Annotated in this window: 52 protein-coding genes (1 of these 52 only partly in view); 31 read left to right on the top strand and 21 right to left on the bottom strand. The window is 68.7% G+C overall.

Translation table 11 applies throughout. From position 1 onward, the window contains the following. From xylA to CEP50_RS05000, 6 genes are all read left to right on the top strand, one after another. Nucleotides 1–1,085 (top strand): xylose isomerase (xylA, locus tag CEP50_RS04975; protein WP_106112898.1); only part of this gene is annotated, 1,085 nt, incomplete at its 5' end. Between the two features lie 102 nt (nt 1,086–1,187). Next, the gene (gene xylB / locus CEP50_RS04980; protein ID WP_106112747.1) at nt 1,188–2,600 is read left to right on the top strand and encodes a xylulokinase; all 1,413 of its coding nucleotides are present in this window, start codon (nt 1,188–1,190) and stop codon (nt 2,598–2,600) included. 130 nt (nt 2,601–2,730) lie between these two features. Next, the gene (locus tag CEP50_RS04985; protein WP_106112748.1) at nt 2,731–3,255 is read left to right on the top strand and encodes a gamma carbonic anhydrase family protein; all 525 of its coding nucleotides are present in this window, start codon (nt 2,731–2,733) and stop codon (nt 3,253–3,255) included. 253 nt (nt 3,256–3,508) lie between these two features. Next, nucleotides 3,509–4,336, top strand: a complete 828-nt coding sequence (locus tag CEP50_RS04990; RefSeq protein ID WP_106112749.1) for a metal-dependent hydrolase — start codon at nt 3,509–3,511, stop codon at nt 4,334–4,336. A 192-nt stretch (nt 4,337–4,528) separates the two neighbouring features. Then, nucleotides 4,529–5,737 carry a hypothetical protein gene (locus CEP50_RS04995; protein ID WP_106112750.1) on the top strand — a complete coding sequence of 403 codons (1,209 nt, stop codon included), beginning with the start codon at nt 4,529–4,531 and terminating at the stop codon, nt 5,735–5,737. A 53-nt stretch (nt 5,738–5,790) separates the two neighbouring features. Next, nucleotides 5,791–6,102, top strand: coding sequence for a GNAT family N-acetyltransferase (locus CEP50_RS05000; protein WP_106112751.1), 312 nt, complete (start codon nt 5,791–5,793; stop codon nt 6,100–6,102). Nucleotides 6,103–6,142: 40 nt separating this feature from the next. Here CEP50_RS05000 and CEP50_RS05005 read toward each other — a convergent pair whose 3' ends face one another. From CEP50_RS05005 to CEP50_RS05025, 5 genes are all read right to left on the bottom strand, one after another. Then, nucleotides 6,143–6,934, bottom strand: a complete 792-nt coding sequence (locus tag CEP50_RS05005; protein ID WP_033401526.1) for an IclR family transcriptional regulator — start codon at nt 6,932–6,934, stop codon at nt 6,143–6,145. 318 nt (nt 6,935–7,252) lie between these two features. After that, a complete protein-coding gene (locus tag CEP50_RS05010) occupies nt 7,253–7,897 on the bottom strand; it encodes a sarcosine oxidase subunit gamma (RefSeq protein ID WP_106112752.1) in 645 nt (214 codons plus the stop codon). After that, nucleotides 7,875–10,778, bottom strand: a complete 2,904-nt coding sequence (locus CEP50_RS05015) for a 2Fe-2S iron-sulfur cluster-binding protein (RefSeq protein WP_106112753.1) — start codon at nt 10,776–10,778, stop codon at nt 7,875–7,877. Before CEP50_RS05015 ends, CEP50_RS05010 begins: the two co-directional genes overlap by 23 nt. A gap of 4 nt (nt 10,779–10,782) precedes the next feature. Then, entirely contained in the window at nt 10,783–11,052 is a 270-nt protein-coding gene (locus CEP50_RS05020) for a sarcosine oxidase subunit delta (protein WP_106112754.1), read from the bottom strand. 12 nt (nt 11,053–11,064) lie between these two features. Next, nucleotides 11,065–12,288 (bottom strand): sarcosine oxidase subunit beta family protein, encoded by a 1,224-nt coding sequence (locus CEP50_RS05025; protein ID WP_019854601.1) that lies wholly within the window; start codon nt 12,286–12,288, stop codon nt 11,065–11,067. A 170-nt stretch (nt 12,289–12,458) separates the two neighbouring features. On the opposite strand from CEP50_RS05025, the gene CEP50_RS05030 reads away from it, so the two are divergent. The 5 genes from CEP50_RS05030 to CEP50_RS05050 all read left to right on the top strand — a co-directional run bounded on the left by CEP50_RS05030 (nt 12,459) and on the right by CEP50_RS05050 (nt 19,659). Continuing rightward, nucleotides 12,459–13,127 carry a GntR family transcriptional regulator gene (locus CEP50_RS05030; RefSeq protein ID WP_106112755.1) on the top strand — a complete coding sequence of 223 codons (669 nt, stop codon included), beginning with the start codon at nt 12,459–12,461 and terminating at the stop codon, nt 13,125–13,127. 189 nt (nt 13,128–13,316) lie between these two features. Continuing rightward, the gene (locus CEP50_RS05035) at nt 13,317–15,809 is read left to right on the top strand and encodes a GcvT family protein (protein WP_106112756.1); all 2,493 of its coding nucleotides are present in this window, start codon (nt 13,317–13,319) and stop codon (nt 15,807–15,809) included. Between the two features lie 102 nt (nt 15,810–15,911). Then, nucleotides 15,912–17,123: a glycine cleavage T C-terminal barrel domain-containing protein gene (locus CEP50_RS05040; RefSeq protein ID WP_106112757.1), complete on the top strand. Its 1,212-nt coding sequence runs from the start codon at nt 15,912–15,914 to the stop codon at nt 17,121–17,123. Then, a complete protein-coding gene (locus CEP50_RS05045) occupies nt 17,120–17,965 on the top strand; it encodes a methylenetetrahydrofolate reductase (RefSeq protein WP_106112758.1) in 846 nt (281 codons plus the stop codon). Before CEP50_RS05040 ends, CEP50_RS05045 begins: the two co-directional genes overlap by 4 nt. After that, entirely contained in the window at nt 17,962–19,659 is a 1,698-nt protein-coding gene (locus tag CEP50_RS05050; protein ID WP_106112759.1) for a formate--tetrahydrofolate ligase, read from the top strand. Before CEP50_RS05045 ends, CEP50_RS05050 begins: the two co-directional genes overlap by 4 nt. Nucleotides 19,660–20,057: 398 nt before the next feature. Here the strand turns inward: CEP50_RS05050 and CEP50_RS05055 are convergent, their stop codons facing one another. Continuing rightward, complete coding sequence (locus tag CEP50_RS05055; RefSeq protein WP_106112899.1) at nt 20,058–20,450, bottom strand: response regulator transcription factor; 393 nt, start codon at nt 20,448–20,450, stop codon at nt 20,058–20,060. 339 nt (nt 20,451–20,789) lie between these two features. Here CEP50_RS05055 and CEP50_RS05060 point away from each other — a divergent pair, with 339 nt between their 5' ends. Continuing rightward, on the top strand, nt 20,790–22,094 hold the full coding sequence (locus tag CEP50_RS05060) for a glutamate decarboxylase (RefSeq protein ID WP_258174845.1): 1,305 nt from the start codon (nt 20,790–20,792) through the stop codon (nt 22,092–22,094). Between the two features lie 295 nt (nt 22,095–22,389). Beyond that, nucleotides 22,390–23,322 (top strand): nitrilase-related carbon-nitrogen hydrolase, encoded by a 933-nt coding sequence (locus CEP50_RS05065; protein WP_106112761.1) that lies wholly within the window; start codon nt 22,390–22,392, stop codon nt 23,320–23,322. A 173-nt stretch (nt 23,323–23,495) separates the two neighbouring features. Here the strand turns inward: CEP50_RS05065 and CEP50_RS05070 are convergent, their stop codons facing one another. Further along, complete coding sequence (locus CEP50_RS05070) at nt 23,496–24,266, bottom strand: LamB/YcsF family protein (protein WP_106112762.1); 771 nt, start codon at nt 24,264–24,266, stop codon at nt 23,496–23,498. A gap of 205 nt (nt 24,267–24,471) precedes the next feature. On the opposite strand from CEP50_RS05070, the gene CEP50_RS05075 reads away from it, so the two are divergent. From CEP50_RS05075 to CEP50_RS05090, 4 genes are all read left to right on the top strand, one after another. After that, complete coding sequence (locus CEP50_RS05075) at nt 24,472–25,374, top strand: 5-oxoprolinase subunit B family protein (protein ID WP_106112763.1); 903 nt, start codon at nt 24,472–24,474, stop codon at nt 25,372–25,374. After that, a complete protein-coding gene (locus CEP50_RS05080) occupies nt 25,371–26,348 on the top strand; it encodes a 5-oxoprolinase subunit C family protein (protein ID WP_106112764.1) in 978 nt (325 codons plus the stop codon). The genes CEP50_RS05075 and CEP50_RS05080 overlap by 4 nt, the downstream gene beginning before the upstream one ends. 170 nt (nt 26,349–26,518) lie before the next feature. After that, nucleotides 26,519–26,758, top strand: coding sequence for an acetyl-CoA carboxylase (locus CEP50_RS05085; RefSeq protein ID WP_019854613.1), 240 nt, complete (start codon nt 26,519–26,521; stop codon nt 26,756–26,758). Next, on the top strand, nt 26,755–28,095 hold the full coding sequence (locus CEP50_RS05090) for an acetyl-CoA carboxylase biotin carboxylase subunit (RefSeq protein WP_106112765.1): 1,341 nt from the start codon (nt 26,755–26,757) through the stop codon (nt 28,093–28,095). Before CEP50_RS05085 ends, CEP50_RS05090 begins: the two co-directional genes overlap by 4 nt. A gap of 71 nt (nt 28,096–28,166) precedes the next feature. Here CEP50_RS05090 and CEP50_RS05095 read toward each other — a convergent pair whose 3' ends face one another. After that, on the bottom strand, nt 28,167–28,547 hold the full coding sequence (locus CEP50_RS05095) for an ArsR/SmtB family transcription factor (RefSeq protein ID WP_106112766.1): 381 nt from the start codon (nt 28,545–28,547) through the stop codon (nt 28,167–28,169). Nucleotides 28,548–28,853: 306 nt separating this feature from the next. Here CEP50_RS05095 and CEP50_RS05100 point away from each other — a divergent pair, with 306 nt between their 5' ends. Next, a complete protein-coding gene (locus CEP50_RS05100; RefSeq protein WP_106112767.1) occupies nt 28,854–29,717 on the top strand; it encodes an SAM-dependent methyltransferase in 864 nt (287 codons plus the stop codon). A gap of 49 nt (nt 29,718–29,766) precedes the next feature. Here the strand turns inward: CEP50_RS05100 and CEP50_RS05105 are convergent, their stop codons facing one another. Together CEP50_RS05105 and CEP50_RS05110 are read right to left on the bottom strand one after the other, a co-directional pair. After that, entirely contained in the window at nt 29,767–30,186 is a 420-nt protein-coding gene (locus tag CEP50_RS05105) for an organic hydroperoxide resistance protein (protein WP_106112768.1), read from the bottom strand. A gap of 155 nt (nt 30,187–30,341) precedes the next feature. Continuing rightward, on the bottom strand, nt 30,342–32,861 hold the full coding sequence (locus tag CEP50_RS05110) for a DEAD/DEAH box helicase (RefSeq protein ID WP_106112769.1): 2,520 nt from the start codon (nt 32,859–32,861) through the stop codon (nt 30,342–30,344). A 143-nt stretch (nt 32,862–33,004) separates the two neighbouring features. On the opposite strand from CEP50_RS05110, the gene CEP50_RS05115 reads away from it, so the two are divergent. Further along, nucleotides 33,005–33,850: an ESX secretion-associated protein EspG gene (locus tag CEP50_RS05115; protein ID WP_106112770.1), complete on the top strand. Its 846-nt coding sequence runs from the start codon at nt 33,005–33,007 to the stop codon at nt 33,848–33,850. Between the two features lie 165 nt (nt 33,851–34,015). Then, nucleotides 34,016–35,341: a hypothetical protein gene (locus tag CEP50_RS05120; RefSeq protein ID WP_106112900.1), complete on the top strand. Its 1,326-nt coding sequence runs from the start codon at nt 34,016–34,018 to the stop codon at nt 35,339–35,341. Nucleotides 35,342–35,466: 125 nt separating this feature from the next. On the opposite strand, the gene CEP50_RS05125 is transcribed toward CEP50_RS05120, so the two are convergent. Beyond that, a complete protein-coding gene (locus tag CEP50_RS05125) occupies nt 35,467–35,709 on the bottom strand; it encodes a hypothetical protein (RefSeq protein WP_146134743.1) in 243 nt (80 codons plus the stop codon). Then, nucleotides 35,699–36,037, bottom strand: a complete 339-nt coding sequence (locus CEP50_RS05130; protein WP_146134744.1) for a hypothetical protein — start codon at nt 36,035–36,037, stop codon at nt 35,699–35,701. The genes CEP50_RS05125 and CEP50_RS05130 overlap by 11 nt, the downstream gene beginning before the upstream one ends. A 147-nt stretch (nt 36,038–36,184) precedes the next feature. On the opposite strand from CEP50_RS05130, the gene CEP50_RS05135 reads away from it, so the two are divergent. The 7 genes from CEP50_RS05135 to CEP50_RS05165 all read left to right on the top strand — a co-directional run bounded on the left by CEP50_RS05135 (nt 36,185) and on the right by CEP50_RS05165 (nt 40,563). Continuing rightward, nucleotides 36,185–37,069, top strand: coding sequence for a helix-turn-helix domain-containing protein (locus CEP50_RS05135; RefSeq protein ID WP_106112773.1), 885 nt, complete (start codon nt 36,185–36,187; stop codon nt 37,067–37,069). A 15-nt stretch (nt 37,070–37,084) separates the two neighbouring features. Continuing rightward, nucleotides 37,085–37,312, top strand: a complete 228-nt coding sequence (locus CEP50_RS05140; RefSeq protein ID WP_106112774.1) for a DUF397 domain-containing protein — start codon at nt 37,085–37,087, stop codon at nt 37,310–37,312. A gap of 129 nt (nt 37,313–37,441) precedes the next feature. Beyond that, the gene (locus CEP50_RS05145; RefSeq protein ID WP_106112775.1) at nt 37,442–37,849 is read left to right on the top strand and encodes a hypothetical protein; all 408 of its coding nucleotides are present in this window, start codon (nt 37,442–37,444) and stop codon (nt 37,847–37,849) included. Between the two features lie 2 nt (nt 37,850–37,851). Then, nucleotides 37,852–38,436, top strand: coding sequence for a DUF3558 domain-containing protein (locus tag CEP50_RS05150; RefSeq protein WP_106112776.1), 585 nt, complete (start codon nt 37,852–37,854; stop codon nt 38,434–38,436). Nucleotides 38,437–38,454: 18 nt separating this feature from the next. Beyond that, complete coding sequence (locus tag CEP50_RS05155; RefSeq protein WP_146134745.1) at nt 38,455–39,036, top strand: DUF3558 family protein; 582 nt, start codon at nt 38,455–38,457, stop codon at nt 39,034–39,036. Between the two features lie 34 nt (nt 39,037–39,070). Next, complete coding sequence (locus CEP50_RS05160; protein WP_106112777.1) at nt 39,071–39,658, top strand: DUF3558 family protein; 588 nt, start codon at nt 39,071–39,073, stop codon at nt 39,656–39,658. Between the two features lie 227 nt (nt 39,659–39,885). After that, a complete protein-coding gene (locus tag CEP50_RS05165; protein WP_106112778.1) occupies nt 39,886–40,563 on the top strand; it encodes a lytic polysaccharide monooxygenase auxiliary activity family 9 protein in 678 nt (225 codons plus the stop codon). 143 nt (nt 40,564–40,706) lie between these two features. On the opposite strand, the gene CEP50_RS05170 is transcribed toward CEP50_RS05165, so the two are convergent. Continuing rightward, nucleotides 40,707–41,039, bottom strand: coding sequence for a YnfA family protein (locus CEP50_RS05170; RefSeq protein WP_106112902.1), 333 nt, complete (start codon nt 41,037–41,039; stop codon nt 40,707–40,709). A 178-nt stretch (nt 41,040–41,217) separates the two neighbouring features. Between CEP50_RS05170 and CEP50_RS05175 the strand changes: the two genes are divergently transcribed. Next, nucleotides 41,218–42,426 (top strand): glycosyltransferase, encoded by a 1,209-nt coding sequence (locus CEP50_RS05175; RefSeq protein WP_106112779.1) that lies wholly within the window; start codon nt 41,218–41,220, stop codon nt 42,424–42,426. A gap of 54 nt (nt 42,427–42,480) precedes the next feature. Here the strand turns inward: CEP50_RS05175 and CEP50_RS05180 are convergent, their stop codons facing one another. Then, nucleotides 42,481–42,726, bottom strand: coding sequence for a hypothetical protein (locus CEP50_RS05180; protein ID WP_106112780.1), 246 nt, complete (start codon nt 42,724–42,726; stop codon nt 42,481–42,483). A gap of 398 nt (nt 42,727–43,124) precedes the next feature. Between CEP50_RS05180 and CEP50_RS05185 the strand changes: the two genes are divergently transcribed. From CEP50_RS05185 to meaB, 3 genes are read left to right on the top strand one after another with little or no spacing between them, the layout of a single operon-like run. Then, nucleotides 43,125–45,044: a methylmalonyl-CoA mutase family protein gene (locus tag CEP50_RS05185; RefSeq protein ID WP_106112781.1), complete on the top strand. Its 1,920-nt coding sequence runs from the start codon at nt 43,125–43,127 to the stop codon at nt 45,042–45,044. Beyond that, nucleotides 45,041–47,275 (top strand): methylmalonyl-CoA mutase, encoded by a 2,235-nt coding sequence (gene scpA, locus CEP50_RS05190; RefSeq protein WP_106112903.1) that lies wholly within the window; start codon nt 45,041–45,043, stop codon nt 47,273–47,275. Before CEP50_RS05185 ends, scpA begins: the two co-directional genes overlap by 4 nt. Before the next feature lie 37 nt (nt 47,276–47,312). Further along, nucleotides 47,313–48,299 (top strand): methylmalonyl Co-A mutase-associated GTPase MeaB, encoded by a 987-nt coding sequence (meaB, locus tag CEP50_RS05195; RefSeq protein WP_106112782.1) that lies wholly within the window; start codon nt 47,313–47,315, stop codon nt 48,297–48,299. On the opposite strand, the gene CEP50_RS05200 is transcribed toward meaB, so the two are convergent. From CEP50_RS05200 to pdhA, 7 genes are all read right to left on the bottom strand, one after another. Then, the gene (locus CEP50_RS05200; protein WP_258174849.1) at nt 48,276–50,465 is read right to left on the bottom strand and encodes a putative bifunctional diguanylate cyclase/phosphodiesterase; all 2,190 of its coding nucleotides are present in this window, start codon (nt 50,463–50,465) and stop codon (nt 48,276–48,278) included. The two genes, meaB and CEP50_RS05200, sit on opposite strands and share 24 nt — an antisense overlap. Before the next feature lie 121 nt (nt 50,466–50,586). Beyond that, on the bottom strand, nt 50,587–51,393 hold the full coding sequence (locus tag CEP50_RS05205; RefSeq protein WP_106112783.1) for an SAM-dependent methyltransferase: 807 nt from the start codon (nt 51,391–51,393) through the stop codon (nt 50,587–50,589). 229 nt (nt 51,394–51,622) lie between these two features. Then, entirely contained in the window at nt 51,623–52,339 is a 717-nt protein-coding gene (locus CEP50_RS05210; RefSeq protein ID WP_106112784.1) for a M50 family metallopeptidase, read from the bottom strand. A 57-nt stretch (nt 52,340–52,396) separates the two neighbouring features. Next, complete coding sequence (locus tag CEP50_RS05215; RefSeq protein WP_106112905.1) at nt 52,397–53,185, bottom strand: EI24 domain-containing protein; 789 nt, start codon at nt 53,183–53,185, stop codon at nt 52,397–52,399. Between the two features lie 195 nt (nt 53,186–53,380). Further along, nucleotides 53,381–54,664 (bottom strand): pyruvate dehydrogenase complex dihydrolipoamide acetyltransferase, encoded by a 1,284-nt coding sequence (locus CEP50_RS05220; RefSeq protein WP_181188220.1) that lies wholly within the window; start codon nt 54,662–54,664, stop codon nt 53,381–53,383. 106 nt (nt 54,665–54,770) lie between these two features. Beyond that, nucleotides 54,771–55,766 (bottom strand): alpha-ketoacid dehydrogenase subunit beta, encoded by a 996-nt coding sequence (locus tag CEP50_RS05225; protein WP_106112785.1) that lies wholly within the window; start codon nt 55,764–55,766, stop codon nt 54,771–54,773. Nucleotides 55,767–55,887: 121 nt separating this feature from the next. Beyond that, nucleotides 55,888–56,928: the 3' portion of a pyruvate dehydrogenase (acetyl-transferring) E1 component subunit alpha gene (pdhA, locus tag CEP50_RS05230; RefSeq protein ID WP_106112786.1), read on the bottom strand. The gene runs 81 nt beyond the window's last position; the window shows 1,041 of its 1,122 coding nt (coding positions 82–1,122); its start codon lies off the right edge, out of view — the gene reads right to left on this strand; the stop codon is at nt 55,888–55,890.

Here is a 56,928-nt window from a genome sequence, read left to right on the forward strand (position 1 = left end):
GTCGGCCGCGTCAGATGGGTATAAGAGACACGGTACGTACCGTGCACAAGCTGGCCGAGCTGGGAGCCTGGGGGGTCACGTTCCACGACGACGACCTGATCCCGTTCGGGGCTCCGGAGGGACAGCGGCAGGAGGCGGTGACCCGGTTCCGGGAGGCGGTCGAGACGGCCGGACTCACGGTGCCGATGGTGACCACCAACCTGTTCGGACACCCGGTGTTCAAGGACGGCGCGCTGACCGCCAACGACCGGGACATCAGGCGCTTCGCCCTGCGCAAGGTACTGCGCAACGTCGAACTCGCCGCCGAACTCGGCGCCAGCACCTTCGTGGCCTGGGGCGGCCGGGAGGGCTCCGAGTCCGAGGCAGCGATCGACACCTACAACGCCCTGGAGCGTTACCGGGAGGGCATCGACCTGATCTGCGAGTTCATCCGCGACCGGGGCTACGAGCTGCGGCTGGCCCTGGAGCCGAAACCCAACGAGCCGCGCGGGGACATGCTGCTTCCCACCGTGGGGCACGTGCTGGCGTTCATCGAACGGCTCGAACACCCGGAGATGGTCGGGGTCAACCCCGAGGTGGGCCACGAGCAGATGGCCGGACTCAACTACGTGCACGGGATCGCCCAGGCGCTGTGGGCGGGCAAACTGTTCCACCTCGACCTCAACGGACAGCGCGGGGCCAAGTTCGACCAGGACCTGCGTTTCGGAGCGGGGGATCTCAAAAACGCCTTCTTCACCGTGGACCTGCTGGAGAGATCGGGCTACGAGGGGCCGCGACACTTCGACTTCAAGGCCTCCCGCACCGAGGACGAGGCGGGGGTGTGGACCGCCGCGCAGGGGTGCATGCGCAACTACCTGATCCTGCGGGACCGGGTGGCCGCCTTCCGGGCCGACCCCCGGGTGCGGGCCGCCCTGGAGGCGGCCCGCGTCACCGAGCTGGCCGAGCCCACCCTGGGGCCCGGGGAGAAGCCGGAGGAACTGCTCGCCGAGCGGACCGGCTTCGACCCGGAGGAGGCCGGCGGACGAGCCATGCACTACGAACGCCTCGACCAGCTCGCGCTGGAGCACCTCATGGGAGTTCACTGAGAACGACGTCCGGAGTGAACGACCACACCGGGCGCGGACCGCTCTCCGGTCCGCGCCCGGTGTGGTCTCCCGCCCCGTGGTGTACGACGAGGAGGACACGGCGTGTTCGTACTGGGTATCGATTCGTCCACCCAATCCACCAAGGCCGTGGTGGTCGAGGCCGAAGAGGGAACGGTGGTCTCCGAGGGCAGGTCTCCGCACCCGTCGGGAACCGAGATCGACCCGGCCGTGTGGTGGCGCGCCTGCCTGGAGGCCACACGGCAGGCCCTCGCCCGCTCCCCCGGTGCGGTGGAGGCGGTCTCCGTGGCCGGTCAGCAGCACGGGATGGTCGCGCTGGACGGCGAGAGGGCTCCGCTGCGCGAGGCGCTGCTGTGGAACGACACGAGATCGGCCCCACAGGCGCGGGAACTGGTCGAACGACACGGTGCGCGGAATCTGGCCGAACGCACCGGCGTCGTGCCGGTCGCGAGTTTCACCCTGACCAAACTGGCCTGGTTGGCCGAGAACGAACCGTGGCTGGTCGAACGTCTCGACAGGGTACTGCTGCCGCACGACTGGCTGTCGTGGCGACTGGCCGGCCGGCCGGAGTGGACCTGCACCGACCGGGGGGACGCCTCCGGAACCGGGTACTTCTCCCCCACCTCCGGGGAGTGGCTGCCCGAGCTGTGCCGTGAGGTGCTGAAGGGCCGCACCCCGCGCCTTCCCGAGGTGCTCGGCCCCGCCGAACGGGCCGGGACGGCGGTCGAGCCCGTGGAGCTGTCCGGGGCCGTACTCGGACCGGGAACGGGGGACAACATGGCCGCGGCCCTGGGGCTCGGGATCGGCCCGGGGGACGTGGTGGTCTCCCTGGGGACCTCGGGCACCGCTTTCGCGGTCTCCGAGCATCCGATCGCCGAGGAGACCGGGACGGTGGCGGGTTTCTGCGACGCCACGGGACGCTACCTCCCTCTCGTCTGCACCCTGAACGCCGCGCGGGTACTGGACTCCACCGCGCGGTTGCTGGGAACGGACCTGGGAGGGCTCAGCGAGTTGGCCCTGGCCGCCCCACCCGGTGCCGGGGGGCTGACCCTGGTGCCCTACCTGGACGGGGAACGCACCCCCGACCTGCCGCTGGCCACCGGGTCCCTGACCGGGATGCGTACCACGAACCTCACTCCGGAGAACCTCGCCCGGGCCGCCGTGGAGGGGATGCTGTGCGGACTCGCGGACGGGGTGGAGGCGCTGCGCACCAACGGGGTGCGGGTGGAGCGTGTGCTGTTGGTCGGAGGGGCCGCCGAGTCCCCGGCGGTGCGTGCGATCGCCCCGGACCTGTTCGGGGTGCGGGTGCTCGTCCCCGCACCCGGCGAGTACGTGGCTCTCGGCGCTGCGAAACAGGCCGCCTGGGTGGTCTCGGCGACGTCCCGTCCTCCCGAGTGGACGCCGGACTGCGTCGAGCACCCCGTCACGGACGCGGATGCGGGGGCCGAGGTCAGAAACGCCTACCGACGGGCGCGTACCGAGGTGTACGGAGTGTGAGAGGGCCGGGCCGGGAGGAAGGGACGGGACGCCGGAGAACTCCCGACGCCGAGTTCTCCGGGGCCACGGCCCTCTCACCCGACCGGGGTAGGTTGGCCCGCGAGGTGAGCACGAGACCACGGAGGTTCGCATGTACACGGTGGAAATCGACGGGAACCGCCCCCGGGTGGACTCGGACGCCTGGGTCGCACCGGGGGTGACCCTGGTGGGGGCGGTGACGCTGTCCTCCGGGGTCAGTGTCTGGTACGGATCGGTCGTTCGTGCCGACGGGGACAGTGTTTCGGTCGGCGACGACAGCAATGTCCAGGACGGGTGCGTGCTGCACGCCGACCCCGGTGTTCCGGTACGCCTCGGCCGGCACGTGTCCGTGGGACACCGGGCCGTGCTGCACGGTTGCACGATCGAGGACGAGGTCCTGGTCGGGATGAGCGCCACGGTGCTCAACGGGGCCCGGGTCGGCGAGGGAAGCCTCGTCGCCGCGGGGACCGTGATCCTGGAGGGCACCGAGATCCCGCCGAACTCCCTGGTGGCGGGAGTGCCGGGCAAGGTCCGCCGGGAGCTCTCGGCCGAGGAGCGGGAACTCGTCAAGGCCAACGCGCAGCACTACCTGCGGCTGAAGGAACAGCACGAGGAGGCGACCGGAAGCGGACGGTGACCCTCCCACGGGGTCAGCCGCACGAGCGAGCCCACCCCGCGCCCGTGGGGGCTCGCCGCCCCGACCGGTACCCACGTCGCTCGACGTTCCCGCCCGAGGTGATCCCGAGGGGACGCGTCTCCTCGGGATTCCCGAGGGGTCGCATCTGTCCACACCGGAACGGGTGATGTGATCTTGTTCGGTGGGGCCGACTCGTCCCACTGCCCGGCTCCCGAGGGGGCCGGGTTTTTCGTTGTCCCGCCGACGAGAACGGATGACTCAGCCGATGATGAACGGAGCCCACGCCGCCACCGGGTTACTGGCGGGCACTGTCGTGGCCACGCTCGCACAACCGACCGTGCCGGGCGTCGCGCTCGGGGCCCTGAGCGGAGCGGGAGCGGCGCTGTTACCCGACATCGACCACGACCGATCCACCATCACCGCCTCCTCGGGGCCGGTCACCAGGGCCGCCGCCGAGCTGTCGCAGGCGTTGGCGAGGTGGACCTACCGACACACCCGCCTGCCGCACGATCCGCGAGCGGACGGGAAAACCGGTGAGCACAGAGGACTGATTCACACTCCCGTGTTCGCCGTGGTGGTGGGAGCGGCACTTGCCGGGGCCACCCTGGTCACCGACTGGGCCGGCATCGTGGCCGTCTACCTGCTCACCAGCGCCGCCCTGCGTTCACTGCGCTGGTCCTTGCCCCACCGGGTCCGCCGGATGCTCCAGCTCCCCCGCCGAACGGCTCCTCCGCTGTACGCGCTGGGGATCACCGGAGCGCTGGTGTACGCGAACGCCGTCGCCGCCGTCGGCGTCTGGCTCGGGGGGATCGTGACGCTGGGCATGATCGTACACAGCCTCGGCGACGGTGCCACCCACTCCGGAATCCCGTTCACCTGGCCCCTCGCCCGCAGCTGCGACCGTTGCCGGGGCGGTTCCCGGTGTCCGGGAGTCCGCTGGGACCGTCAGCACGTGCTTCCCGCCGCGATGAGGTTCTCCGCCGGAGCGGGTGTGGAGAAGGGTGTGCAGGTCTGCTGCCTGGTACTGACCCTGCTGGTGATGGTTCCGGAGCTGGGGAGGGCACTGCCCGCCTCGTGGTGAGCCCGCTGGTGTCCGACAACCGCGCACTGCTCCGTTCGAGCGAACTCGATCACGTGAGCTGTCTCTCCGCCCCGCCGAGGCGGTACGTACGGGGCGTGGTATCCGGGCGAAGACGGCGGAGGGGTTCGTCCGCACTCGCGGGATCGCGGCACGGTGTGCCCCGGTACCGGGCACGGGCGAGGAGGTCGACCGATGACGATGTCCCAGGAGGAGAGGACGCTGCTGGCCACACTGGCCGGGGTGTTGGCACTCACGCCGCCGGTGCTCGGACTCGGTCTCGGATGGCCGTTCTGGGTGTGGCTGCCGTTGACGGTGCTGACCCAGCTGGTTCCGCTCCTGCTCGCGCGACGGATCCTGGAACGGCGGGCGGAGAGCGAGCGGGCCCGGAGGGAGACGCGGGAGCGGCAGCGGCCACACGGGGAAGTCCCGGAGAACCATCCCTTCCACGAGGTGAACGACCTGCGCCTTCCGACGGTGCATCCCGAGTACCCGCTGTTGTTGTCGGCCACGGTGCACTGGCTGCCCGGCCCCGGCGCGGCGGGGCCGGATCCGGAACGTCAACGGGCCATCGCCGTGGAAGCCGTACACCGGCGTGCCAGCGCGGTGACCGCGCACACCGGCGCGCTGGACCACGGGATCACCGTCCACCACCTGCGGGCGGAACTCGGGCAGCTCCGCAAGGACGAGGGAGGATACCTGCAAGCCTGGGCCACGGACGTCTCACTCACCCTCCACGAGGAGGACGCCGAGAGACTGCGCGCCCTCAGCGACGCGGCCAAGGACCTGGAGATCCAGGAGCGTCGGCGCGACCAGGAGCGTGGGCTGCGCAGGTATCTGGCCGAGGAAGCACTCGTCGACACTCCCACGGCGGTGGTGTGGTGGCTGACCCAACGTGAGGTCTCCGGGGAACGCCTCACGGAGACGCTGGGCTCGGTGGAGGCGTTGTCCTACCTCTCCTCCCTCGTGCGCTCCGCCCGCACCGAGGCGGCGACACGTGGCACCACGGACCGGTGGAGTGTCGGGTCGGGTCCCTCGGACCCCGGGAACGGGCGGCTCCACCACGTCCCCGCCGACGTCGACGGACAGCCGGCGGACCCCACGGTGCTGCCGTTGGACGGTCGTGGGGAGCCCGCGACGCTGCGGGTCTACTTCGCCAGGCACATGATCGACAGCACTCATCCGGACGACGGACAGCACCGCGCGCTGTTCGCCCGCGAGGTCGCGGAGCTGTTCACGAAACACCACATGCCCCGGGAGGCCGCCGAGATCACGGCACACTACGCACCGGAACGAGGGGAGGCCGAGACGGAAACCACGGTGATCTCCGACGGGGAGATCACCGGAACGACCGGTTCTCGCGAGTCAAGCCGCAGGTGGGAAGGAACGCACGGGGAGGGGTAGGCTGAACGTCGGTGGAGGGGAACCGCCCCGCCCGGTCGGCCCGGAGGACGTCGATGACGGAGGGAACCGAGCTGCTGGACAACATCGACCGTTCCAGGTTCGAGTTGTACGGTTCCGGAGAACTCCTCGGATTTCTGGACTACCGTCTGGACGGGAGCGCACTGCGGCTGGTGCACGCCGAGACCTCCCCGGAGCAGCGGGGGCGCGGTGTGGGCAGCGAGCTGCTGCGCCGGGTTGCGGAGGCCGTTCGACAGCGCGGTTTCGCCGTCCTTCCGTACTGCCCGTTCGTGCGCGAGTGGTTGCGGGCGAACCCGGCCCATCTCGACCTGGTTCCCCCGCAGCGGCGCCGGGAGTTCGGCGTGTGAGTGCCCCGACGCGGGCACCGCTCCCACCCGCGAGGCTCGTTCAGGTCTCCAGGTAGCCCAGTTGGGCGGAAAGTTCCTTGGCGGCCACCGTCATCGCGTCGACCAGCTCCCTCATGCGTCTGCGGGAGAACCGATAGGAGGGACCGGAGGCACTCAGTGCCGCGATCACTCCACCGTCGTGGTTGTACACCGGCACGGCGGCGGCGTTGAGTCCCAGCTCCAGTTCCTCGTAACTGGTCGCGAAGCCGTCGCGGACTATGGACTGGAACTCACCGCGGAGCTCGTCCGAGTCGGTGATGGTTCGTGCCGTGTACTGTTGCAGGTCCTCGGCCAGCAGATCCTCCCGGTCCTCTTCGGGAGCGTAGGCGAACAGCACCTTGCCGCTGGAGGTCGCGTGCAGGGGGGTGCGTTGGCCGACCCAGTTGTGCGCGGTCACCGCGGCGGTGCCACGGGCCTGGCTGATGTTGATCGCCACGTCGTGGTCGCGGATGGCGATGTTGACGGTCTCCCCGAGCTCGGCCGCCAACGAGTCGCAGTAGGGACCGCCGAGACGCGGCAGATCCATGCGCTCGGTCGCGGCACCCGCGAGACGAACCACCCCGAATCCGATGGCGTATTTTCCCCTGTCCTTGAGCTGTTCCAGCAGGCCGCGTGTCTCCAACACGCTGACCAGCCTCGACGCGGTGGATTTGTGCACGCCCAGCTCTCCGGCGATTTCGGTGATACCGACCTCGCCGTTACGTGCCACGAGTTCCAGGATCGTCACCGCCCGGTCCACCGACTGGACCAGGGCTCCCGATCCCTTACCGCGTGCGTCCGCTGATTCACTCACGACTCAACCGTATCCGTCCGGGGACAACTGTCGGAAACCAACGGGTGCGCGGCGCTGGAGGTTTCGGAGACGAACACCGCGCACTTGGGTTCCGTTATTCGCAACAAATGCTCGCCCTGTGGCGAACCCGGCGGCACCGGCGAGTTCACCGGCTGCGTTACCACCGTCCGGTCGAACCGGACCCGTCACGTTTACCCTACCGCGCGGGGGAACCACCGTGTCCCCGGAAGAGCCCACCGGCACAGTCCCCGGTGGGAAGCGTTCCGGCCGCCACCGGCCCTCACACGGGCCGGAAGCGGTCCGTACCCGGGCGTCCGCTCACCCGGGCAGAAACTCGGCCATCGCGTCGAGCAGGAGGTCCGCCAGGTAGTTCGCGAACGAACAACGCACCAGAACGCGGTACTCGGGCTCCCGTCCCACCTGCCACAACACCGCGATCGTCCGTCCGAGCAGAGTCTGGGCGCAGTGCCCGGTGGAGAAGGCACGCGGATGCAGGTCCACCGAGCACACCTTCTCCAGCACCTCCCGTGCCATCGGCCCGGAAAGCCGCAGCGTGGTCCGGTTCGCCGACACGTCCACCGCCGAACCGGCCTCCCCCTGCTGTGCGGAGCGCACCACTCCCAACAGCTCCCTGGCGCGCCCCTCCTCGGCCACGAGCAACCACTCGTCCGGCCCCAACCACAACAGCCCCTGCCGTTCGTCCCCGCTGACCCGGTTGGCCGCGGGAACCGGAAGGCCGAGTTCCTCGGACACCGCACGCAGCGCGGTGCCGGACGGCGGCATCCGGAGATCGAGCTGGGTGAGAAACGGCTCCTCAGCCAGCCGAACCCCCCGGGGACCGTGCACCGCGGAACGTTCGAACTCCGCCACGCGGTGTTCCAGCGGACTGTGCCTCTCGGCGGTCACCGTGGCGGTGTCCGCCGCCACTCCGGATTCCGACTCAACCCTGTGCAGCACCGTCACGGCGGACTCCTTCCTCGTCGTAGAAAACGGGAGTGGTTACCTCCACCTCGATGTCGGTTCCACCGACCGGGGCGCGCAGCACCTCCCCGACACGTTCCCGACCACCACTGACCAGGCCGAGAGCGAAGGTCCTGCCCAACGCGGCACTGCGGTAGCTCGACGTGACGTGGCCCAGCATCGGCACCGGAGGGCGGCGTGGGGCCCGCTGGTCGACCAGGTGAGCCCCCTCCGGCAGGAGGCTGTGCCCGTCGACCGGCAACAACCCGACCAGGTGCTTGCGGTCCGCGCGGAGCATCTCGGGGCGCGACAGCGAACGTTTCCCGACGAAGTCCTTGCTCCGGGAGACGGCCCAGTTCATCCCCAGGTCCAGCGGCGTGACCGTTCCGTCGGTGTCCTGCCCCACGATCACGAACCCCTTCTCGGCACGCAGCACGTGCATCGTTTCCGTGCCGTAGGGGGTGATACCCAGGTCGCGCCCGGCCTCCATGGCGGCGTCCCACAGTGCCTGGCCGTACCAGCGCGCCACGTTGACCTCGAAGGCCAGCTCCCCGGAGAACGACACCCGCGCCACCCGGGCGGGCACACCGTTCCGGAGCACGGTCTCGGCGAAGCGCATGAAGCCGAACCCCTCGGCCGAGACGTCCAGGTCGGGGGCCAGCCGTCCCACCACCGTCCTGGAGTCCGGACCGACCACCGCCACCGCCGCCCACTGCTCGGTCACCGAGGTGCAGTAGACGTCCAGTTCCGGCCACTCGGTCTGCAACCACTCCTCGAGCCAGTCCAACACCTTGGCCGCCCCGCCGGTGGTGGTGCTCATCAGGTACCTGTCCTCGGCCAGCCGCAACGAGACGCCGTCGTCGAGGACCATGCCGTCGGCACCGCACATCACCCCGTAGCGGGCCTTGCCCACGGGAAGGTTGGAGAACTTGTTGGTGTAGATCCGGTCGAGGAACACCGGGGCGTCCGAACCGACCACTTCGATCCGTCCGAGCGTGCTCACGTCCTGCAGAGCCACACCGGTGCGTGCCGCGGCGCACTCCCGCAGTACCGCCGCCTCCATGTCCTCGCCGTTCTTGGGGTAGTAACGCGCCCGTTTCCACTGCCCCACGTCCTCGAAGACGGCACCGGCCTGTTCGTGCCTGGTGTGCATCGGGGTGGTGCGCACCGGGTCGTAGAGGGGGCCCCGCGTGCGCCCCGCGAACAGTGCCAGCGGAACCGGTGTGTACGGGGGACGGAACGTGGTGGTGCCGACCTCTCCGGGGGAGTTCGCGGCGAGCGTCTCGGCCAACACTCCGATCGTGTTCACCCCCGAGCTCTTGCCCTGCTCCACACCGGTGGAGACGGTGGTGTAACGCTTGACGTGCTGGACCGAGCGCATTCCCGTCTCGGTGGCGGCGTGCACGTCGGCCACGGTGGCGTCACGGTGCAGGTCCACGAAGTGCTCGGTGCACTCCCGCCGGGGCCGGGACTCGTCCGGAACGGCCCAGACCGGACGGGGGCGTCCCACCGGACGGTCCCCGTCGACCTGGGGCACCGCCGGCGGAGCGACCCGGAAACCCGCCACCGTGGCCGCTTCGGCTCCGGCCGCGAACCCCTGGGCCAGGCAGCCGGCCAGGTCATAGGTACCGCGGGCCGCCCCGACCACACGCGCCGAACGCCCACCGGGGCTGTCCGGGACGAATCCGGCCACCACGGGGTCCCACCGCACCGTTCCCCCGCTCTGGGCGAACAGCTGCACCGCCGGGTTCCAGCCCCCGGAGACGGCGAGCAGGTCGCACCCCACCTCCACGGGAGTTCCGGTGAGCGACCCGTTTCCGTCCAGTCCGGCGATCCGCACTCCCGTGACCCCGGGCTCGCCCACCGCGGCGGTCACCACGGAACCCGGGTGGACCTGAGCTCCCGCGGCCCGCACCTGCTCGACCAGCCGGGCGGGTGGTTCGGCCCTGGTGTCCACGATCGCGGGGACCCTCGCCCCGCAGGACAGCAGGTCGAGGGCGGTGGCGTAGGCGCTGTCCGAGGTGGTGAACACCACCGCCTCCCGCCCAGGAAGCACCGCGTAACGGTTGACGTAGGACCGCACCGCCGAGGCGAGCATGACGCCGGGACGGTCGTTGTCGGCGAACACGAGGGGCCGCTCGTGGGCTCCGGTGGCGAGCACCACCTGCCCCGCACGGACGTGCCAGAGGCGCTGGCGCGGCCCCGAGCTCCGCCACACCGGCAGGTGTTCGGCCCTGCGCTCGGCGACCAGCAGGTAGTTGTGGTCGTAGCAGCCCAGCGCCACCGATCGGGTCAGTATCCGCACGTTCTCGTTCTCGGCCAGTTCCCTGGCGGCCCGGCCCACCCACTCCGTGGCGGGGTGCCCGGAGACGTGGGCCTGCCCGTCCGGCAGCGTCCCGCCCAGTTCACGGTGCTGGTCGATCAGCATCACCCGCGCTCCGCCCCGCGCGGCCACCAGGCTCGCCGCCAGTCCGGCCGGCCCCGCGCCCACCACGACCACGTCGGAACGGACGAACTTCTTGTCGTAGGCGGCCGTGTCGCGCTGCTCGCTCAACCAGCCGACACCGGAGAGGGTCTGCACCTCCAGACCCTCGTAGATCTCCAGCTCCGTCGCGGAAAGCATGGGCTCCGGACACCCGTCCAGGCGCTGCACCAACGCGTTGGGTTCGGTGCAGTCCGCGGTGAACACCCCCCGGGCACGTCCCCGGTGGATGGAGGGGCCCACCTCGGTGATCCCGCAGGCCAACAGGGCGGAGGCCAGGGTGTCGCCGGGATGTCCCCGGACGCGGCGGCCGTCCACCGTGCAGTCGATCGTACGGGCGCGGTCGATCCGGCCGGAACGTACGGAGGCGTTGAGCCGGTGCGGATTCGGCGAACTGGTCATGGCACTACCGACTTTCCCGTCGAGACGGAATGTCCGGACTCATCTCGTTGGTCGCCGTGTCACGGACGACGGAGAACCACCGGCGGCATCCGGCGGCGTGTACCCACCGTTCGGTGAGCGTCCCCAGTGGATTGGCCCGCACGAACAGGTAGTTCCCCCAGGCCGTGTCGTCGAGCCGCTCGGGATCGGCCGGGTAGTCGACGTCGGCCTGTCCGCCGTAGCGGAACTCGACCTCGTCCCGGTCCCCGCACCACGGACATCGGATGAGCAGCATCGGCGCCTCCTCTCAGTGGGCCACGGCCGCCGCGCCGTGTTCGTCGATGAGCGCACCGGTGGTGAAACGCTCCATGCCGTAGGGCTCGTTGAGCGGATGCGGAGCACCGGTGGCGATGGTGTGGGCGAACACCCAGCCCGCTCCGGGAGTGGCCTTGAACCCACCGGTCCCCCAGCCGCAGTTGACGTAGAGGTTCTCGTAGGGGGTCGGGCCGATGATCGGAGAGGCGTCCGGGGTGACGTCCACGGTGCCCGCCCAGGTGCGCAGCAGGTGGGCCCTGCCGAAGATCGGGAAGAGTTCCACGGCCGCGGCGAGCTGGTTCTCGATCACGTGCACCGAGCCGCGCTGGGCGTAACCGTTGTAGGCGTCGATCCCCGCCCCGAGCACCAACTCCCCTTTGTGCGCCTGGCTGGTGTAGACGTGGACGTGGTTGGACATGACCACGCACGGGTGCACGGGTTCGAGGATCTCGGTGGCCATCGCCTGCAGTGGGTGGCTCTGCAGGGGCAGGGAGATCCCCAGTGTGTCGGTGAGCAGGCTGGTCCTGCCCGCCGCGGCCAGTCCGACGCCGCCCGCACCGATCGTCCCCCGACTGGTGCGCACCCCGGTGACCCGATCACCGCTGGTGGTGAACCCGGTGACCTCGCAGTTCTGGATGAAGTCCACCCCCATGGCATCGCACTCGCGTGCTAGGGCCCAGGCGACGAGGTCGTGTTTGGCCACCCCGCCCCGGGGCTGGTAGGTGGCTCCGAGCACCGGATAACGCAACCTCGGTGAGGTGTCCAGGATGGGACACACCTCGGCGATCTCCTCCGGGGTCAACCATTCGGCGTCCACACCGTTGAGCTCGTTGGCGAAGGCACGTCTGCGCGCGTCGCGCACCTCCTGCTCGGTGTGGGCGAGGTTGAGCACTCCGCACTGGCTGAAGTGGAACTCGTAGTCCAGTTCCTCGGCCAACTCCTCCCAGAGACGCAGCGCGTGGTCGTAGAGGGCGGCGCTCGGGTCGAGCAGGTAGTTCGAGCGGATGATCGTGGTGTTGCGGGCCATGTTGCCACCGGCGAGCCAGCCGCGTTCGAGGACGGCCACGTCCGTCACGCCGTGGTTGCGGGCCAGGTAGTAGGCGGTGGCCAGCCCGTGTCCACCGGCACCGACGATCACCACGTCGTAGCTGCTCTTCGGCTCCGGGTTGCGCCACAGCCGGCCCGGTTCGTGGGAGGTGTTGCTGTCAGCGGCCAACGTGACTCCTAGTCGGACGGGGGGACGAGCTGCTCACCGTGTTCACACGGTCCGCCGGATCCCACTCCGGAGTGAGCGTTCACCGGTCTCCGGGCCGGCCATGGCATACGAAGAGTTATATACAACTAATCAACAACTGACATGTCAGTCTGTGCGGTAGGCTACGAGCCGTGTCGGAAGCGGTCAATTCCCCATCGGGTGACGATTCCTCCCGGGGCCTCTCCCAGGCGGAACGGGCCTATCTGACCCTCCGGGAGGAGATCCTCTCCCTGCGACTGGAACCGGGCTCCCCCGTGCAGGAGGACGCCCTCACCCGCGAGCTCGGCCTGGGGCGCACGCCGTTCCGTGAGGCCGTGAAGCGGCTCGCCGCCGAATCGCTCGTGGCGATCTACCCCCGCCGGGGGACGTTCGTGACCGAGGTCAACATCACCGACCACGCCCTGATCGCGGACGTGCGCCGCCGCCTGGAGGGCCACGCGGCACGCAGGGCCGCCGAACGGGCCACCGAGGCCGAACGCGGCGAACTCGAAGGCCTCGTGGGGGCGGTACGACAGCTCCCGCAGGAACGCGAACCGGTCATGGACGTGGACGCACGGGTCCATCGCACCCTGTACCGCTGTACCCACAACGGTTACCTGGAGAACACCCTCGGGCAGTACTACAACCTGGCTCTGCGCATCTGGGGACTGTTCTTCGACCGCCTTTCCGACGTACCGGGGCACGTTTCCGAACACGCGGAGTTGCTCAAGGCCGTGGTCGCGGGGGACGAGGAACGGGCGGACCGCATCGCCGTCGAGCACGTCGACCACTTCGAGGACGCCATCCGCCGCGTGCTCTGAAGGCCGCCCCCGCCTCCCAACCGCTCGCGGAACCCTCCTGCACACCCTCCCGACATCGAGGAACCGACCACTCACTCTTAGCCCGAACGTGTGTCTTGACGCACATCGGGATCCGGGCGCATTGTTGCGAGTGACGCACAGGGTTGTTCTAAACGCAACACCGATTCCCAGTATTCACAGGGGGCGGCTATGGCTTCGGTGCTCGATTCGCGTGCACGCATCGTGATCATCGGTGCTGGAATCGTCGGATGCAGTACCGCGTACCACCTCGCGCAACGCGGGGTGACGGACGTGCTCGTGGTCGAGCAGGGACCGCTCTTCGCCACCGGGGGGTCGAGTTCCCACGCCCCGGGGCTGGTCTTCCAGACGAGCGGATCGCAGACCATGACCCAGCTGGCCGGTTACACGGTCGAGCTGTTCAACTCCCTGAGCGTGGACGGCCGCCCCTGCTTCCACCAGGTGGGTGGTATCGAGGTGGCGACCACCCGCGCCCGCTGGGACGACCTGCACCGCAAGCTCGGTCTGGCCGCCGCGTGGGGCGTACACGGCTACCTGCTCACCCCGGAGGAAGTACGGGAACGGATTCCGCAGGTGGACCCCGAACGGATCTACGGGGGGCTGTACGTACCCACCGACGGGATCGCCAAACCCGTACGCGCCGCCGAGGCCATGGCCCGGCAGGCCCGGGAACTGGGGGTGCGCTTCGCCGACCACACCGAGGTCACCGGATTCGACGTGGCCGACGGAAAGGTGCACGCCGTGCACACCTCGCACGGAACGGTCGAGGCCGAGACGGTGTTGTGCTGCGCCGGCATCTGGGGGCCCAGGATCGGTCGGATGGCCGGGGTGTCCGTACCGGTGCAGCCGGTGGCACACCAGTACGCCGTCACCGAACCGGTCCCCGGGCTCGAGGCCGGCGCGGAGGAGGTCGAGCAACCCATCCTCCGCCAGCAGGACAACTCGATGTACTTCCGCCAGATCCGCGACCGGTACGGAGTGGGGTCCTACCGGCACCGGGTCATCCCGGTCTCCACCGAGGAGATCTCCCCCACGAACGCTCCGGGTCAGGGAGCCGAGGCTCCGCCCGAAGGGGGAGGGTGGAAGGGGATGTCCTCGGTGCACCCCTTCACCCCCGAGGACTTCGCCGAGCCCTTCGAGAACGGGCGCGCGCTGATCCCCGCACTGCGCCACACCCAGGTGTCCGAGGGCATGAACGGGATCTTCCTGTTCACCGCGGACGGTGCTCCCGTGCTCGGCCCCACGCGCGAGGTGGACAACTTCTGGTTGGCCGAGGCCGTGTGGATCACCCACTCGGCCGGGGTCGGCAAGGCGGTGGCCGAGTGGATGACCGACGGGATTCCCGGCACCGACCTCCGCTCGGCGGACGTACGACGTTTCGAGAACTTCGCGCACAGCGACAGCTACGTGGCCGAACGCAGTGCGCAGACCTTCCGCGAGGTCTACGACATCATCCACCCCCAGCAGCCCCCCGAACACCCGCGTCCACTGCGGACCAGTCCCTTCTACCCCAGGCAGCGCGAACTCGGTGCCGTCTTCCTCGAAGCCAACGGCTGGGAGCGCCCGCACTGGTTCGAGTCGAACGCCCCCCTGGTCGCGGGCAGGGAGATAGCGGAGCCGGGGAGCTGGGCCGGCCGCTACTGGTCACCGATCATCGGGGCCGAGCACCAGGTCACCCGGGAACGGGTGGCCATGTACGACATGACCTCACTGTGCCGGGCCGAGGTCAGCGGACGCGGTGCGCTGGACCTGTTGCAACGGCTCACCACCAACCAGTTGGACCGGGCACCGGGCTACGTCACCTACACCCTGATGCTGGACCACGACGGCGGAGTTCGTTCGGACGTCACGGTCGCACGGTTGTCCGAGGACACCTTCCAGGTCGGCTGCAACGGGCAGCGGGACATCGCGTGGATGCGCGATCACGCGGACGAGTCCACCACGGTGCGGGACGTCACGGGCGGCACCTGCTGCGTGGGCCTGTGGGGCCCCTACGCCAGGAACGTGCTGGAGTCCCTGGCCGACCGGGACGTCTCCCACGAGGGGTTCCGCTTCTTCCGGGCCAAGCGGATGTTCGTACGGGAGGTGCCGGTCACGGCGCTGCGCCTGTCCTACGTCGGTGAGCTGGGCTGGGAACTGTACACCTCGGCGGACTTCGGGCTCCGGCTGTGGAACCTGCTGTCCGCCGCGGGCGCCGAGTACGGCGTCATAGCCGGAGGACGAGGTGCCTTCAACAACCTCCGGCTGGAGAAGGGATACCGGGCCTGGGGCGGGGACATGTGGAGCGTCCACACCCCCGACGAGGCCGGACTGGCCTTCGCCGTCAAACCGGACAAGGGCCAGTTCGTCGGTCGTGACGCGCTGCTCCGCCGCCGCGAGGAACCGGTACGACGCAGGTTGTGCTGTCTGTCCGTCGACAACGGCACCGTGGTCATGGGATCCGAACCGGTCTTCGCCGACGCCACGAGCGAGCGGGCCTGCGGATTCACCACGAGCACGGGTTACGGCCACAGCGTCGGCCTCAGCCTGGCCTACGCGTGGCTGCCGGCGGAACTGTCCGAACCGGGGACCTCCGTGCGGGTCGCCTACTTCGGGCAGCGACACCCCGCCACGGTGATGTCCGATCCGGTCTTCGACCCCGAGATGAAACGGATGCGCTGCTGACGGCGCATCCACTCCGATCCCTCCGAGATCCGTTGTCGGCCCCGTTGTCTCGCGGACCGGCAACCGAGCCAACCAACCCTGCGACCCCACGAGGAGTCCCCCATGAGCATCAACCCGACCCCCGCGATCCTGCAGTACCCCCGTATCCGCAAGTCCCCGTTCTTCTACGCCTCGCGCAGGCACGGGGTGGGGATGTACAGCGTGTACAACCACACCTACCACGCCCGGCACTACGGCGACCCCGTCGCCGAGTACTGGCACCTGCTGAACGGGGTCACGCTGTGGGACGTCGGGGTCGAGCGCCAGGTCGAGATCACCGGTCCGGACGCCTTCGACTTCACCAACATGCTGGTCCCCCGGGACCTGAACAAGTGCCGGGTCGGACAGTGCAAGTACGTGTTCGTCACCGCCGAGGACGGTGGGATCATCAACGACCCCGTGCTGCTGCGGCTCGGGGAGAACCACTTCTGGCTCTCGCTGGCCGACAGTGACGTGCTGCTCTGGGCCAAGGGACTGGCGTACAGCCTGGGGATGAACGTGCAGATCCGCGAACCCGACGTGGGGCCGGTACAGGTGCAGGGCCCGAAGTCCCGTGAGGTCATGGTCGACCTGTTCGGCGAGTCCATCCAGGACATCCCCTACTACTACGCGGTGGACCGCGAGCTGGACGGCATGGAGGTGATCGTCTCGCGCACCGGCTACACCGCCGAGCTCGGATACGAGATCTACCTGCACAACGCGAGCAGGGACGGGGTGCGGCTCTGGGAGAAGATCTGGGAGGCGGGTCGCCCCTACGACATGCGGGTGATCGGCCCCTGCCACATCCGCCGGATCGAGGCCGGGATCCTCTCCTGGGGCTGCGACATCACCTACGACACCAACCCCTTCGAGGTGGGGTACGGGTTCGAGGCCACCTGGATGGTGGACCTCAACCAGGAGGCCGACTTCATCGGCAAGTCCGCGCTGACCCGCATCTACAACGAGGGAATCAGCCGCAAGCTGGTCGGCGTGGAGATCGGTGGCCCGGAGGTGGGCAGCTTCAACGACGGCTCGATGATCGACGTCTTCCCGGTCCGGGACCCGAACGGTCTGCGTGTCGGCGACGTCACCTCGGCCTGCTACTCGCCGCGTCTGGAACGCAACATCGGCTACGCCATGGTGCCGATCAGCTACCATGAACTCGGCACCCCGCTCGTGATCGAAACCCAACACGGTCCGCAGGACGCCGTGGTGGTCGAGAAGCCCTTCCTCGACCCCAAGAAGCAGATCCCCAAGCAGTTCGAGCGGCAAGAGGAAGCGGCGGTGTCGAAATGAGCACGAACGAACGGCAACAGCTGCGGCACTACCTGCACCACGCCCGCTACGAAGTACTGCCGCTGCGGGGAGCCCTGGAGCAGGCCCAGGACCTCCCCGAGGGGACGACGGTGACGGTGACCTCCTCCCCGGCGAAGGGGATCGAGGCCACTCTGGACCTGGCCGCCAGGTTGCGTGGCGTGGGGATGCACGTGGTCCCCCACCTGGCGGCACGGCTGGTCCGGGACAACGCGCACCTGAAGGAACTGCTGGACAGGATCCACGGCCTGGGGTTCACCGAGGTGTTCGTGATCGCGGGCGACGCCGACCAACCCGCGGGCGGGTTCACCGACGCGCTGTCGCTGCTGCGCGGTATGGAGGAGATCGGGGCGCGGCCGTACAGGGTGGGCATCACCGGCTACCCGGAGCCGCACTCCTTCATCCCGGACCGCATGACGATCCAGGCCACCGACGAGAAGGCCCGCTATGCGGACTACATCGTCTCGCAGATCTGCTACGACCCGAACACGATCGCGTCGTGGATCACGGCGATGCGCGAGAGAGGGGTGCGCCTTCCGGTCTACGTGGGCGCGCCGGGTTCGATCGACCCGACCAAACTGCTGCGCATCTCCATGAAGATCGGACTGGGTCAGTCCATGCGCTTTCTGCGCAAGCAGCACGGTGTGGTGGGAAAACTGCTCAGCCGCTACACCCCGGAGACCATGTTCGAGGAGCTGTCTCCCTACATCGTCGATCCGGAGTACAACATCGCCGGTTGGCACCTGTTCACCTTCAACGAGATCACCAGAACCAGGCAGTGGGCCGTGGAGACCGCTGACCGGTTGCAGGAGGTGCCCGCATGAACATGCCGTCCGACCTGGACATTTCGCGCTCGTCTCCACGCAGGCCGCTGGAGGAGATCGCGGGGCAGTTGGGGCTGGCCCCGCACCTGCTCGAACCCTACGGCGGGGACGTCGCCAAGATCTCCCTGAACGCCCTCGACGAGCTTCCCGCCGAGAACCGGGCCAAGTACGTCCTGGTCTCGGCGATCACCCCCACTCCGCTCGGTGAGGGAAAGACGACCACCACCGTCGGGTTGGGCCAGGCGCTGCGGCACCTGGGTGCGAGTTCGGCCGTGGCGGTCCGGCAGCCCTCCATGGGTCCCACCTTCGGCATCAAGGGCGGGGCTGCCGGTGGCGGCTACAGCCAGGTCGTGCCCATGGAGGCGTTGAACCTGCATCTGACCGGGGACATGCACGCGGTGACCGCCGCGAACAACATGCTGGCCGCCATGGTGGACAACCACCTGCACAAGGGGAACCGGCTGGGGCTGGACCCCCACCGTGTCACCTGGCGTCGGGTGATCGACATCAACGACCGGGACCTGCGCAACGTCGTGACCGGCCTGGGCGGCGGTGACGACGGTTCGCCCCGTCAGACCGGTTTCGACATCACCGCGGCCAGTGAGGTGATGGCCGTCCTGGCGTTGTCCACCTCGCTGCACGACATGCGGGCCCGACTGGGTCGGATCGTCGTCGGCTACACCTATGACGGTGAGCCGGTCACGGCGGAACAGCTCGGGGCCGCCGGTGCCATGACGGTGATCATGCGGGAGGCCATCAAGCCCAATCTGATGCAGACCGTGGAGAACACGCCCGTGCTGGTGCACGCCGGGCCTTTCGGCAACATCGCGCACGGCAACTCCTCCATCGTGGCCGACCTGATCGCCAGCAGGTGTGCCGACTACGTGGTCACCGAGGCGGGTTTCGGGGCCGACATGGGGGCCGAGCGGTTCTTCAACATCAAGTGTCGGAACTCGGGGCTTCGTCCCGACGCGGCGGTGCTGGTCGCCACCGTACGGGCGCTCAAGGCCCACTCGGGACGCTTCCGGGTGGTGGCGGGCAAGGATCTCCCCGAGGGGATGCTCGCCGAGAACCCGGAGGACGTGCAGGCCGGGGCGGACAACCTGCGCAAGCAGATCGAGAACCTCCGGCTGCACGGGGTGTCCCCCGTGGTGGCGATCAACGCCTTCCCCACCGATCACGCCAGTGAGCACCAGGCGATCCGCGAGATCGCCGAGCGGTGTGGGGCCAGGGTGGCCGTCAGCACTCACTTCAGCGACGGTGGGAAGGGGGCGGTGGAGTTGGCCGAGGCCGTCAGCGAGGCCGCCGCGGAACCGAACGACTTCGGGTTCCTCTACCCCGACTCGGCCGATCTCCGCACGAAGATCGAGACCATCGCCACCCGGGTGTACGGGGCCGAGGGGGTCTCCTACGAACCGGCCGCGGAGCGGGCGCTGCGGAGTTACACGGACAACGGCTTCGGTTCGTTGCCGGTGTGCGTGGCGAAGACACACCTGTCACTGAGTTCCGATCCCAGCCTGCTCGGGGCGCCGACGGGATGGACGCTGCCGGTTCGGGAGGTGCGGGCCTCGGTGGGTGCCGGGTTCGTCTACCCGATCTGCGGCAACATGCGCACCATGCCGGGACTGAGTTCGCGGCCCGCCGCGGAGCGCATCGACATCGACGAGCGGGGCGAGGTCGTCGGGTTGAGTTGACTCCTCCCGCGTGTTCGTCCGATTCGGCCGCACCGGCCGGGGCCGCTCGGCAGCGGTCCCTCCGGTGCGGCCGTTCGTTCGTGGTGTGCCGGAGCGAGTTCTCCGGTTCCTCCCCGCTTCGCCGTTTCGGGCTAACACGAGAAGATGACATTCCTCCGGTGGACACGGGGAACGGGCACGGTACACCCTTCGTCCGGGAGGAACCGAATTCCGCGATTCCGGGCGAGCAATTTTTCAGAAATATATTCACGAACATATTTCGCACATCGCGGGAGAAACCGCGAGCCTCGCCCATCGACCCTTCCGAACCACGGGCGGATTTCCTCGCCCACTTTTCCTCGTGTGACGCGAAACACACGAAACGAAAGATCACTCCGGGAAAAATCCCGGAAAGTTGATCAAGAATTTCTGCTCTCGTCCAGCGCGGCGATCGCGGCGGAAGTACGGTCCGTAACCCCCAACTTGGTGAATATACCGTGCAGGTGATTTTTCACTGTACGCTCCGATATCGACAGGGAACGGGCGATCTGCCGGTTGGACCTGCCGCGCACCAGATGGTCCAACACCTCCCTCTCCCGCTGGGTCAACCGACTCAGCCCGGAGGAATCGGACCTGACGACCTCGTCCTCGTGCTCAGCCTCCTCCTCGCTCCCTCCCGACAACCTGATGCGCAGGGTCACCAGCTGGTTTATCTGGTCGACCAGGTGGTCCAGGGCCTCCGAGTGCTCCATGGCCTCGCGCAGCATCGCCGTGATGGCCGAATCCAGCGCCTTCCGGTAAGAATCGATCATGAAATGACTCCCGCCACTGTCCACCTGTGTCACCAATCGACCCGACGGTGTCCGAACCGAGCTCCGGAAGCACCGAGCGTTGATCACGACCAGCCGTCCGCGCCGAAGCTCGTCCGGACGCATCCTGGTTGTCGTCACTGTAGAGGAAAAATCCCACCTTTCCGGCAGTGATGTAGCCCTTGCGTTCATCCGATTCGTACTAACGGACCATTGAAACACACACCAATTTCAGCCTGTGACCGACGGTATTGGAACCATCCTCCTATGTGCTCGCCCGCTCTTCCCGCAATAGGTTTCGAAAAGTCGAAACAACGACCACTCGATTCATAGGAGATGACCATGTCAGGTAGGACGGCGGTCAGCCGACCTGGCACACCCGCCTCCACACAGGTACCGCCGGGCGAACTGCCCGAACACGGCAGGGACGCTTCCGCCGCGGCGGAGGTGATCAGGAACAGCCTGGGCGGCGACACCACCCCGACCATGAATCTGGCCACCTTCCTGACCACCTCCTACGAGCCGGAGGCGGCTCACCTGTTCAACGAGTACCTCGGGTACAACCTGGTCGACCGGGACCAGTACCCCGCTGCCACCGAGATCGAGCAGCGGTGCGTCCGGATCCTCGGTGAACTGTGGAACGGGGACCCCAGGTCCGTGGTGGGAGGAGCCACCACCGGTTCCAGCGAGGCGGCGTTACTCGCGGGGGCTTCCCTACTGCGCCGCTGGGAACACGAACACCCGAACGGAACGAGCCACAACGGCGCACGTCCCAACATCGTCTTCGGTGCCAACGCCCACGTCTGCTGGCACAAGTTCTGCCGGTACTGGAACGTCGAGCCCCGGGTGGCTCCGGTACGCCCCCACGCGCTGCACCTGACGCCCGAGGCCGCGGTGGAACTGTGCGACGAGAACACCATCGGCGTGGTCAGCGTGCTGGGCTCGACCATCGACGGCAGCTACGAACCCGTCTCCGCCATCGCCGCCGCGCTCGACGAGCTGTCCACCTCCGCCGGAGTGGACGTTCCGCTGCACATCGACGCCGCCTCGGGCGGTTTCATAGCCCCGTTCCTCGACCCCGAGCTGGTCTGGGACTTCCGGATTCCCCGCGTGCGCTCCATCAACGCCTCGGGGCACAAGTACGGTCTGGTACCGCCGGGGCTGGGGTGGATGCTCTGGCGCGACCAGCGGGCCCGCACCGGATGGCTGAACTTCCGGACCAACTACCTGGGCAGCACGCGCTCCCACCACGAGCTGACCTTCTCCCGCTCGGCCGCTCCGGTGGTGGTGCAGTACTACAACTTCGTCCGACTCGGGTTCGAAGGATATCGGGCCGCCCACCGGAGAACCCGCGAGACGGCGGTGAGACTGGCCGACGAGCTGGCGGAGATGGGGCCCTTCCACGTGGTGGGCGACGGCCGTCAACTCCCCGTGGTCACCGTACGGCTGCGGGAGGAGACCAAGAACTGGAAGCTGCACGAACTCTCCGACCACCTGGGCGAGTCCGGCTGGTCCGTGCCGGTGTATCCGCTTCCTCCGGAGATGGAGGACGTCGACGTGCTGCGGGTGGTCGTCCGCGACGACATGACACCGCAGGAGGCGGAAAGCCTGCTGTCGGGTGTACGGCGCTTCGTGACCGTTCCCTGAGATATCCGGCCTTCCCCGCGAACGTCCCCACCCGTGGTGTGGGGTCGTTCCACCGACCGCGCGGCCCCTCGGTCAGGGCGGCGTTCCGGACGTACTTCCCGGCAGGACACCACCCGGGTGGCCCCGGCACATCCGGTGTCCCGGGGCCATCGCCTCGGCCGGGACCCCGACCCCGTTCCCGGCACGAGTCCTCGTGCCCCGACCGGACACGGGGATCAGCGAGCAGACCGGGCTGCGGTGCCCGTGGAGCACCGGAGTCCGGAGAGGACAAGGATCCGATGGAAAAGGAGTGGCAATGTTGCCCATCCGTATCGTCTGCAGGCTCAACCGTCAGGAACCGCCCTATGCGGGCAGTGGGATACGCCTGGGGATCTTCCAGGCCGAAACCAGGGTCGGAACGCCGGAGGCGGTGGAGGCCAACCTGCAACGGATGCACGAGGCGCTCCGGGTGGCGGCGTCGTACCGCTGTCAACTGGTCGTCTTCCCCGAGTGTTACGTGACCGGCTACGCGCTCTCCCCGGAGGAGTGCGCACGGCTGGCCGAACCCAGCTCGGGGCCCACCGTCACCACGGCGTGCGAGCTGTCCCGCAGCCACGGCACCGCGATAGCACTACCTTATGTGGAACGGTCCCGCTCCGGAGCCGTGCACGACTCGATCGCGCTGGTCTCCGAGGGCGAGCTGGTGGCCAACTACCGCAAGACCCACCTGTACGGAGCGGCGGAACGCGCCAACTTCACCGCGGGAAGCGAACTGCCGCCCGTGTCGAAGATCAACCAGTACCCGGTCGGCCTGCTGAACTGCTACGAGTGCGAGTTCCCTCCGCTCTACCAGAGCCTGGTGCAGCGGGGAGCCGGTCTCATAGTCGGCCCCACCGCCGCCGACCAGCATTTCGTGCTGCACGACGGCACACCGACCCAGGTTCCCTACCCGGACGCGACCGCACACATCATCCCCGCGATGGCCTCGGTCTGGCGGGTCTTCGTGGCCTATGCCAACCGACGCGGCTGGGAGAGCACCGAGCGGGGGAACTGGCAGTACCGCGGGAACTCGGGGGTGTGGGCCCCGGACGGCAGCACGTTGATGGCGGCGGGCCCCGAGGAGCAGTCCGTCGACTCACTGCTGGTCGGTGACTGCGTCCCCGACGAGATTCCGCCCTTCAGTCCGGAGGGGGACCACTTCAGCGATCTCCGGATGCCGTTGCGGGACGAGCTGTTGCCGACCACATGATCCCGTGACGCTCCTCGACGGGGAAAGTACCGGCGATCCCGCCGATCCCCGCGACACGAGCGAACCGCGGAGCCGCCCGGCTTTCGCGCGGGGCACGCGGTGGTGTGTCTCGGCGCGCCGACGCCGAGGCACCCGTGCCCACCCGTACCGGACGGTACGGGGAAAGCCGGCGATCACTGCCGTTTGGCGAGCACGGTGGCCATCGGGGCGGTTTCGACCCCCGCCTCCTCGAAACGGGACCGGATGGTCTCGGCGATTTCCGCCGCGTTCGGCCGGTCGCCGTGCACACAGATCGTGTCGGCGTCCACGTCGAGAGTCCGCCCGTTCATCGAGACGAGCTCCCCCCGCAGTATCGCCATCGCCTGTTCGGCGCACTGCTGGGGGGACTTGGCCCGGGGAACAGGTTCGATGACGATGTGCCCGTTGTCGTCGTAGTCCAGGTCGGCGAAGGCCTCGCGCACCACCGGGTAACCGTTGTCCCAGACCCGTTGCGCAGTGGGCCCGGCCAGCAGCACGACGTTGGTGTCCGGTGCCGCGGTGGCCACCGCGTCGACCACGGCGTCGGCCACCGACTCGTCCCGCAGGGTCAGTCCGTACAGTGCCCCGTGCGGCTTGACGTGGTTGACGGGAACTCCCACGTGGTCGGCGATTCCGCGCAGCGCCCCGAACTGGTACAGGCAGGCCTCGGCCGCCTCCTTCGGGGTGAGCGCCATGGCCCTCCTGCCGAAACCGGCCAGGTCCGGCAGCCCCGGATGGGCTCCCACGGACACCCCGGCCTCGCGCGCCAGTGAGAGTGTCCGGTGCATCGTGGCCGGATCGCCGGCATGCCATCCACACGCGATGTTCACCGAGGTGACGAGCGGAATCAGCTGCTCGTCGGACCCCAGCGTCCAGCGCCCGAAGCTCTCTCCCGCGTCCGCGTTGAGATCCACCAGCGTCCGCACTCCCCACCTCCTGGCGCGTGATACCGGTCACAAACACTCTACTTCATGTTGACACGTCACGCAGAAGGACGTTGCCGCCCGACGCGGGATCGTTCACTCTGTCCCTCGAACGTGCGAACTCCGTAGCGGGACGTCCTGCACCATCACTCCGTGCGGTGCATGCTCGTGACCACGGGACAGATCGCAGCAAGCCCTGGAGGTCGATATGGCGGAAACACAGGTACGACTGCCAGAGGCCCGCTACGAGTTCGGCGGGGACGAGTTCGTCTTCGTCGAGTTGGACCGGGAAATGAGCCTGCACGCCAACTTCAAGGCCATGGCCATAACCGGGGCTCTGCGCGAGGAGAACATAGCGGGGATCGTCGACATCTGCCCGTCCAACGCCTCCTATCTGGTCAGGCTCGACCCGGAGAAACTGCATCCGAACGATCTGGTCACCGAACTGCGCAGGCTGGAGCACTCGGCGGGCGACCTGGACGAGGACCTGGTGATCAACACCAGGATCGTGGACGTGCCGGTGCTGTTCGACGACCCCTGGACCAGGGAGACCCTGCTGCGTTTCCGGGAGAACCACCAGGACCCCAACGTCACCGACCTGGAGTACGCCGCCCGGATCAACGGGTTCTCCGAGGTGGAGGAACTGATCGAGGCGATCGGCAGTGCCCCTTTCATCGTGACCATGCTCGGGTTCGTGCCCGGCCTGCCCTTCTGCTACCAGATGGTCCCGAGGAGCAGGCAGATCGAGGTTCCCAAGTACGTGCGTCCGCGCACCGACACTCCCGAACGGGCCTTCGGATACGGCGGGGCCTTCGCCGTGGTCTACCCGGTCCGCGGCGCGGGCGGGTACCAGCTGTTCGGAATCGCCCCCGCCCCGGTGTTCGACAACTCCCGGAGTCTGCCCGACTTCCACGACCGCATCGCGTTCCCGCGCCCCAGCGACATTCTGCGTTACCGCCCCATCGACCGGAACGAGTACGACCGGCTCCGGTCGGAGGTGGAGGCGGGCACCTTCCGCTACCGCATCCGCGACGTGGAGTTCTCCCCCACCGCGTTCCTGAAGGATCCGGACGCGGTCAACCACGATCTGCTCGAGGAGTTGTACCGATGAACGAAGTACTAGTCCGTTCGGGAGGGTTGTACACCACGGTCCAGGACGCGGGGCGGGACGGGTACTACGCGATCGGGATGCCGCCGTCCGGCGCCATGGACCGCTACTCCTTCGTGGCCGCGAACATGCTCGTGGGCAACCCGGACTCGGCCGCGGTGCTGGAGGCGACCTACTTGGGCCCCGAGCTGGAGTTCACCGATCCGCGCACGGTCGCGGTGACCGGGGCGCGGGCCCGGGTCACCGTCAACGGCGATCCGGTTCCCCAGTGGACGAGTCTGCGGGTGGCTCCCGGGGACGTGCTGGGCTTCGGCGCGCTCAGTGCCGGGGCACGCCCCTATGTCGCGGTCAGCGGGGGGATCGACGTTCCCGAGTACCTGAACTCGCGTTCCACCTACAAGCTCACCGGAATAGGCGGCTTCGAGGGCAGGGCGCTGGCCGAGGGCGACCGTCTCCCCCTCGGGGGCCTCCAGGCTCCTCCACGGGACGGGCTCGCCGTTCCCGAGGAGTTCCTCCCCGAGTTCCCGGAGGTGGTCCAGCTGCGTCTCGTGGTCGGGCTGTGCTCCTACCGGCTCACCGAGCGTTCCCTGGAGTCCTTCCTGGACACCACGTGGAAGGTGACCAAGGACGCCGACCGCATCGGCTATCGGCTGCGGGGCGGCACGATCGAGTTCGTCGAACGGGAGCAGCCCTTCGGAGCGGGCAGCGACCCGGCCAACGTCGTGGATCTCGGCTACCCGATCGGGTCGGTGCAGATCCCCGGTGGGAACGAGCCGATCATCCTGCTCAACGACGCGGTCACCGGCGGCGGCTACGCGACGGTGGGCACCGTCGTCTCGGCCGACCGCGACCGTGTCGCGCAAACCGGAACCGGTGGTCACGTGCGGTTCACTCCCGTGGACGTCGACGCCGCCGTGCAGGCCAGGCTGGACCGCGAGACGCGGCTGTCCAAGCTCCGCGCGGTCCTGGGCAGGTGAAACGGGGACCGGCTCGCGGAGGGTGCCGCTCCGTGGTCGGTCCCGAAGGGGCGCAGGGGTCTTTCCGACCGGTGGGGTCGGGGGACCACTGGCGGTTCCCTCGGTCCCGCCGGAGTCCCGGCGGTCAGGGTGCAACGGCCCACCAGGGCCACTCGTCGAAGGAGGTTGTCATGTCCACGATGAACGCACAGCTACCCGGTGTGTTCTACCGACGTCCCACGCCGGACCACGCTCCCTTCGTGGAGGTGGGTGGGAAGGTCGAGCCCGGACAGACGATCGCCCTGATCGAAGTGATGAAAACCTACAACGAGGTCAAGGCGGACCGTTCGGGAACCGTCAGCAGGATCCTGCTCGACGACGGCGACGAGGTCGAGGCCGGACAGGGCATTGTCGAGGTCGATGAGGTATGAGCGGGCGCGGAAGAATCCTGGTGGCCAACCGCGGCGAGATCGCGGTGCGTGTCGTACGGGCCTGCCACGCGGCGGGTCATGAGGCGGTCGCGGTCTACTCGGACGCGGACAAGAACGCCCGCTGGGTGGAGCTGGCCGACGAGGCCGTCCACATCGGTGGCTCGCCCGCCGCCAAGTCCTACCTCAACACCGACGCGATCCTCGAGGCGGCCAAGTATTCCGAGGTGGACGCGGTTCATCCGGGTTACGGTTTCCTGTCCGAGAACGCCGCCTTCGCCCGCGCCGTCACGGCCGCCGGTTTCACCTTCGTCGGACCTCCGCCCGAGGTGATCGAGCTGATGGGGGACAAGGCGAGCGCGCGCACGGCCGCCACCGCCGCCGGGGTTCCGGTGGTCCCCGGCAGCAGGCCGGTCGCCGACACGGCGGACGCGCTGCGGGTGGCCGAGGAGATCGGGTATCCGATCCTGGTGAAGGCGGCCGCCGGAGGGGGCGGACGCGGGATCCGTCCGGTGCGGGACAGGGCCCAGCTGGAGGAGGTCTTCGCCGGGGCCTGCGCCGAGGCCCAGTCGGCGTTCGGGGACGGGACCGCCTACCTGGAACGCGCGTTGCCCGGGGCCAGGCACGTCGAGGTGCAGCTGCTGGCCGACGAGCACGGCGGAATGGTGCACCTGTTCGAGCGGGACTGCTCGGTGCAGCGGCGCAGACAGAAGCTGTTGGAGGAGGCTCCCGCCCCGGAACTGCCCGAGAGCACCAGGCGGGAACTGGGCGAGGCGGCCAGGCTGTTGGGCAACCACGTGGGTTACCGCAACGCGGGCACGGTCGAGTTCCTCGTCGCCCCGGACGGCGAGTTCTACTTCATCGAGATGAACACACGGGTCCAGGTGGAGCACCCGATCACCGAGGCGATCACCGGTGTGGACCTGGTGGCCGAGCAGCTTCGTGTCGCCGAGGGGCAACGGCTGTCCCTGTCCCAGGAGTCGGTCTCCCACCGGGGGGCCGCCGTGGAGCTGCGGATCAACGCCGAGGATCCGGACAACGACTTCACCCCCACACCGGGCGAGATCACCGCCTTCGACCAGCCGGGAGGACCGGGGGTGCGGGTGGACACCGCGCTCACCCGGGGGGACCGGATCAGTCCCTTCTACGACTCGCTGATCGCGAAGCTGGTCTGTTGGGGAGCCGACCGGAACCAGGCCTACGCCCGTGCCGGGCAGGCGCTCCGGGAGTTCCGCATCGAGGGGGTGGCGAGCACGATCCCGCTGCACCGGAGGCTGGTCGAGGACCCGGAGCTGCTCGCGGGGCCGGTGCACACCACCTGGCTCGAGGAGAGGTCCTGAGGTGGTCGACCCCACACCGCGGGTGATGGGGCCGTCACCGGGTTCTTCCCTGGCGGGGACCGGCGGAGCGGTCAGGAACCGTGCCGGGTGTGCGGGAGGGGGTGCTGGCGTTCCAGGGCGCTCGGGTGGAGGTGACCCACGCGGTGTACCGCCTCGTCGAGGAACTGGGCGACGTGGTTGTCGTAGAGCGAGTACACCACGGCTCTGCCGGCGCGGTTGCCCTTCACCAGCCACAGCGAGCGGAGCACGCGCAGTTGGTGGGAGACGGCGGACTGTCCCATCCCGACGGCTTCGGCCAGCTGGGTGACCGAACGGGCTCCCCTGCGCAGCTCGCTGAGGATCAGCAGACGGGAGGGAGTGGCCAGCGCCTGGAGCGTTTCGGCGACGGAAACGGCCGACTCGTGGTCCAGGCGTGCGGCCGGCGCGGTCGCTTCACCGAGTCCGTGACCCATGGCGGGCAGTCTATCCGAGCAGCCGACCAGCGAAGCGCGCAGCGCTGCGCCTTCCGTGCCCACGACCGCTTCCGTGACGTCCGGCACGTCGTGGCCGGGCCCACGGGGACGGTTTCGCCGGGATCGTCCGTCTCCTCTCCGGGACCTGTCTGGGGAGTTCGGTCACAGTCGATTGCTCCACCCTTGTTCATCGTCCGTCTCCTCTCCGGGACCTGTCTGGGGAGTTCGGTCACAGTCGATTGCTCCACCCTTGTTCTTAGTTAAGGTCACTAATGGAATGGGTCGTGTTCGGTGGGGAGGAATCCGATGACCACGCACTCGGACTGGGACATCGCGACGGGAGTGGGATTCACCGCCCTGGTGGTCGCGGCGGGCCGGGCCGTCGAGAGCGGCAGACCGCACCGGCTGATCGACGACCCCTACGCCGCCGAGCTGGTGCGTGCGGCGGGAACCGGAACCCCCCTGACCACCGATCCTTCCGAGGCGGACCCGGTGATGGCGCACCTGGCCGACCACATGGCCGTGCGCACGCGGTGTCTCGACGACTGGTTCGATCGTGCCTGCTCGGCGGGTGTACGCCAGGCCGTGGTGCTCGCCAGCGGACTCGACACACGGGCCTTTCGCCTGAGCTGGCCGGAGGGGTTCCGACTGTTCGAGATCGACCGCCCCCGGGTGCTGGAGTTCAAGGACTCGGTGCTCTCGGGGCGGCGACCCGCCTGCGAGCGGCGCACGGTCGGCGTGGACCTGCGCGAGGAGTGGTCCGGCGAACTCGAACGGGCCGGCTTCGACAGGACGGTCCCCACGGCCTGGCTCGCCGAGGGACTGCTCCCCTATCTGCCCGCGAGGGCCGAACGCCGCCTGCTGGAGACGGTCCACTCCCTGTCCGCTCCGGGCAGCCGCGTGGCGGTCGAGCAGCTTCGGCGGATCGACCTGACGGGCGACGTGGTGCCGAAACTGCCCACCACCGAGTGGGGCGTGGACCTCACCGCGCTGTTCGCTCCCGAGGACAAGCCCGACCCGGCCGGGTTGTTGGGCGAGCTCGGTTGGCGAACGAGCCGACGGGATCTTCCCCGCATCGCCGCCTCCTACGACAGGAGGCTCCCCTCCGAGGAGACCTTGGCCCCGCTCACGGGGAACACGGCGATGCTGTGCGCCGAGCTGCCCGAGTGACCACCCGGTCGTCCCTCGCCCCGGGGTGGTGAAACCCGGCGGGAGCAGGTCAGGAGACGTCCAGTTCGACGTCGACATTGCCCCGCACGGCGTTGGAGTAGGGGCACACGCCGTCGGCGGCGCGGACCAGTTCGAGAGCCCGCTCGCGGTCCGTTCCCGGGATCTCGACCAGCAACGTCACGGACAGGCCGTACCCGCCCGAACCGTCTGCCCCGATGCCCACGCGGGCGGTGACCGCGGAACCCTCGACGCTGACCTTCTCGCGTCGGGCCACCAGCTGCAGGGCGCTGTGGAAGCAGGCCGCGTAGCCGGCGGCGAACAGTTGTTCGGGGTTGGTGCCCTCACCGCCCGCTCCGCCGAGTTCGCGGGGAACGGACAGACCGAGGTCCAGCACCCCGTCGGAGGACCTGGTGTGCCCGTTCCGTCCCGCCCCGGTGGCGGTGGCCTCGGCCGTGTAGGAGGTCGTCATGGTGTGACTCCTTCTTCCCTCAACTTTCACTTTCTCCAATATAGTAGCCTAAAACTAAGTTTTGCACAATCTTTTTGGGTAGGGGCACCCGGAACCGGCGAAGCGAGGATCCCCGTCCCGCCGCCTCCCCGGAGGAGACGACGGGACAGGGCCGATCAGTACTGCTCGATCCGGCCCACCGAGGTCACCCGAACCACGGCCACCCCGGCCTCGTCGGAGGCGGGCAGGTCCACCTCGGCGCTGATGCCCCAGTCGTGGTCACCCTCGGGGTCGTCGAAGATCTGCCGCACCAACCAGCGGTCGGACTCCTCGGTGACCATGAACAGCGCCGGCCCCCGCGCGTCGGCTCCGGTACCGAGCTCGTCGTACTCGGCGAAGTAGTCGTCCATGGCGGCCCGCCAGTCCTCGGCGGTGAACCCGCCCTCCGCGTCGAGTTCGCCCAGTTCCTCGTAGCGCTCCCGCGCGGCCAGCTCGACCCGTCGGAACAGGGCGTTGCGCACCTGCACCCGGAAGGCCCGCCTGTTCTCGGTGAGTCGTCCCGGCCCCTCATCGGCGGGTTCCTCCGCGCCGGCCTGCGCGGCCGGGTTACGCAGCCGCTCCCACTCGTCGAGCAGGCTGGAGTCCACCTGGCGCACCAGCTCACCGAGCCATTCGATGATGTCGCCGAGTTCCTCGCTCTTGGCGTCGTCGGGCACGGTGTGCCGCAGCGCCTTGTACACGTCGGCCAGGTACCGCAGCACGAGGCCCTCCGAGCGGGCCAACCCGTAGTGGTTGACGAACTCGACGAAGTTCATCGCCCGCTCGTACATGTCCCGGGCCACCGACTTCGGCGACACCTCGTGCTCGGAGACCCAGGGGTGCCCCTGCCGGTAGGTCTCGTAGGCGGCCTCCAGCATCTCGGCCAGCGGTTGGGGATGGGTGATCTCCTCGATCATCTCCATCCGCTGCTCGTACTCGATGCCCTCGGCCTTCATCCGGGCGATGGCCTCGCCGCGCTCCTTGGCCTGCTGGGCGCTCAGCACCTGGCGGGGGTCGTCGAGGGTGGACTCGATGACGGAGAGCACGTCGAGCGCGTAGCTCGGCGAGGCCGGGTCGAGCAGTTCGATGGCGGCCAACGCGAACGGCGACAGCGGCTGGTTGAGCGCGAAGTCGAACTGCAGGTCCATGGTCAGCCGGACGAGCCTGCCCTGCTCGTCGGGCTCCTCCAGCTGTTCGACCACGCCGGCCGCCAACAGGGCGCGGTAGATCGCGATGGCACGCAGCATGTGCTTGCGCTGGGCCGGACGGCTCTCGTGGTTGTCGGTGAGCAGCCGGCGCATCGCCGCGTAGGTGTCCCCCGGCCTGCTGATCACGTTGAGCAGCATGGCGTGGGTGACGGTGAAACTGGAGGTCAACGGCTCGGGTTCGGCCTCGACCAGCTTGTTGAAGGTCTTCTCGCTCCAGGAGACGAACCCGTCGGGAGGTTTCTTCTTGGACACCTTGCGGCGTTTCTTGGGGTCGTCACCCGCCTTGGCCAGGGCCCGCTCGTTCTCGATGACGTGTTCGGGTGCCTGCACCACCACGTAGCCGTCGGTGTCGTAGCCCGCGCGTCCGGCCCGGCCCGCCACCTGGTGGAACTCCCTGGCCTTGAGGTGGCGGGTGCGGGTGCCGTCGAACTTGGTCAGCCCTGTCAGCAGCACGGTGCGGATGGGGACGTTGATGCCCACGCCGAGGGTGTCGGTGCCGCAGATGACCTTGAGCAGCCCCGCCTGGGCGAGCTGCTCGACCAGCCGCCGGTACCGCGGCAGCATCCCGGCGTGGTGCACGCCGATCCCGTGGCGGATCAGTCGGGAGAGGGTCTTGCCGAAACCGGCCGTGAACCGGAACCCGTCGAGCTTGGCGGCGATGGCGTCGCGCTCGGCCCTGCTGGCCACGTTCATGCTCACCAGCGCCTGGGCCTGCTCCACGGCCGAGGCCTGGTTGAAGTAGACCACGTAGATGGGGGCCTGGTGGCCGCCCAGCAGCTCCTCGATGGTCTCGTGCAGCGGGGTCATCGCGTAGCGGAAGGTCAGCGGAACCGGGCGCTCGGCGGAGCTGACCACGGCGGTCTCCCGGCCGGTGCGGCGGGTGAGGTCGTCCCGGAAACCGGTGACGTCGCCGAGGGTGGCCGACATCAGCACGAACTGGGCCTGGGGCAGTTCCAGCAGCGGAACCTGCCACGCCCAGCCGCGCTGCGGCTCGGAGTAGAAGTGGAACTCGTCCATGATCACCTGGCCGACCTCGGCGCGGTCGCCGTCACGCAGCGCGATGTTGGCCAGGATCTCGGCGGTGCAGCAGATGATCGGGGCGTCCGGGTTGACGCTGCTGTCGCCGGTCAGCATCCCCACGTTGTCCGCGCCGAAGGTGTCGACGAGCGAGAAGAACTTCTCGGACACCAGCGCCTTGATGGGCGCGGTGTAGAAGCTGCGTTGCTTCGTCGCCAGGGCCGCGAAGTGCGCCCCCACCGCGATCAGACTCTTTCCCGAGCCCGTGGGGGTGCTGACGATCACGTTGGATCCGGACACCACCTCCATCAGCGCCTCTTCCTGCGCCGAGTAGAGCTCGTAGCCCTGTTCACCGGTCCAGAGCCTGAAACTCTCGAACAGGGTGTCCGCGTCCGTGTACGGAGCCGGGGGAAGCAGGTCGATAAGCGTCATCTCGTCTCCATCTTCCCTGTTCAGCTTCCGTGGTGGGCACGTGGGGTCACCCACACCCGTTCGGCCGATGATCGGCCTCCTTCCCGCCCTCGGGGCGATAGGCTCGTGCGCGTCGAGAACGCACGGGGACGACGGAACGGACGATGACCACGGTTCGGTGCAGTTACTGGGAGTTCGGCGCGGTGGTGCGCCACGAGAGGCAACGTCACGAGGCCGGGCTGGTGCGCGGGGTGCTCGGCCGCAGGAAGTTCGTGGTTCCCTCCTTCGTGACCTCGCGCAACAGTGGCCTGGAGGAACCGGCGGACCCGGATGCCGTGCTGGCCGAGGCGGAGCGCGGTATCCGGCGGCGCGGGTGGATCGAGGAGGACGGCCAACTGGCCGACCAGCCCTACGAGTTCGTCACCGCCCTGGTGCACGGCTCCTCCTGCGGTTTCCTCCAGATCGGCGATCCCGACGCCGACGAGGTGCGCGTGGTGGTCGCGGTGCAGCAGGGGCTGGCCTTCCGGATCTGGATGTGTCGGGACGAGGTGGTCATCGACGAGGTCCGCGCGGCCGACGCGTGGAAGGCGCTGGCGGCGTACCTGCCGTCGGCGGAACCCGCCGAGGGCAGGCCGGTGACGGTGCCGAGTTCCCTGCTGGCCGAGGTCGCCGAGGCCACCGACGGCCCCGGGGAGCACCACCTGCGCATGGCGCAGGCGCTCCGCGAGCGCGGTGTTCCCGCCGAGCGGGCCAGGGACCTGGGCGAGTACAACCGGATGGTCGACCGCACGACGATGCAGATCGCGGTGGCGGCACGGGACACGCGCGGTGCGCTGCACATCGGCCCCAGGGCGATCAACCTGCACCACGCGCCCTCCGGCCGGGTGGCGATCGTGCGCCAGCCGCCGGACGGCTCCAACACCACGGTCGGCCCCGCCGACCTGGCCACGGTCGCCGACACCACGGACCGGCTCGTGCGGGAGCTGCACGAGGACCTCGGGGACGAGTGAGCGCACCGCCGCGCGGGCCCGCCCCTTGGGGACGCACGGGGCCGGGCCCGTGCGGAGCACGGTCCTTTTTCGGTCATTGTGGACCACGGCCGCCGGCGTGTGTGCGAGGATTCTCCCCCGATCACGGAGATGTGCGAGCACGTGTACCGAACGGAGGGGGCACGGATGGGTCTTTTCGGGTGGTTCTTCGGCTCGAACGAGCAGGGGGGCAACGCTCGGGCCGCGTTCGACCACAGGAAGATCTACGACGAAGTACAAAATGGTCCTGGAATCTCACCAGCTTCCCAAGCTGCCGGAGAGTGGCAGCAGCGGGTCAGCAAGGCCTTCGAGGAGGCGCACTCCGAGCTGGAGGCGGTGCTGAAGGACTCCCAGGTGGCCATGCGGGGCGCCGCCGGTGACCGGATGCGCAAGAGCGTTGAACCTCTAAAGAAAGCCACCGACGAATCAATCCAGGTATCTAAGCAAGTAGGCTCCGTTGTGGAAGGACAGGCCCAGGGTTCCGCCGACTTCAAGAACAGCTTCCCCAAGCCCTACGACGTCCCCTCGGCGAACATCGGCTGGTCCGACTACCTGAGCCCGACCTCCTACGCGCTCAAGTCCGGGGTGCACGCGGCCCACGAGCAGCAGCGTGACGAGGTCGAGGCCGAGGCCCGGCGCCAGTACGAGAGCTACACCCAGGCCAGCAACGACCGGGTCAGCGGTATCCAGCGGTTCTCCCCGGTGCCCTCGTTCTCCGGGGACGTCCGCGCGGCGGAGGCGAACCCGGTGGGCAGGATCGACCCGAGCATGAGCGGCGGCGGGTCCGGGGGTGGCTCCGGTGTCGGTTCGGGCGGCACCTACCGCACCTCGGACGGTTTCGGTTCCGCCGCCGGGGCCGGGGGTTCCGGAACCGGAGGTGTCGGCTCCGGAACCGGTTCCGCCGGGAGTTCCGTGCCGCCCGCCGCGGGCAGCGGTTCGGCGTGGACTCCTCCTCCCTCCACCGGGGGCCCTGCTCCGACTCCGACACCGGCACCGGGATCCGGGGGCGGGCCCGGAGGTGGCTCCGGCGGCGGTGTCGGCGTCGTCGGCGGCCCGGACGGATCCGGGGGAGGCCGTGGCGGACCGGGGACCGGGGGACGCGCGGGCTCCGGGTCCGGTGTGCGCGGCGGCTCCGGACCCCGGGGTGGTTACGGCGCCGGGTCCGGAACGGGGTCCGGCCGGGGAACGCTCGGTCCGGGTGGCCGCGCCGGGGTCGGTTCGTTCGGTTCCGGTGGGACGTCCTCGGGTGCGGCGGGAGGTGCCTCCGCCGCTCGCGGAGGGTCCGCGATGGGACCGGCCGGTGCCGGTCGCGGGGCGGGCCGAAACGGCGAGGAGGACGCCGAGCACGAGACCAAGTACGTGCTGCCCACCGACGAGGCGTGGGAGGACCTGGGCATCCCCCGCACCGCCCCGGCGGTGATCGGCGGGGACCTCGAACCGCCCCGCGACTCCTCCGACGAGCAGCGCCGCTGAGCAGACGGGCGGTCGGGAGGAGACGGTGTCTCCTCCTCGGGTGACCGTGGCCGGGTGTTCGTGGTGGCCCGCGAGCACCCGGCCGGACGGGCCGCTCCGGCGTTCCGGGGGCTGGCCGGTTGTGGTTATGTGGTCGGCCGCACGCGGCCGGTGCGGACCTGCTCGGCACACCAGCCACACACCGGCCGCCGGTCGACGCCGGTGATCTCTCCCGGCAGCGCCAGCACCCCGCACAGCGCGGCGATCCGGCCACGGGAGTCCGGACGCGCACCCACCGGCACCACGTGCCCGTGATGGGCCATCCCCGCCCAGTAGCCCTCCACGAGCCGCCCACCGCCGCGGCGCTGCCCGGCGGCCTCAGCACTCACCACAGTGCCCGTCGACAGGGTGTGCGACCCAGACCAGCACCACGTCCCGGATCAGGGCGAACATCTCCCGAGCACCCACACCCGAGTCACAGTGCGCCACCACCCGCCCGTCGGGCCAGAACACACTGGCGTGCGCACCGATCTCCACACCCCAGGCGAACAACCGCCGCCCGCACTCACCCTCGCGTTCCACCAGAGCGAACAACCGAGGAACCCTCTCGACCGAACCCTCCGGAACCACCGCACCAGCGCACAACTCCGCGCCGTCCCACGGTCCCGAACCCCCCTCCGAGGAGGACACTCCACCGCCCTGCGAACCCACTAGCATCACAACCTCCCGCACTGTGCACACACGCAGACACCCCGCGCAACACACAGCATGCATGTGGGATTGCAGAAAAAATAGTGGGATCCCACATTAACCACTCGATGTGATGACTACGACAAGGAAGATCCTCACTCTGGGAGGTGAAGGATGGGACAGGACAACGGTGAGGTCGTCAACGCCACGGTACGGCGATGGCAGCTCACGGAGACGCTTCGGCAGCTGCGCGAACAGGCGGGGCTGACCATCGACCAAGCTGTCGCAAGGCTCAAGCAGAATTCCGGCAGATGGTCCTCATCCAAGCTCTCGCGCATAGAAACGCGGGAGCAGGGAGTACGCGTCCGAGAGGTCGAGCAACTGCTCGACCTGTACGAGGTGGAGGATGTTCCACTTCGCAACTGGGTGGTCGAACTCGCCGGTACCGCCCACGAACGTGGATACTGGCTCGCTCTGCGCAAGGACCTCCCCGAGGACTTCCACTCCTTCCTCAGCGTGGAGAGCTCGCTGATCGCGCTGCGCCAGTTCGAGACGATGGTCTTTCCCGGACTTCTGCAAACAGCTGACTTCGTCCGGGCCCTCGTCAACGGCGCCGCTCCGGGGCTGTCCGAGGAGATCGTCGAACGACGGGTCGCGGCTCGTTTGGGCCGACAGCGCATCCTCAACAGGGAGCAGCCGTTGCAGTACCACGTCATTCTGGACGAAGCCGTCCTGGAACGCCCCGTGGGTGGTTCCAGAGTCATGCGCACGCAACTTCGCCACCTGCTCGACGAGGCAACCCGGGATCACGTGACCATCCAGATCCTGCCCAAAACGGCGGGAGCCACCCCCGCACTCGACGGGCCGTTCTCACTCCTGACACTGCCCGACCCCATACCGGATTTCGGTTATGCCGAAGGACACGGCGGCGGGGTCTACATCGAGGACCGCTCATCCGTAAGAGACTGTACGTTCAAGTTCGGGATCCTCACAGAACGTTCCTGCTCCCAGGCTGATTCGATAGCTTTGATCGAGCAAGCCCTACAGGGGTACTCCTGATCCGAGGTGAGCACGATGACCAGTCAACTTTTCGGTCCGACAACCGCGTGGCGCAAGAGCAGCCGGTCAGGAAGTGGTGGTCCCGGCGGGGGCAACTGCGTCGAGGTCGCCTTCGGCCCCGGCATCACCGCCGTACGGGACTCCAAGTCCCCCCACGACGGGACACTGACACTCCCCTCCCACACGTGGACGACCTTCCTCACCGCACTGCGCACCGGACACTACGACCACCAAGACCGATAACCCCACGGAACCACCGCCCACCCCACGTCACCGACATCACAACACGAACCCACCCAACCGGCCCACACACACCAAACCGATGTGCCACGATCACCGACCGAGAACCCAGACCACCAGAAAGGAGCACACATGGCCCAGATGACCCCCGACGAAATGCTGCGACTCGGCATGATCATGACACCGTTCAACCCCGTCACCGGAGCAGCACTGATCACCGCCGGCACCGTCGACGGACAACAAACCTTCGAAGTCCAGCCCGACATGCTCCCCAAACTCCTGGCAGGACTGGAGAGGGTACGAACCAAATATGAAGAAGCCCAAAATATTGCCTATGATCTCGCAAGTACTGTCTCCCCTTTCGGGGATGATGTTACAATTGAAACTTTCAGAGAAATAAACAAAAGAGCACAAGGCGGAGAAAATAGCTTGTTCGACACTTCGGCAGATATGATCAAATGGATTGACGACTTTAAATCTGCAGTAGAGCAGGCCATCAACGACACCGAACGCATCGATCAAGCCAACCAGGTGATCTGACCATGCCCCACCACCGCCTCACCCAAATCCTGCTCGCCGCAGCCTGCGCCGCAGCACTGGCAGGTTGCAACGCTGACAGTAACGACACACCAATCACTCCCTCTAACAGGGAAAATAATAATCATCAAAAAAATGACCCATTCTCCCCCGAAAAACCAGTTAAATTGGGCGCCATATCCGATCCATGTAAACTTTTAAACTCAGACCAAATCGAAGCCCTGGGAGCAGGAAAGCCAAATCCATCCGGAAAATCACCCTGGGGGCAAAAAAAGTGCGAATGGCGCAACGACAAGTATAGCATCAGCATATCGCCAGACACGAAACAAGGACACGGACTGCGCTCTACAGCCCGAATATACGGGGATGAAAACAGCGAACCTGATACCGAAATACGAGGGTATCCAGCTATACACGGAGGAAAAACTGACCTCCGATGCAGTGTAAGCGTGGGGACCTCAAACAAAGATATGTTTACCTTACACTTCAATGTCGGCACAAAGGGTCGGGACAATCCCGAGTACTCGGACCCGTGCGCCATGTCGGACAAAATCGCGGGCATGGTCCTGGACAACCTCCCACCCGCCTGACCCCACACTCCTCTCACCGTGACACACCACCACCGCCTCACCCGAATCCTGCTCGCCGCAGCCTGCACCGCCGCGCTGGCAGGCTGCGCCACCAGCACCCCGGCCGACACCAACCCAGACACCACCCACACCACCACCAGCAGCAGCGAAGACCCCTTCGCCATCCCACAACCCCTCAACCTCGCCGCCATCACCAACCCCTGCCACCTCCTCACCCAACAACAAACCACCACCCTCAACGCCGGACCACCACAACCAGGGAATAAATCAGCATGGGGACAAAAAACATGCGAATGGAACAACGAAAAATTTAACATAAGAAGCGCACCAGACACAAAACAAAAAGAAGGAATAAAATACGCAGCTTTCACAAACACAGAAGACGGGAAACCAACACACTACATAGAAGGATACCCGGCCGTCCACTCTTTTCCAGGAGAGCTGAGCTGTGCCACCTTCGTCGGAACTTCCAAAACTGACGTAGTTTCAGCTTCATTCACCGTAAATACAGATGGAAGAGAAAATCCTCAATACCAGAAACCTTGCGACATGTCAGATAAAATCGCAAAAATGATGCTGGAAAACATACCCTCTCCCTAATCAGTCCCATCAGGAAAAGCAACGAAATATCACCATGCCCCACCACCGCCTCACCCGAATCCTGCTCGCCGCAGCCTGCACCACCGCCGCGCTGGCAGGCTGCGCCACCAGCACCCCGGCCGACACCAACCCAGACACCACCCACACCACCACCAGCAGCAGCGAAGACCCCTTCGCCATCCCACAACCCCTCAACCTCGCCGCCATCACCAACCCCTGCCACCTCCTCACCCAACAACAAACCACCACCCTCAACGCCGGACCACCACAACCAAACGGAAAATCGGCGTGGGGAGAACAACAATGCAAATGGCGCAACCAGCAAATGACAATCAGCATCGCCCCTAACACGCAGCAAAGCCAAGGACTCGAGTACACGGCATTCACCAACACCGAAGACGGCAAGCCCACGCATAGGATAGAAGACTACCCGGCTGTCTATGGCATAGGAAAAACAGACCTTCGCTGCTCCACCTCGGTAGGAGTAACAAGAAAAAACAGCTTCTACGTATCCTTCACCGTCGGAACCGAGGGGCGGGGAAATCCCGAGTACTCGGACCCGTGCGCCATGTCGGACAAAATCGCGGGCATGGTCCTGGACAACCTCCCGCCTGCACAGTGACCCCGACACCTCGCGCCTCGCGGGTCCACCCCTGAGCGGACGGCACGGAGCCACCGGCACCCCACCGCTCCTCGGCCGTGGCGTCCGGTGAGCACACTTGCGGGGTCCACTGTCGAGCTCCGACGGACAACGAACACGACTGTGAGAGGGTTCACATCTTTCGGTGAGGCCGGTACGGTCTCTTCTGGGAGCGCTCCCACATCCCGTTCTCTGTCAGAGGAGGAGACATGTTCCAGCGTTCCGCTCGTCGACGCCCCGGATTCCTGACCCGGACGGTGGCCCTGTCCGCCGCTGTCGCCGCGACGTTCGCCGGGGCTCAGCTGACCCAGCCCGAGGAGGCCAGCGCCCACGGCTCCGCCACCAACCCGCCCTCGCGCAACTACGGCTGCTGGGACCGGTGGGCCGACGACTTCCAGTCCCCCGAGATGGCCGACGAGGACCCGATGTGCTGGCAGGCGTGGCAGGACAACCCGAACGCGATGTGGAACTGGAACGGGCTGTACCTCAACGGCGTCAACGGCGACCACAAGGGGGCCGTCCCGGACGGACAGTTATGCAGCGCCGGAAGGGACCGCTACGCCGCGCTCGACGAGGTCGGCCCGTGGAAGGCCGTCACCAGGGACAACCAGTTCTCCGTGACCGTGACCGACCAGGCCAAACACGGCGCGGACTACTACAAGGTCTACATCACCGAGCAGGGCTTCGACCCCACCACCCAGCAGCTCGGCTGGGACGACCTGGAGCTGGTCACCGAGGTCGGCGAACGGCCGCCCGCCACGACCACGACGATCGACGTCGACGCGGGAGACCGCACCGGACGCCACATCGTCTACACGATCTGGCAGGCCGCGCACATGGACCAGTCCTACTACTTCTGCAGTGACGTGACGTTCACCGGGAACTGACACAACGACCCCGAGGACTGTCGGCCCACACCCCGCGTCGGTGTCCGGGAACTCCCGGGCACCGACGCGTTCGCGCTCCCCCACAGCGGAGAGCTCCCCTCCGTGCCGCCCCCGACGAAGGAGCGAGGCCCTCTTCTTCGCCTTCACGCCCGGGGCGCGTACATGATCACAGCCACCCCGAGCAGGCAGACCAACGCCCCGAGCACGTCGTAGCGGTCGGGGCGGTAACCGTCCACCACCATCCCCCAGACCAACGACCCGGCCACGAACACACCACCGTAGGCGGCCAGAATCCGTCCGAAGTGGGCCTCGGGTTGCAGGGTCGCCACGAACCCGTAGGCGCCGAGCGCGGCCACTCCCGCCCCGACCCACCACCAGCCACGGCGCTCCCGCACCCCCTGCCACACCAACCACGCACCGCCTATCTCGCAGAGGGCGGCCAGCACGAACAGCGCCACGGAAACAGCGACGAGCACGCCCTCCACGCTAGCCGCCACCTCCCACCGCCTCCGACGTCTCACGAGCCCGGCCACGCCCCGGAACCCCACACGAAAGCGTACTGTGGCAACGATCTCACTGACGGTGAGAACCCCGCTGCGTAGTGTCGATCACGAGGAGTTCGATCACGATTCTGCGACGTCTTCGGGAGCGGTCTTGCGCATCGCCTTCGGCAGCCAACCCATCTACTCGCACCTGGTTCCGGCCCTGCTTCCGCTCGCGCGGCTGACGGCCGAAGCGGGACACGAGGTGGTGGTACTCACCTCGGAGGACCTGTCGGAGGAGGTCCGCCGGTTCGGCCTGACCCCGCTGGTCCCCAGCGACATCATCGCCGCCCCGGAGATTCTCCAACGTCCCGACCTGGTCGAACGGCTCGGGCTGGATCCCTCCGTCATGGACGACTTCGGGCGACGCACCTTCCGCGCCGGCGCGGACTTCTTCGCCACGATGTTCGCCGGTCCCGTGGCGGGGGACAACGCGGAGGGAACCATCGAGTCCCTGAAGTCCTTCGCTCCCGACCTGCTCGTGCGCGAGTCCACCGACTACGCGAGCTACTACGCGGCCGAGTACCTCGGCGTCCGGCATCTCGCCCTGGACATCGGGCCACTGGCCCCCTTCGACGAGACCCCGGTGCTCACCAACCTCAACGAGCAGCGGGACAGGTTCGACCTGCCCCCCGTGAGCGATCCGCTGCACCCCTTCCACGGTGGACGGATCGGGATGGCTCCCGAGAGCTTCTACCCCCCACGGCTGCGGCTGGAGAACGCACGCCACCACAACGCGCCCCCACCGGCGGAGCACCGCCTCGATCCCGAGCTCGCCGCCCTGCCCGCCGACCGCCCCCTGGTGCTGGCCACGCTGGGGTCCAACGCCGCCCGGATCCACGACAGCGCCGAACGCACCCCGCTGCACACCATCGTGGACGTGCTCGGCGAACTCCCCGTCACCGGAGTGGTCGCCCTCGGCAGGAACATCCCGCCGGAGAGCTGGAACGGAGCGCGTCCGGACAACGTGCACCTGACCTCCTTCGTCCAGCAGCAGCTCCTGCTGCCCTCCTGCGAGGTCTTCATCACCCACGGCGGCTTCAGCGGAGTCCGGGAGGCGCTCAGCAGCGGCGTCCCCATGGCGGTGCTTCCCATGTTCGCCGAGCAACCCGCCAACGCCGAACGTGTGGCGCAACTGGGAGTCGGGGAACAACTCGACCTCGAGGAGCTCACCCACACGACGCTGCGCGAGACCGTGGAGACGGTGCTGAACAGTCCCTCCTACCGGCACCGCGCCCGAGCCATGGCGCGCCGGTTCCTGGCGCTGCCACCGTTCGGTGAGATCGTGCGTGAACTGGAGGAACCGGGCGGACACGGGTGACCACCCGTACCGGCCGTGACGGTCCGCGGCCGGTGGTTCGGCAACGCAGTCGAGTCACTTGAGCACGTCGGCACGCCAGCGCCCGATCTCGGAGAACCAGGAACGCCACGTCGGGGTTCCGGCCGAGGACTTCTCCCCGCTCGGCACCGTCTCGGAGACGGACCCGCACTCGTGGAGTTCGGGGTTCGTCGGCGTTGCCCCGTGTTCCACTGTGTCCGGAGCAAGAGGCTCGGCACCGTCCAACAGCGCCGTTGTCGTCTCGCCCGAGCACCCTTCGTCACCGAGAATCCTGTTCGTCATCGTCGACTCCCTCCTCGTGACACCCGCGGAAAAAGAATCCCGTTCCACGGGCCCGTCCTTCTTGGTCACTGTCGAGGATGCTCCACCATCAATATTAGCACAAGTGAAAAAAACTAAATGAAATTTCAGCGGAGCTAACACGAGAATTCTCCGGGGCACACCAGGGCGGGAAACCGCACGACACCCGCCGCTCTCCCCACGACACGGCGGCCGGAGAACCCGGAAACCCCCGAAAGGAACGGTTCCGCGACCACCCACGAGCGAGGCACGACCTCGGGCGAACTCCCGGGCACAGGCACCGGAAACAGCCCCCGTTAACGAGCTCTAACAGATTTGGGACACGCGTCACACCCGATGCCGGTCACGTGACGTCGGACACCGGCCTACCATCGGCTCCCATGACGGCGTCGGAGCGCTCAACGTCGAGCGAGCACGGAGACCGGCTCGACCTGATGGCGGGGTTCGAACCACCCACCCACGAGCAGTGGCGGAAACAGGTCGACCAGGTGCTGCGCAGAACCGGACTGCTGGCGCGGGACGCCTCCGCCCCCGAGCAGCCGGAACGACTGCTGGAGACCGAGACCCACGACGGGATCACGGTCCGTCCGCTGTACACCCACCGGGACCCGCACCCCTCCCCCGGACTTCCCGGGCTGGCCCCGTTCACCCGGCACAGCAGGGCCACGGGTGCCGTCGACCGGGGCTGGGAGGTCCGGCAGTACCACGACGACCCGGACACCGACACCACCAACCGCGAGATACTCGCCGACCTGGAGGGCGGCGCGGACTCGGTGTGGCTGCGCACCGGATCGGCGGGAGTCCCCGTCCGGGGACTCGGGGACGCCCTGCACGGGATGCGTCTCGACCTGGCCGGACTCGTCCTCCAGCCCGGGGAGCACTACACGGAGGCCGCCGAGGAACTGCTGCGGCTGGCGACCGAACGGGACGTGGCCGGTGAGGCGCTGCGGGGCAACCTCGGAGCGGACCCCCTCGGGCTGCACGCCCGCACCGGCGAGGAGCACGACCCCGCACCGGCCGTGGAGCTCGCCCGGCGCTGCCGCACCCACCTGCCGGGGATGCACGCGATCAGCGTGGACGGACTGGCCTACCACGACGCGGGAGGCTCGGACGCCGAGGAACTCGGCTGTGTCGTGGCGGCCGGAGTCGAGTACCTCCGCCTGCTCACCGAGTCCGGCGTCCCCGCCGCCACGGCGGCGGGACTGCTGGAGTTCCGGTTGGCGGCCACAGTGGACCAGTTCGCCACCGTCGCCAAACTCCGCGCGGCCCGGCGCCTCTGGGACCGCGTGCTCCGGGCCTGCGGCACGCCCGAGCACGCCCGGGGACAGCACCAGCACGCGGTGACCTCCGGGGCGATGCTCACCCGCTACGACCCCTGGGTGAACATGCTGCGTTCCACCGTCGCCGCCTTCGCCGCGGCGGTCGGCGGGGCGGCGGCGATCACCGTGCAACCGTTCGACACACCGCTGGGGCTGCCCGACTCCTTCTCCCGCCGCATCGCCCGCAACACCCAGGCGCTGCTGCTCGACGAGGCCCACCTGGGACAGGTCATCGACCCGGCGGGGGGCTCGTACTACGTGGAGTCGCTGACCGACGAACTCGCCCACACCGCCTGGAACTGGTTCCGGGAACTCGAAGCGGCCGGAGGGCTGTCCGCCGCCCTGCGCTCGGGCAGGGTCGCCGAACGGCTGGAGACCACCTGGCAACGGCGTCGGGAGGCGCTCGCCCACCGCACCGACCAGCTCACCGGGGTCAGCGAGTACCCCGACCCCGACGAACGGCCCCTACGCCGCCGCCCTCGTCCCCCCGAACCGGAGACCGGGGGACTGCCGCGCAGGCGCTACGCGGACGACTACGAAAAACTGCGCGACGAGGCCGAGCGGATGGCCGAGCTCCCCGAGGGCCGTCCCCGCGTCTTCCTGGCCACCCTCGGGCCGCTGGCCACCCACACCGCCCGCGCCTCGTTCACCCGCAACCTGCTCGCCACCGGCGGTGTGGAGACGCGCGAGGCGGGCGAGACCGAGACGGCCGACGACGTCACCGCCGAGTTCACCGCATCCGGCACGGACCTGGTCGTGCTGTGTTCGAGCGAGGAGCTCTACGCCGAGCGCGCCGAGGCCACCGCGACCGCCCTGAGACAGGCCGGGGCACGGCTCGTGCTGCTGGCCGGTCCTCCGCGGGAGGAGCCCCCCGCCGGGGTGGACGGGTTCGTGCACAGCCGCAGCGACGTGCCCCGGCTCCTGACCGAGATCCACCAGCAGTGGGCCAGCACCACCGACGCTCCGAGGGCCACATCATGACCAGCCACGACAGCATCCCCGACTTCACCGACATCGAACTGGACGAGCCGCAGGCCGAGGAGAGCCCCCGGCGCTGGCGCGAGCGGGTGCGCGAGACCGCGGGCACCGCCCCGGAGGAGCTCGGTTGGCACACCCCGGAGGGCATCGACGTCCGGCCGCTCTACACCGCCGAGGACACCGCCGGACTGCGCTTCCCGCACAGTTACCCGGGAATCGCCCCGTACCTGCGGGGGCCGTACTCCACAATGTACGTCAACCAGCCGTGGACGGTGCGGCAGTACGCGGGCTTCTCCACCGCGGCCGAGTCCAACGCGTTCTACCGGCGGAACCTGGCCGCCGGCCAGAAGGGCCTGTCGGTGGCCTTCGACCTGGCCACCCACCGGGGGTACGACTCCGACCACCCCCGGGTGGCCGGTGACGTGGGGATGGCCGGGGTGGCCATCGACTCGATCCTGGACATGCGTCAGCTGTTCGACGGGATCCCGTTGGACCGCATGAGCGTGTCGATGACCATGAACGGGGCGGTGCTGCCGGTGCTGGCGCTGTTCATCGTCGCCGCCGAGGAGCAGGGCGTGCCGCCGGAGAAACTGGCGGGCACGATCCAGAACGACATCCTCAAGGAGTTCATGGTCCGCAACACCTACATCTACCCGCCGCAGCCGTCGATGCGGATCATCTCCGACATCTTCGCCTACACCTCGGCGCGGATGCCGAAGTTCAACTCGATCTCGATCTCCGGCTACCACATCCAGGAGGCCGGAGCCACCGCCGACCTGGAGCTGGCCTACACCCTCGCCGACGGGCTGGACTACATCCGGGCCGGGTTGAACGCCGGTCTGGACATCGACGCGTTCGCCCCCCGGTTGTCGTTCTTCTGGGGGATCGGGATGCACTTCGGCATGGAGGTGGCCAAGCTGCGCGCGGCCCGGCTGCTGTGGGCGAGACTCGTCTCGGAGTTCGGGGCCACCGACCCCAAGTCGCTGTCGCTGCGCACCCACTCGCAGACCTCGGGGTGGTCGCTGACCGCCCAGGACGCGTTCAACAACGTGGTCCGCACCTGCGTGGAGGCCATGGCCGCCACCCAGGGCCACACCCAGTCGCTGCACACCAACGCCCTCGACGAGGCCCTGGCGCTGCCGACCGACTTCTCGGCCCGCATCGCCCGCAACACCCAGCTGCTGCTCCAGCAGGAGTCCGGGACCACCCGGGTCATCGACCCGTGGGGAGGCAGTCACTACGTGGAACGCCTCACCCAGGACCTGGCCGAGCGGGCGCAGGCCCACCTGGACGAGATCGAGCGGGCCGGCGGCATGGCCGCCGCCATCGACGCCGGCATCCCGAAGATGCGCATCGAGGAGGCCGCCGCCCGCACCCAGGCACGCATCGACTCCGGTCGGCAACCGGTGATCGGGGTCAACCGCCACGCACCGGACGAGGCCGAGGACGGCTCCTTCGAGGTGCGCAAGGTGGACAACAGCGCCGTCCGGAACGAACAGCTCGACAAGCTGCGCAGGCTGCGCGAAGAACGTGACGGGCAGCGCTGTGCCGAGGCGCTGCGCCGACTCACCGCGGCCGCCCAGGCCACCGTGGACGGCAACCGGCCCGACGACCTGGAACACAACCTGCTCACCCTGGCCGTGGACGCCGCCCGCGCCCACGCCACCGTCGGCGAGATCTCCGACGCCCTGGAGGCCGCCTTCGGCAGGCACTCCGGCCAGATCCGTACCATCTCCGGGGTGTACAGCGAGGAGGCGGGCGCGAACGCGGGCATCGAACGCACCCGCGAGCTGGTGGAGGAGTTCACCGCCGACGAGGGGCGCAGGCCGCGGATCCTGGTGGCCAAGATGGGCCAGGACGGACACGACCGGGGGCAGAAGGTCATCGCCACCGCCTTCGCCGACCTCGGCTTCGACGTCGACGTGGGCCCGCTGTTCCAGACCCCCGAGGAGGTCGCCCGGCAGGCGGTGGAGTCCGACGTGCACATCGTCGGGGTCTCCTCCCTGGCGGCGGGACACCTGACCCTGGTTCCCGCGCTGCGCGCGGCGCTGGACGAGCAGGGCGGCGAGGACATCGTGATCGTCGTCGGCGGGGTCATCCCTCCGGGGGACCACGCGGCGCTGCACGAGTCCGGTGCCGCCGCGGTGTTCGGCCCCGGCACCGTCATCGCCGAGGCCGCCGGGACCCTGCTGCACCGCCTCCGCACCGAACTCGGCCACCCGAGCGCGCACTGACCCACTCGGCACCGCAGCGAAACGGACGCTTCCACCCATGCCGCGCACCATCGACCTCGACACCTACGCAGCGGGAGTGCTGGACGGATCGCGCTCCGCCCTCGCCCGAGCCATCACCCTCGTCGAGTCCACCCGGCCCGACCACAGGGAGAAGGCCCAGTCCCTGCTCACCCGGCTGCTTCCGCACTCCGGTGGCTCCCACCGCCTCGGAGTCACCGGTGTGCCCGGGGTCGGCAAGTCCACGTTCATCGAGGCGCTCGGCACCCGTCTCGTCGCCGAGGGGCACCGGGTGGGGGTGCTGGCGGTGGACCCCTCCTCCCACCGCAGCGGCGGCAGCATCCTCGGCGACAAGACCCGCATGGGCTCGCTGGCCACCGAGTCGAACGCCTTCATCCGCCCCTCCCCCACGGCGGGGACCCTCGGCGGGGTGGCCCGGGCCACCAGGGAGACCATCGTGCTCATGGAGGCCGCCGGGTTCGACGTGGTGCTGGTGGAAACCGTCGGGGTCGGCCAGTCCGAGACCGCCGTGGCCGGCATGGTGGACTGCTTCCTGCTGCTGACGCTGGCACGAACCGGTGACCAGTTGCAGGGCATCAAGAAGGGCGTGCTGGAACTGGCCGACCTGGTCGCGGTGAACAAGGCCGACGGCGAACACCAGGGAGAGGCCCGCGAGACGGCGCGGGAACTGCGGGGGGCGCTCCGGCTGCTCACCCCGCCGAACGCCTCCTGGAAACCCCGGGTGCTCACCTGCAGCGGTCTCACCGGGACCGGGCTGGAGGAGCTGTGGCGCCAGGTCACCGAGCACCGGGCCGCGCTGGAGGAGGCCGGGGAGCTGGCGGAGAAACGCCGGAACCAGCGGCTGGAGTGGACCTGGGAACTGGTGCGGGACCAGCTCGTCGACGAGTTGGTGCGCGATCCCGAGGTGGGCAGGGTGCGCGCCGAGGTCGAACGCCGGGTTCTCGACGGCGAGCTCACCGCGGGCATCGCCGCGGAACGCATGTTAAGGGCGTTCCGCTCCCGCTGACCCGCACACCCGCAGGGCGAGCAGTTCCCCCATCGCCCCGGCGTCCAGCGGGACGCCGTAGTACTCCCCGGCCGCGATCTCGCAGCCCGCCTCGTACCACCAGCGGGCCTGCCGCGCGGTGCGCACCTCCGGCACGGCCACCGGAATCCCCTGCTCCCGCACCAACGGGATCGTGCCGCACAGTGCCCTGAACTCGGGGGACTCCTCCTCGGCGTCGTCGTCGACCAGCCGCACGAGCTCCGGCGACAACAGCACCGCCTGGGTGGGATGCTCCCGCAGGAAACGCAGTTCCGCCGGGGAGGCACGGAACTCGTGGGCGGCTGTCCGCACCCCCGTGGCGGCGAGGGTGTCCAGGTTGTCCCTGGCCTCACCTCCGCTGCGCATCAAGGCGCCCATGGACACGCACAGCCGCAGCCGGTCCGCCGCGAGCGTTCCGGAGCCCACGGTCCTGCGGACCGTGCCGACCAGGTCCGGGTCCCTGGACTGGTTGGGACTGAGACCCACCACCAGTTGCGGGCGCAGTCCCCGCTCGTGCCACTGTTCCAGCTGTCTCCACGCGGTCTCCAGCATCCAGTTCCGCAGTGACAACGTGATGCCGGAGCGCTCGGCCAGGCGCAGACACTCCTCGTGGCCGAGTTCGTCGTGGTCCGGGGGCTGCCAGCTCAACCGCGCCTCCACTCCCGTGATCCGCTCATCCGGCAGGGAGACCAGGGGGCGATAGCGCACCTCGAACTCACCGAGTTCCAGGGCTCCGGGCATGGTGGCGGCCAGCCTGGAGTCCGAGCGCTCCAGCGGAGCCCGGTCCGGGTCGAACAGCGCCCACTGCCGTTTGCCGGCCTGTTCGGCGTTGCGCAGCGCCACCTCCGCCGCCCACATCATGTCCTCCGGCTCCCGGTCACCCACCGCGCGCTGGATGACTCCGATACTGGCCGTGGGAGCCAACCCGTTCTCCCCGATGTAGATCGGCTCGTCCAGCTCCCGGTTGATCAGTTCGGCGAACTCGGCGACGCCGGGAGTGTGCGGCCCCTGGCGCACCAGCACGGCGAACTGGGTGCCGCCGATGCGGGCCACCAGGCCGTCCTCCCCCTCGACGAGCCGCTGGAGCCTGTGGCCCACCGCCCGGACGATGGCGTCACCGGTCTCGTAGCCCAGTCCCTCGTTGATCAGACCGAAACCGTCCAAGCGTAACTGGTACAACGTGAGGCGGTCCTCGGCCGGCGAGCCGGCCAGCGCGGTTTCCAGCCTGGACCGGAAGTGCTGCCGGTTCGGCAGTCCCGTGACGCTGTCGTGCAGTGTCTGGTGCCGCAGCCGCTCCTGCAGATAGCTCAGTTCCCGCAGGTCCTCCACCATCACGACGAAACGGGCCGGCTCGCCGTTCTCGTCGCGCAGGCCCGACAGCGCCACGTAGGTCCAGGCGGTGCCGCCGTCGGCGCGTCGCAGGTCGCATCGCTCCCGCAGCCCGCTGCGGGCTCCCCGCAGCAGGTCGGCGTAGGCGCCCGAGACGACGTCGGTCTGCCCGGCGGGGAACAACTGGTCCAGGCGCAGGGACAGCAGTTCCTCCTCGGAGTAGCCGAGGGTGTCCTTCAGGGCGTCGTTGACGTCCAGGAACGTCCCCTCCAGGTCACAGATCCCCATCCCCACGGGCGTGTTCCGGAAGATCTCCCGGAACCGGTCCTCGCTGAGCCGGAGCCGACGATCGGTATCCAGTTTGGTCCTCAACAGGGCGCGGCGCAGTGTCTCCTGCTGGTCGAGCGTGCTGGCCTGGCGGGCCTCGGTGTATCCCGCCGCCACGGCGGCCAGCAACCCGACGACATCGCGGGTCTCCTCGGTGCGCTCCGGCAGCAGGGCGTCGCAGAGCAACTCCAGGGTCCAGGTGAGACTCTCCTCGCCCGTGGCGTTCAACCGGACCAGCTGCTCGCCCACCGAACGACCGGCCCGCTCGGCCAGGGTCGGGTCCCGGAGCGCCTCCACCAAACGCTCCACCAAGGCGTGCGTGCGCTCCTCGAGCTCGCCACGGCTCATCGGCACGTAGCAGGTGCGGACCAGCCCTCCGGCCCAGCGCGCCGCGAGCTCCGCGCACCAGGACGCACTTCCCCACCGGGGAAGTTCCGGAGTCTCCGCGAGCCCCTCCCCCGAAACACCGCTCCCGGAACCAGCGCGACTCATTCCACCTCTCCCTCGGTGTTCCGTCCGGACTCACCACCACACGAACCACACGGATCACACATCGCGTGCTGCGAATCGCATACCGGAGTTCCCGCAATCACGCAACCGGGGATCCTCGTTCTCACGGTTTGTAACCGACACCGGCGTAGATCTGCTCGGCACCGGGCGTCCGCACGTCCTCGGCGTGCTCCGGGCGCCACAGTCCCGTGCCCACCACTCCGGGCTCCACCAGCTCGAAGCCGTCGAAGAACGCGCTGACCTCCGCGTGGGAACGCGGGTACACCGGATTCGCGCTGCCGCGCATCACCTCGACGACCTGCCGCATGTTCTCCGGAGCGAGGTCGGCCGTGAAGTGCGACAGGGCCAGGAAACTGCCGCTCGGCACGGCGTCCCGGTAACGGCGCACCACCTCCTCGGGGCGGTCCTGGGGAAAGGCGAAGTGCAGCACACCCACCAGCAACAGTCCGACGGGTTCGGAGAAGTCCAACAGCCGCCGGGTGTGCGGATGTCCGAGCACGCGGTCGGGATCCAGCAGGTCGGCGCGCAGCATGGTGGCGTGCGGGTCGTTGCGCAGCAACAACTCGCTGTGCGCGACCGCGACCGGTTCACGGTCCACATAGACCACCCGGCAGCCCCGACCCGCCCGCTCGGTTATCTCGTGCACGCTGCCCGCGGTGGGGATTCCCGTTCCCAGGTCGACGAACTGCCGTATTCCGGCTCGGAGCAGAGCGAGCACGGCCCGACGCAGGAACCCCCGGTTCAGCCGGGCCACGTCACGCGCGCTGGGCAGTGCCGTCAGGAACCGCTCGCCCAGCCGTCGGTCGGCCACGAAGTTGTGCGCACCACCCAGCAGGTAGTCGTACACCCTGGCCGCGGTGGGGACCTCCTCGTCCAGACTCCGCGGCAACCAACCGGTCCGTGCCGTCATCCCACCACCTCGTCGGCTCCGTCACACGCACCAAGGCTACTGGGCGACTCCGACGAATCGGCCCGACACCGACTCCCCGGAGCGACTCGCACGGGCACGGGCGACGGACGAACGCCTCTCGCGCCCGAGACCTCCCAACGTCACTGTGACGATGCTCGTCCACGGTGCGGTGCCTCGGCAAGCACGGCGAACACCGAATCGCTCCACAGAGGGGCGAGACGTCACGGCCTCAGAACAGCCTCCCCCACGCCAGTGGGGACGGCTCCAGCAGCCAGCCCGCCCCGAGCAGCAGCATCCCGACGGTGATCACGAACCAGACCAGCAGCCAGACCCCGCCGGCCACTCCGGTCAACCGGGCGAGCTGGTCCGCGTCGGAGTTCGCCGCCCTGCCCCTACGACGCTTGCGGGCCAGCTCGAACAGCGGTCGCACCCCACCCAACAGCAGCAACCAGCTCAGCAGCTCGGCGCAGACCAGCCGGATCCCGGCGTCACCCCACCAGGCCAGGGCCGCGAGCACACCACCGGTGACCACCACGGCCAACACCCCGTAAAGATTGCGCAGCGCCACCAGCAACAACGCCAACGAGGCCACCGCCGCCCAGAGCAACGTCTCCGGGTGTCCCCGGGAAACCAGCCCGGAGGCCGACAGTCCCAACAGCGAGACGGTCGGATACCCGGCGAACAGGGTGAGCACCATCCCCGGGCCGTGCGCGGGGCCGGTGGAGACCGTCAGCCCGGAGGTGTCCGAATGCAACCGGATCCCGTTGAGCTTGCGGCCGCTGAGCAGCGCCACCCCGGCGTGCCCGCCCTCGTGGGCGATGGTGACCACGTTGCGCAGCACCCGCCAGCTGCCCCGGTAACCGACCAGCACGAGCGCGAGCAGTCCGACCATCGGAGCGGGCACGGAGTCCACGAGGGACGACAGGTCACGGCCGAGTTCGTCCATGGGGCACCCTCACGACAGCGGTCGGTCCCACCCAGGACACCGACCGCGACGACACGGTCACGTTGTCCGCTCCGCGCGGACATCCTGGCCGTCTTCACCGGCCCCTCGTCGCCGGGCCAGCACCCGATGGGCCAGCAGCGTCCCCCCGACCACGGAGGAGGGGATCACCACCAGCTGGGCCACGGGCACCAGGCACAGCAGATACGTCGGAACCGCGAAGCCCAGCACCTCACGCCGATGACGCCACAGCATCCGGTGCCGCCCACCGACCCCCACTCCGAGCCGTTGGAACACCGGGCCGGTCACTTCGAGGGCGATCAGCCAGGAACCGAAGGCCAGCCCGAGCAGCGGCACCACCGTCTGCCCCAGCACCGGCACGAAACCGAACGGAAACAGCACCAGGGTGCCCACCACGGCGACCAGCACCAGGGACCCCGCGTCCCGTACACCCCGCCACACCATCCGCAACCGACCGGCACCGTCGGAACCGCTGTCCAACCCGCGCCGGTGTTCACAGCTCTCGGCGATGTGGTCGTAGAACGGCCCACCGATCAACAGGGTCAGGGCCACGAAGGACACCGCCCCGACCAGCACGGCCCCCGCCACCAACGCCACGGCCAGCAGCGTGCGCAGCAGCACGCGTTGCCAGTCCGACCAGTCCTCGGCGAAGGGAGTGAGCCACAGCGCCAGATCACCGCCGAACCAGGCCACCACCGCCACACCGGTCAGCAGCACCACACCACTGAGCAGGGCCGGGACGGCCCCCAGCAGCAACATACGCGGGGAACGCACCATGCTGGTGAATCCGGTCCCGAGGTCCCGCAGACCCGCGGCCGCCTCGCTCATCACCGAACTCCCGCGGTTCGAAGCCATCGTCCCGGCGATCCTAGTGCACGGCCTCCGGTGCCTCGCACCGACACCTCCGGCCGGAGAACGGCCGACGGACGGCTCCGCGGCACCGTGCACGGGCCGCCGAGGGGCCGCGCACGGTGCCCGGATCCCGGGGCGGACACGACGCGGAAACCGCCCCGGGGACTCGACTCACGCGATGATCCGGATCGGGTCCTCCAGCAGACTCGTGAGCTGCTGCATGAACACCGCCCCCACGGCACCGTCCACGGCCCGGTGATCGGCCGAGAGCGTGATGCGCAGCATCTTGCGCGCCACGAACTCGCCGTCACGCACCTGGACCTCCTCGCGGGTGGCCCCGACGGCCAGGATGGCCGCCTCGGGCGGGTTGATCACCGCGGAGAACTCCTCGATACCGAACATGCCCAGGTTGGACACGCTGAAGGTGCTGCCGGTCATCTCGTCCGGCTTGAGCTTGCCCTCGCGGGCGCGCTCGGCCTTCTCCTTGCCCTCGACCGCGATCTCGGAGACGCTCTTGCGGTCGGCGTCCCGGACCACCGGCACCACGAGCCCGGAGTCCAGGGCGACCGCCACGCCGAGGTGGATCCGCTTGTGCTGGAACAGCTTCTCGTCGCGGTACGAGACGTTGACCGAGGGATTGGCGCGCAGTGCGGTCGCGCAGGCCTTGACGACCAGGTCGTTCACACTGACCTTCGGCCCGCCGGAAGCCTGCAACCGCTCGTTGAGGTCGGCGCGGAAGGCCACCAGGTCCGTGACGTCGACGGCGCTGGTCAGGTAGAAGTGCGGGGCCTGCTGCTTGCTCTCGGTCAACCGTTTGGCGGTCACCTTGCGGATGTTGCTCAGCGGGATCTCCTCCACATCGGGGTCCTCCTGCTGAGCGGGGGCCGCTGCGGGGGCGGCGCTCGGAGCCGGGGACGCGGTGTCCTGGTTCCGCTCGGCCGCCGCCTCGACGTCCACCCGGATGATCCTGCCTCCGGGGCCGGTGCCGGTGACCGTGGACAGGTCGACCCCCTTCTCCCGGGCGATGGCCCTGGCCAGGGGGGACGCCTTGGGGCGCTGTCCCGGGCCCGCCGAGGTCCCGTCCCGGGAGGGTTCGGGCCGCGGCGCCGCGTCCGTGCCGGACCGCTCGGAGGCCGCGGAGGTGTCGTCCCGCCCGGACTCCTCCGCCTGCGGGGCGGGAGCCGCACTCGTGGACGGCCCGGCCTCGGCCGCGGAGCCGGAACCGTCGCCGAGCAGACCGATGGGGGTCCCGATCGGCACGGTCTCGCCCTCGCCGACCAGGATCTTCTCCAGGACCCCCTCGTCGTAGGCCTCCAGCTCCATGACGGCCTTGTCGGTCTCGATGTCGGCCACCACGTCACCGCGGTTGATCTGGTCCCCCACCTGCTTGCGCCAGGCGGAGATGACGCCCTCCTCCATGGTGTCGGACAGGCGCGGCATGTGTATCTCGGTCATGGTCTTCCTCGGCTCCTGGTGAGTGACCCATCGTGGGCGGGACGAGGTCGCGGAGGCCCACCGGCCCCCGTCGTCCGCACGATGCGTCTGCGCCTTGCTGGGTCTGTCAGCGACGGTGTCCGACGGCTTCGAGGGTCTGGTGGACCGCCGTGGTCAACGAGTCGGCGGAAGGCAGCGCCGCCCGTTCCAACGGCTTGGCGTAGGGCAGCGGCACCTCGGCCGCGGCGACCCGCCGGACCGGGGCGTCGAGGTAGTCGAAGGCGCCGTCCGAGATCGAGGCCGCGATCTCCGCCCCGATCCCGTAGGTCAGCCAGTCGTCCTCGGCGATGACGGCGCAGCCGGTCTTGCGGACCGACTCGACGATGGTCTCCCGGTCCAGGGGGCGCAGGCTGCGCAGGTCCACCACCTCGGCCGAGATCCCCTCCTCCTGCTGTAACCGGTCGGCCACCTGGGTGGCCACACTGGCCATCCGGGAGTAGCCGATGACGGTGATGTCGCTGCCCTCGCGGACCACCCCCGCCTTGCCGATCTCGGCGGGAGCCACTTCGTCCGGCACCTCGCCCTTGGTGTTGTACAGCGCCAGGTTCTCCAGGAACAACACCGGGTCGTTGTCGGCGATCGCGGCTTTGAGCAGGGCCTTCGCGTCGACCGGTGTGCTGGGGGCGACCACTTTCAGCCCGGGGACGAAGGCGTAGTAGAGCTCGATGTTCTGGGAGTGGGTCGCCCCCAGCTGCTGGCCACCGCCGCCCGGGGTGCGCAGCACCATCGGGGCGCTGCACTGTCCCCCGAACATGCCGTAGATCTTGGCGGCGTGGTTGACGATCTGGTCCAGCGCCAACAGCGAGAAGTTGATCGTCATCAACTCCACCACCGGACGCAGCCCCAGCATGGCGGCACCGACCGCCGCACCGACGAAGCCCTCCTCCGCGATCGGGGTGTCGCGGACGCGCTTGTGCCCGAACTCGTCGAGCAGTCCCGCGGTGATCTTGTAGGAGCCCTCGAAGACTCCGATCTCCTCGCCGATGAGGAAGACGTTCTCATCGGCGAGCATCTCCTCGCGCAGCGTGTCGTGCAGCGCCTGCCGATAGGTAATGACGGCCAACGGTTCTTCTCCTGGGCGTGCTTCGCCCGGGGACCGCCGTGGGCGGCCCCCGGTGCTTCGTGGCGGGGTGTGGTTCGGTCAACCGTGGCGCACGGCCCGGCCGGACCGGCGGAACGGTCGTTCAGAAGACCGGATCGGCCGGCAACCTCCGGGAGTCGTTGGCCACCGGCGTCGCGTAGGTGTAGTCGAACAGTGTGGACGGGTCCGGGTGGGGACTGTCGTCGGCGAAGGCGACGGCGGCGTCCACATCGGCCTGGACGGCCTTCTCGATCTCGGCGGCACCGTCCTCGTCCAACACCCCTTCCGCGATCAACAGGGCGCGGAAGGCGGCCACCGGGTCCGCAGCGCGGGCCGCCTCGGCGTCCTCGGAGCTGCGGTACTTGGCCGGGTCGACCACCGAGTGTCCCTTCATCCGGTAGCTGACCGCCTCCAGCATGGCCGGCTCACCGGTGCTGCGCGCGTGCTCGACCAGACGCGTGGCGGCCTCGTTGACCGCCACCACGTCGTTGCCGTCCACCCGCTCGCCGTGCATCCGGTAGGCCACGGCCCGCTTGTACAGCTCGGACTCGGCCGAGGACATCTCCACGGTGGTACCCATACCGAGGTGGTTGTTGACCACCACGAACACCACGGGCAGGTTCCACAGCGCGGCGATGTTCATCGACTCGTGGAAGGCCCCGATGTTCGTGGTGCCGTCCCCCATCTGGCACATGACCACCTGGTCGCCCCCGCGGTAGTCGATCGCCAGCGCGGCCCCGGTCGCCAACGGGAGCTGGCCGCCGACGATGCCGTAACCGCCGAGCAGCCCCGCCTGGGTGTCGAACATGTGCATCGAGCCGCCCAGGCCCTTGGAGGTGCCGGTGGTGCGGCCGTACAACTCGGCCATCACCCTGCCGGGCTCGATGCCCTTGGCGATGGCGTAGCCGTGTTCACGGTAGTTGGTGAACAGGTAGTCCGAGCCCCGCAGCGAACTCATCAGCCCGACCACGGTGGCCTCCTCGCCCAGGTTCAGGTGGCAGTAGCCACCGACCTTGGCCTGGGTGTAGCCCTGGGCGGCGCGCTCCTCGAAACGCCTGATCAGCGTCATCTGCCGGAAGTAGTCGCGCAGTGTCTCCGGGGACTCGGAGCCCAGCGCGGTGTTCCCCCGGCGCTGCTGCGGCCG

Origin of the sequence: Actinopolyspora mortivallis, assembly GCF_003001495.1 — a bacterium.
Classification (GTDB): domain Bacteria; phylum Actinomycetota; class Actinomycetes; order Mycobacteriales; family Pseudonocardiaceae; genus Actinopolyspora; species Actinopolyspora mortivallis_A.

What these genes read in the sequence shown, in the direction of transcription:
- CEP50_RS04985 (WP_106112748.1), top strand. Translation starts at nt 2,731, where the DNA reads ATGTACACGGTGGAAATCGACGGGAACCGCCCCCGGGTGGACTCGGAC.
- CEP50_RS04990 (WP_106112749.1), top strand. Translation starts at nt 3,509, where the DNA reads ATGACTCAGCCGATGATGAACGGAGCCCACGCCGCCACCGGGTTACTG.
- CEP50_RS04995 (WP_106112750.1), top strand. Translation starts at nt 4,529, where the DNA reads ATGACGATGTCCCAGGAGGAGAGGACGCTGCTGGCCACACTGGCCGGG.
- CEP50_RS05000 (WP_106112751.1), top strand. Translation starts at nt 5,791, where the DNA reads ATGACGGAGGGAACCGAGCTGCTGGACAACATCGACCGTTCCAGGTTC.
- CEP50_RS05015 (WP_106112753.1), bottom strand. Translation starts at nt 10,778, where the DNA reads ATGACCAGTTCGCCGAATCCGCACCGGCTCAACGCCTCCGTACGTTCC.
- CEP50_RS05020 (WP_106112754.1), bottom strand. Translation starts at nt 11,052, where the DNA reads ATGCTGCTCATCCGATGTCCGTGGTGCGGGGACCGGGACGAGGTCGAG.
- CEP50_RS05035 (WP_106112756.1), top strand. Translation starts at nt 13,317, where the DNA reads ATGGCTTCGGTGCTCGATTCGCGTGCACGCATCGTGATCATCGGTGCT.
- CEP50_RS05040 (WP_106112757.1), top strand. Translation starts at nt 15,912, where the DNA reads ATGAGCATCAACCCGACCCCCGCGATCCTGCAGTACCCCCGTATCCGC.
- CEP50_RS05045 (WP_106112758.1), top strand. Translation starts at nt 17,120, where the DNA reads ATGAGCACGAACGAACGGCAACAGCTGCGGCACTACCTGCACCACGCC.
- CEP50_RS05050 (WP_106112759.1), top strand. Translation starts at nt 17,962, where the DNA reads ATGAACATGCCGTCCGACCTGGACATTTCGCGCTCGTCTCCACGCAGG.
- CEP50_RS05055 (WP_106112899.1), bottom strand. Translation starts at nt 20,450, where the DNA reads ATGATCGATTCTTACCGGAAGGCGCTGGATTCGGCCATCACGGCGATG.
- CEP50_RS05060 (WP_258174845.1), top strand. Translation starts at nt 20,790, where the DNA reads ATGTCAGGTAGGACGGCGGTCAGCCGACCTGGCACACCCGCCTCCACA.
- CEP50_RS05065 (WP_106112761.1), top strand. Translation starts at nt 22,390, where the DNA reads ATGTTGCCCATCCGTATCGTCTGCAGGCTCAACCGTCAGGAACCGCCC.
- CEP50_RS05075 (WP_106112763.1), top strand. Translation starts at nt 24,472, where the DNA reads ATGGCGGAAACACAGGTACGACTGCCAGAGGCCCGCTACGAGTTCGGC.
- CEP50_RS05080 (WP_106112764.1), top strand. Translation starts at nt 25,371, where the DNA reads ATGAACGAAGTACTAGTCCGTTCGGGAGGGTTGTACACCACGGTCCAG.
- CEP50_RS05085 (WP_019854613.1), top strand. Translation starts at nt 26,519, where the DNA reads ATGTCCACGATGAACGCACAGCTACCCGGTGTGTTCTACCGACGTCCC.
- CEP50_RS05090 (WP_106112765.1), top strand. Translation starts at nt 26,755, where the DNA reads ATGAGCGGGCGCGGAAGAATCCTGGTGGCCAACCGCGGCGAGATCGCG.
- CEP50_RS05095 (WP_106112766.1), bottom strand. Translation starts at nt 28,547, where the DNA reads ATGGGTCACGGACTCGGTGAAGCGACCGCGCCGGCCGCACGCCTGGAC.
- CEP50_RS05100 (WP_106112767.1), top strand. Translation starts at nt 28,854, where the DNA reads ATGACCACGCACTCGGACTGGGACATCGCGACGGGAGTGGGATTCACC.
- CEP50_RS05105 (WP_106112768.1), bottom strand. Translation starts at nt 30,186, where the DNA reads ATGACGACCTCCTACACGGCCGAGGCCACCGCCACCGGGGCGGGACGG.
- CEP50_RS05110 (WP_106112769.1), bottom strand. Translation starts at nt 32,861, where the DNA reads ATGACGCTTATCGACCTGCTTCCCCCGGCTCCGTACACGGACGCGGAC.
- CEP50_RS05115 (WP_106112770.1), top strand. Translation starts at nt 33,005, where the DNA reads ATGACCACGGTTCGGTGCAGTTACTGGGAGTTCGGCGCGGTGGTGCGC.
- CEP50_RS05120 (WP_106112900.1), top strand. Translation starts at nt 34,016, where the DNA reads ATGGGTCTTTTCGGGTGGTTCTTCGGCTCGAACGAGCAGGGGGGCAAC.
- CEP50_RS05130 (WP_146134744.1), bottom strand. Translation starts at nt 36,037, where the DNA reads ATGCTAGTGGGTTCGCAGGGCGGTGGAGTGTCCTCCTCGGAGGGGGGT.
- CEP50_RS05135 (WP_106112773.1), top strand. Translation starts at nt 36,185, where the DNA reads ATGGGACAGGACAACGGTGAGGTCGTCAACGCCACGGTACGGCGATGG.
- CEP50_RS05140 (WP_106112774.1), top strand. Translation starts at nt 37,085, where the DNA reads ATGACCAGTCAACTTTTCGGTCCGACAACCGCGTGGCGCAAGAGCAGC.
- CEP50_RS05145 (WP_106112775.1), top strand. Translation starts at nt 37,442, where the DNA reads ATGGCCCAGATGACCCCCGACGAAATGCTGCGACTCGGCATGATCATG.
- CEP50_RS05150 (WP_106112776.1), top strand. Translation starts at nt 37,852, where the DNA reads ATGCCCCACCACCGCCTCACCCAAATCCTGCTCGCCGCAGCCTGCGCC.
- CEP50_RS05160 (WP_106112777.1), top strand. Translation starts at nt 39,071, where the DNA reads ATGCCCCACCACCGCCTCACCCGAATCCTGCTCGCCGCAGCCTGCACC.
- CEP50_RS05165 (WP_106112778.1), top strand. Translation starts at nt 39,886, where the DNA reads ATGTTCCAGCGTTCCGCTCGTCGACGCCCCGGATTCCTGACCCGGACG.
- CEP50_RS05180 (WP_106112780.1), bottom strand. Translation starts at nt 42,726, where the DNA reads ATGACGAACAGGATTCTCGGTGACGAAGGGTGCTCGGGCGAGACGACA.
- CEP50_RS05185 (WP_106112781.1), top strand. Translation starts at nt 43,125, where the DNA reads ATGACGGCGTCGGAGCGCTCAACGTCGAGCGAGCACGGAGACCGGCTC.
- scpA (WP_106112903.1), top strand. Translation starts at nt 45,041, where the DNA reads ATGACCAGCCACGACAGCATCCCCGACTTCACCGACATCGAACTGGAC.
- meaB (WP_106112782.1), top strand. Translation starts at nt 47,313, where the DNA reads ATGCCGCGCACCATCGACCTCGACACCTACGCAGCGGGAGTGCTGGAC.
- CEP50_RS05200 (WP_258174849.1), bottom strand. Translation starts at nt 50,465, where the DNA reads ATGAGTCGCGCTGGTTCCGGGAGCGGTGTTTCGGGGGAGGGGCTCGCG.
- CEP50_RS05205 (WP_106112783.1), bottom strand. Translation starts at nt 51,393, where the DNA reads ATGACGGCACGGACCGGTTGGTTGCCGCGGAGTCTGGACGAGGAGGTC.
- CEP50_RS05210 (WP_106112784.1), bottom strand. Translation starts at nt 52,339, where the DNA reads ATGGACGAACTCGGCCGTGACCTGTCGTCCCTCGTGGACTCCGTGCCC.
- CEP50_RS05215 (WP_106112905.1), bottom strand. Translation starts at nt 53,185, where the DNA reads ATGAGCGAGGCGGCCGCGGGTCTGCGGGACCTCGGGACCGGATTCACC.
- CEP50_RS05220 (WP_181188220.1), bottom strand. Translation starts at nt 54,664, where the DNA reads ATGACCGAGATACACATGCCGCGCCTGTCCGACACCATGGAGGAGGGC.